The sequence below is a fragment of the Sciscionella marina DSM 45152 genome (assembly GCF_000379465.1).
GTDB lineage: Bacteria > Actinomycetota > Actinomycetes > Mycobacteriales > Pseudonocardiaceae > Sciscionella > Sciscionella marina.
Map to the genome: position 1 here is coordinate 1 of NZ_KB905385.1, position 56,415 is coordinate 56,415.

A 56,415-nucleotide genomic window follows, 5' to 3' on the forward strand; every position below is an offset into this window, starting at 1 on the left:
TCGAAGATTCCTTTGCAGGCGTCTTAAGGTTGGAGCATGGACGTTCTCAGCGACCTTCTCTTCCGCGCGCAAGCCGAGGGCGCGCAGGTGCGGCAACTCATCCACCCGCCGCCGTGGTCGATGACCTATAGTGACGCGCCATCGCTCACCCTGGTGACCGTGTTACGCGGGTCGGCCGTCGTCCGACTCGACGACACCAAGGTGGCCAGGTCACTCGACGTCGAGGACGTGGCACTCATCACCCGGATCGAGCACTACACAATCGCCGACAGCCCGGACACGCCAGAACAGTACGTCATCCGCAACGGACGCAAGTACCTCGCAGGTGAAGGCGAAGTGTCGCCCGACCACGCCGCGGTTGCCGCGCGCACCTATGGCGCTGATTCGCCGGGAGCCTCGATCATGATTCGTGGCACCTACCAACTCACCGGCGATGTCGCAGATCGCCTCCTGGAGATGCTCCCAGAACTCGCGGTCGTGCCCGCTGGAGCGAGGACCGCGCAGATACTCAAGTTGATCACAGCCGAAGCTCGCCTGACCAAACCCGGTCAAGACGCCGTCCTGCGCCGTCTCCTCGACCTACTCCTCGTTGTCGCACTCCGGGAGTGGATCACGCACGGCGATGCGAGCCTGCCAGCCTGGTGTCAAGCCCTGACCGATCCCGACATCGGCGATGCACTCTTCCTCCTACACGAGAATCTCCAACATCCATGGACAGTCGGTGCCTTGGCAGCCAAGATCGGCATGTCCCGCGCCGCATTTGCTGCGCGGTTCACCGACGTCGTCGGTGAACCCCCGATCTCATACCTCACAACATGGCGGATGACGATCGCCGCCGATCAGCTACGGGACACCAATACGCCGATCGCCAGGGTCGCCAAAAACGTCGGATATCAAGACCCCTTCGCGTTCAGTGTTGCCTTCAAACGCGCCCGGAACGTCACGCCGTCGGACTGGCGTCGAAGGAGCCAGGCCGCCAAACCCATCGTGTGAGACACGTGTAGTCAACGTCCTGCCCCGCAACAGCTAACCCCGGAATGGTCAGCTCGCTTATCGGATGAGGTTCCCGGGGTGTTACCGGGCTCGCCGATTCGATACCCGATCTTTTCCGGTGGTCGTTACGGGTTGTCTTCACCACCTCTTCCGTTCTTGTCTTCCCGGTTTCCGAAGGCGATACTGATCGGTGTTCTCGGGGGTAGTTCGCTGGATCGGTGGGGAGTTTCTGTTGAGGCACAAGACAAGCGCGGCCGCTGGTGCCGTGCTGCTGGCGGTGCTCGCCGGTTGCGGCAGCGGAACAGACGCGTCGCGGGAGCCGGATGGGCACGGTGTCGCCGAGCACGGTGTCGCCGAGCTCAGCGCCGCGCTCGATCGCGCCCAGCGGTCCGCGAAAACGGCCACCTTTAGCTATTCGGTCGAGGCGGCGCCTTCGGGGAACAGTGATCCCGAACCCATGAATCCCGGTAACCCGAACGCGCGGGACGCGGCCTACGTCGGGGAACACGGCACTGGTGCGCTCCGGCTCGGTGACCCGCCTGCCATGCGGACCACGGGCGTGGACGTGCACGGCGGGGCCACGCGGCTGGTGTCCGCGGGCGGATCGGTGTATGTGAACACTCCGCAGGACAAGCGCAGTGCCGCCGATCGGCGGCCGTGGCTCAAGATGGGCGCGTCGACCGGGCATTCGACACAGGTCAGGCCGACGACCACGTTGTTCGGCGATGTCCTCGACCCGGCGACGATCGCCGCGAGCATCAAGTCCGCGGGCACCGTCCGGAAAAGTGAACCCGGCACCGTCGACGGCAGGCCTGTCACGCATTACTCGATCCGGCTGAAACCCGGCAAGCTCCTGGGGCCCGGCAAGCTCATGGACCAGAGCGAGGAGCTCGGGTCGATGCCGTCGACCCTGCCCGCCGAGCTCGACGTCGACCGGAACCAGCTCCCGATCAAGATCGCGCTGTCCACGGTGACCCCGGAGTATGCGCTGGTGCGCCTGCGCGCGCACTACACCGACTGGGGAAAGCCGGTCGACATCCAGGCCCCCGCTTCCGGGCAATACGCGAACGTCGATGCCGTGCTGCACAACGAACGGACCGGCGGATCCGCACCGGTCGACTCCTCGCTGCGGGATGTCGAGAAGAAGCTCCGCAAGCAGCTCGACGAGCTCGACAAGGAACAGGGCCACGAGGAGCAGGGGCAAGAGAAGCACCGGGGCAGTGGCGGGAATTGATCCGCACGGCGGTGCACCGCGCGAATGGTTGCTCTGCGTGCCGCTGTCGGCTCAATCCATATCCGCTCCCTTCCGGTCGAAGGTCTCCACGATCCGGGCCGCGAGCACCGACACCGGAGCCGAATCGTCGATGAATGCGCCATCGGGAAAGCTCAGCCGGCCGAGCCGCGCGCCGAGCTCACCCGGCTGCGTCCCTTTGCTGAAGTAGCTCCAGTTCCGTTTCCCCGGCAGGACCGGGAACACGACCGTCTGCTGGCCGGCGCGGATTTCCAGGCTCCGGGCAGGGCCGGTGGATTCCCGTCCGGGATCGGCTACCGGGGGACCGGCCTCCGCGTCGAGCGTGTACCGGCACAAGGTCGCGGCGAGGGCTTCGGCGAGCCGGTCACTCGCCTGCTGTGGCGTGCTCGGTGCACCCGGTCGTGTGCGCGGCCCCGGCGGAAGACGGCAGCCGCTCCACCCCGCGCCCTCGGGCCCGTTCCGCTCCTGATCCACTGCGCTCTCCACGTGCACGCTCCACACCCCTCCGCGCCGTTCCGGTCTCGCTATGATCCCAGGATAGCACGATTTTTCGAACATGTGTTCCCCTGTGTTCGAACGAGCTGCCCGCGGTCAGGAGGCCGCCTCCAGTGGGAGTTCGCCGCCCCGCCAGGTGTCCGCCAGTTCCTGTACCGGCAGGCCGAGTGCTTCGCCGAGGCGGATGATCGTGCCGAATCCGGGGGAGGGCAGCCGTCCGGTCTCGATCTTGCGCAGGGTTTCCGGGGAGATGCCCGCCGCGTGGGCGACCTCGGCCAGTTCGCGCTCCGCCCGTGCCAGGCGCAGCAGCGCGCCGAGGCGCCTGCCTGCTTCGATCTGCTCGGGGGTGAGTGGCTGGCGGACCATGATTCCAGGATAGTGTTGGTATTACTATACCGGCAAGTGTTAGGCTCTTGGTATAACTATACCGGCCCGTGCGGGTATCGTCCCGGTGGCCGGGCCAATCCCGTGACGCGAGGTATCCGTGATCGAACTGAAGACGCCTGCGGAGATCGACCGCATGCACGTGACCGGGCGGTTCGTCGCCGAGATCCTTTCCGAGATCGGCCGGATCGCCGAGGTGGGCGTCAACCTCATGGACCTGGAGCACCACGCGCGCGGCATGATCGAACGGCGCGGGGCGGTGTCCTGCTACTGGGACTATGCCCCGTCGTTCGGTATGGGCCCGTTCCGCAACGTCATCTGTCTCTCGGTCAACGACGCCGTGCTGCACGGCCTGCCGCACGACTACCCGCTGCGCGACGGGGATGTGCTCACCGCGGACCTCGCGGTCACCATCGACGGCTGGGCGGCCGATTCGGCGCGCACGGTCATCGTCGGCACCGCGGCCGAGGAGGATCGGCGGATCATCCGGGCGACCGAGGAAGCCCTGGAAGCGGCGATCGAGAAGGCCCGCCCGGGCAACCGGCTCGGCGATATCTCGGCGGCGATCTGGGAGGTGGCCTGTGATTACGGTTATCCGGTCAACACCGAGTTCGGCGGGCACGCCATCGGCCGCACCATGCACGAGGACCTGCACGTGCCCAACAAGGGCAGGGCGGGTCGCGGCCTGAAGCTCCGGCCGGGCCTGACGCTGGCACTCGAACCCTGGTTCGCCCGCACCACCGACCGGATCATCTTCGACGAGGACGGCTGGACCATCCGCTCGGCAGATGGCTCGCGCACCGCCCACTCCGAGCACACGGTCGCCATCACTGAGGACGGCCCCCGGGTGCTCACCCGGCGCGCGCTGGAGGACCCCGTATCCAAGGGTGCTCCGGAAAACCGGATCGCCACGAAGGAGGTTTGACGGACCGCTCGATCGGCTGCACGGTTCGAGGCTGGGGTACCGCACTGGCAGCGGGCGCACCGCGCGCTGGCACGGAACTGGCACCAGGATCCGCGCACTGGCAGGCTTGGCCCGGATCGGCCGAGTGGAGAGGAACAAGGATGAGGGCTTCACCTGCCGCACCGAACCGGGTACCTCCTAGAGCTCCAGCCGCGGCCAGGACGCGGTATCGCGCAGCAGTTGCCGGTCGTGGCTGGCGAGCACCACCGCGGCCGGGGTCGTGGCCAACGCCTCGGTGAGTTCGTCCACAAGGGACATGGAGAGGTGGTTGGTCGGTTCGTCCAGCAGCAGCACGTGCGGCCGGGCGGCGAGCACCAGCGCCAGGTCGAGGCGCCGCCGCTGGCCGACGGAGAGCTCCCCGGGTGGCCTGCCGATCGCGGAGCGGGGCAACAGGCCGAGCGCGCTCAGCGAAACCGGCTCGGTTCCGGCGAGCGCGTCCTCGAAGACCTCGCGTACGGTCCGCCCGGACCGGTCCGGGGATTCCTGGCTGAGCAGGCCGATCCGCACCCCGCGGCCGCGCTGTATCCGCCCGGTACCGGGTTCGAGCGCACCGGAGAGCAACGCGAGCAGGGTGGATTTTCCCGCACCGTTCGCCCCGGTCACCACGAGCCGGTCGGCCGAACGCAGCAGCAGCTCGCACGGTTGCGGCAGCCGGTTTCCGAGGGTGAGGTCTTCGGCCCGCAGTAGCGTCGCCCCGGAGCGGCCGGGCAGTTCGGGGAACCGAAACCGTTGCGGTGGCGGGGGAATCTCCATGGCGTGTTCCTCGAGCGCAAGCTGTCTGCGGTGCACGGCGCGCACCAGCGCGGGTGCCCGGGTGGCCCTGGTGTGCTTGCCGGTTCCCTTGTCCGGGCGCCATCCGGTGGACAACCGGTTCTGCGCCGAGGAAAGGTCATCGGCCAGCCGCTGCCGTTCGGCCAGCTGGGCCTGATACGCCTGCTCCCACCGGTCCCGTTCGGCGCGATGCCCCGTGACATAACCGGAGTACCCGTCGCCGTAGCTGCGCGGCAGCCCATCGCGGGTGGGATCCAGATCGAGCACCGTGCTCGCCACATCCGCGAGCAGCGCCCGGTCATGACTGACCAGCACCACGCCGCCGGGTTGTTCGCGCAGTGCGCTGCTCAGGTAGTCGAGCCCGCCTGCGTCCAGGTGGTTGGTGGGTTCGTCGAGCAGCAACAGGTCGTGGTGTGCGCCGAGCAGGCAGGCGAGCCGGATCCGGTAGCGCTGCCCGACCGAGAGCCCGGCCAGTTCGCGGGACCGGTCGTCGATCGCGCCGAGCGCGGCCAGGCCGATGTCGACCCTGCGATCGGCATCCCAGGCATCGAGTGTCTCCGCCTCGGCGAGAGCACGGGCGTACTCGTCCGCGGCGCCGGGGCGTTCCCCGGCGAGCGCGTGCGTCGCGGATTCGAACTCCCGCAGGACCGTGCGCACCTCGGCGAGTTCGGTGTCGATGAGTTCGCCGACGGTGCGCCCTTCCGCGCTCGGCATTTCCTGTTCGGCGATACCGAGGCTGCCGAACCGGCGCAGTACCCCGGAATCGGGGGCCAGCCGACCGGCGAGCACGTGCAGCAGGGTGGTTTTGCCGCGACCGTTCTCCCCGACGACGGCGAGCCGGTCACCGGCGGAAACGGTGAGGTTCACCGTGTCGAGCACCGGGTGCCCGCCGCGGGCGAGGCACAGATCGGTCGCGGAAAGATGCGCGCGCGTTCGGGCGCGATGAATTGCCGTGGACATACTTCCTCTTCAGAAACGGGGTGGCGGACAGATGAGTGCCGTGCCACCTGCTCAGAGGAAGTAGAGATGCATGACTTCAACGGTAACAGAGGAAGCGATGGCTCGCTGAGTCAGTTGTCGGACGCCACAGCGCGAGGGCCACACTCAGCGCAGTCCGATGCCGATCAGCCGCTCCGCGATCCCGCCCCGCCAGCAGGCCCGGTCGTGACCGCCGGAGAACTCGTGGAAATCCACCGGGTACCCGCGCGCGAGCAGCACCTCGCGCAGCTGCGCGGTCGGTTCGTCCAGGGTCCGTTCATCGCTGCCCACCTCGATCCCGAAGCGCAGTGGCAGCCGCGGTTTTCCGGCGAACCGGCGCCCGAGTTCTCCTTCGCCGAACCAGAACGAGCCGGACTGGGAGATGACCGCGCCGAACCGCTCCGGTGCGGTGAGCCCGGCGAAGGCCGCGGTGAGCCCGCCGAGGCTCTGCCCGGCGATCACGGTGCGAGCCGGATCCTCGGTGATCGCATGGGTTTCGGCGAGCGCGGGGATCAGTTCCCCGGTCAGGAACGCCACGAACGGCGCGTGGCACTGGTATTCCCGCATCCGCACCGCGCGCGGGCCCGCCTCCGGGAGCACGGCGAGCAGCGGGGGCAGGTGCCCCTCGGCGATCAGGTTGTCCAGGGTGGGCGCGATGTTCAGCTCGTCGGCCCACAGTTCGCCGTCCAGCAGCACCAGCAGTGCGAGTTCGGCGGCCGGTCGTGCCGGGGTGTAGACCCAGGCACGTTTGCGATACCCGAGGATGCGGCTCGGCACCACGGTTTCGGTCACGGTGCCGCGCGGGACGCCGGGCCGTGGCCAGAGAAATCGTTGCGGTGGCGCGTCCGGGAGTTCGGCGATGGAACGCACCGGTTCACCGCCCCTGCTCGGCAGGACGAGCGAGGCGAACGGATCGGGAACGCCCGCCGGCTCCGCGAGTTCGCCCTCACCCGTCTCGTCGGGGGCGAACTGGTAGCTGCCCCGCCAGGTGCTCGGCAGCCGGTAGCTCAGGTGCCACACATCGGTTCCCGGCAGGTGGGCGCACTGGCTGCGGTCGAGTCGTGACCGGTCGGTGAGCTTGTTCACCAGCGCGAGCACCCGAACCGTATCCGGGCCGCCGCGGTAGCAGAAGGTCACGATGCGGTGCGCCGCGCTTTCCGGGCAGGGCTCCACGAGTGGCCCGCCCTCGGCGCCCACGCGGGCCCAGAATCGGGGCACCGCTTGGGTTTCCCCGGCGGCCACGGCCGCGCGCAGTGCCTCGATCGCCGGGCTGCGGGCCGGGCCGGCGGTGACCGCGCGCGCCGAATGCGGTGGCGTGGCACCGTGGTGTGGTTGTCCGGGCGGAAGTTCCGGGACCGGTCCGAGTGCGCGCGGTGGGTCCCGCAGGTCCTCGAGGATCGGTTCGACCGCCGCGGCGAGCGCGTGCATCCGGAACCCGGCGCTCGTCGTGGTGCGCCAGCCGGCCGCCGCGGCGGGATCGGTTTCTCCGGGGAACACGCTGACCGGACAGGAAAGGGGCGCGCGTACACCGTTGCGGTGTGGACCAGGAGGCCCGGAGACGAACAGATGCACCGGATCGCGCAGCCTGGCGGCCAGTTCGTAGCCGGGGATCGCGCCGGAACCGTGTCCGAACACCGCGACCGGCGGACCGGTTCTCAATGCCTCGGCGAGCGCGTCCGGATGCTGGTGCCCGGCGGCGAACAGGCCCACATCCGCGGGCAGCAGCTCCGTCCACGGCGTGAACCACCGTGGCTCACCAAGGCAGACCAGGCACAGCCGTGGGTTCGGGGTCATGGTGAGCGCGTGCAGCATGCACACAGGTTAGCCTTGCCTAATGTATAGACGATCAGTGGTGAGATGGCGGGTTCGTGGCGTCGTGGTGCTCGCGGGCGCGCTGCTCGCCGGACGCGGATCGGGACCGCGGCACGAGTCGAATGGCAGGCAGCTCACCGACGGCACCGCTGGTCTACCTGCGCAAGAGCGGAACCGGCGACCGGCGGGCCGCGCTCGGACAACCCGGTGGGGTCGGAAGGTGTTCGACGAACACGCTCGCCGCGGCCAAGCGCGGGAACACCCGAGTGTGATGTACGCCGAAGGACCGGCGGCCGCAGTGGTCAGCGCGCTCGGGCTGCGCCGTCCGCCCGCGCAGGACCGGAAGGGGCCGGGGCGCAGCGTCGCGGTGAGCCTGGAGAACGTTCGCGAGTTCGGCGCGGTCACCGCGGGGCACGTGGTCCCGGTGGACGGCACGGCGGGGACTCGCCCGCGGCGGGATCGCCGAGGACATCCGCACCGCCCTCGGCTGAGCGAACTGTCAACGCGATCCGGCGTAGGTGCTCACTCTGTCAATTCCGGTCCGCGGTGATTTCGGCGAGGATCGGGGTATGGACGCAGAGCGGGTAATCGAGGACGACCGTCGGCACGTGCTGCACTCCTGGTCGGCGCAGGCGAAGATCAATCCGGTGCCGATCGAGTGGGCGCGGGGCTCGACCATCGCCGACTACGACGGAAACGAATGGCTCGATTTCGCCTCGCAGCTGGTCAACGCGAACCTCGGGCACCAGCACCCGGACATGGTCGCCGCGATCAAGGAGCAGGCCGAGCGGCTGTGCTACATCGCCCCGTCCTTCGCCAACGACGTGCGCGGCAAGCTCGCCAGGATGATCGCCGAGCGCGCGCCCGAGGGGCTGAACACGGTGTTCTTCACCAACGCCGGTGCGGAGGCGAACGAGAACGCGATCCGGATGGCCCGGCTGCACACCGGGCGGCACAAGGTGCTCTCGGCCTACCGCTCGTACCACGGCGGGACGAGTACCGCGATCACCGCGACCGGGGACCCGCGCCGCTGGGCCTCGGAGCAGTCGGCGACCGGGATCGTGCATTTCTTCGGTCCCTACGCCTACCGCTCCGGGGTGGACGAGGAGACCGAGTGTGCCCACGCGCTCGCGCATCTGGAGGAGGTCATCACCCTCGAGGGCGCGCACACGGTCGCGGCGATCCTGATGGAGACCGTGGTCGGCACCAACGGCGTGCTCATCCCGCCGCCGGGCTACCTGCAGGGCGTGCGGGAACTGTGCGACCGGCACGGGATCGTGCTGATCGCCGATGAGGTCATGGTCGGTTTCGGCAGGCTCGGCGAGTGGTTCGCGGTCGACCTGTTCGACGTGGCCCCGGACCTGATCACCTTCGCCAAGGGGGTGAACTCCGGCTATGTCCCGCTCGGCGGGGTGATCCTCTCCGATGCGATCGCCGCGGGCTTCGCCGAACAGCCCTATCCCGGCGGGCTCACTTACTCGGGCCACCCGCTGGGTTGCGCTGCCGGGATCGCCTCGATCGAGATCTTCGAACGCGAAGGCATCCTGGAACGGGTGCGCGATCTCGGCGAGCGCGTGGTGCGCCCGGAACTGGAGCGAATGGCCGCGGCCCACCCGTGCATCGGCGAGGTGCGCGGACGCGGGCTGTTCTTCGCCCTGGAACTGGTGCGGGACCGGGAAACCCGGGAACAGCTGGTGCCGTTCAACGCCGCGGGCCCGGACGCCGCGCCGATGACCGAACTGCTCGGGGCGTGCAAGAAACGCGGGGTGTGGCCGTTCACCCACTTCAACCGGCTGCACGTGGCCCCGCCGCTGGTGATCACCGAGCAGGAGCTGCGCACCGGGCTCGCCGCCATCGATGAGGCGCTCGCTGTGACCGACGGGTACGTACGGCCGTGAGCGAGCGTGCGAGTGAACCGAGGGCACAGCACCCTTGGCGAGCGGCGGAACCGAGCGTCGGCGAGGTGGCGACGTGACCACGTTCCGGCTGGCCTGCCTGCAGACCGCGGGCAGCCCGGGCGATCCCGAGGCGAACCTGGCCGAACTGGACGAGTGCGCGGCACGCGCCGCGGGCTCCGGGGCGGATCTGCTCGTCACCCCGGAGCTGTTCCTCACCGGCTACGACATCGGCGATGCGGTGGCCGAGCTCGCCGGGCAGCCGCTGATCGAGCGTGCCGCGGAGATCGCGCGACGGCGCGGGATCGGGGTGCTCGCCGGTGCGCCGCTGCAGACCGAACGGGGCATCGCCAACGCCGCGGTGCTGCTCGGCGAGGACGGTGAAACGCTTGCGGTGCACCACAAGGCGCAGCTGTTCGGCGAGCTGGACCGCAAGCTGTTCGTCGAGGGAACCGAACCGGTGACCATCGCCGAATTCCACGGTATGCCGATCGCCATCCTGATCTGCTACGACGTGGAGTTCCCCGAAACGGTGCGGGCCGCGGCACTGGCCGGGGCGAAACTGATCGCGGTGCCCACCGCGCAGATGGAACCCTTCGCGTTCGTCGCGGAGACCGTGATTCCGGCCCGTGCCTGGGAAAACCAGGTCTACGTCTGTTACGCGAACCACACCGGAAGCGAACGGGACACCGTCTATGTCGGGCGCAGCAGCATCGTGGCACCCGATGGTGAGAGGCTCGCCTGCGCGGGCACCAGACCGGCCCTGCTGCTCGCCGAACTCGATCCGGAACGCGTGGATCGGGCCCAGCTGGAGAATCCCTATCTCACCGATCTGCGCCGAGATCTCTATCGGTAGCGAGGTTTTCATGAACAGGACCGACGGCAACGAGGCCGTCCGCCCACCCGTGCGGGCACCGGAGGAGGAATCCGGGCGGTTGCACGGGCGGCTCGGGGTCACCGCGATCGTGTTCATGGTGATCGCGGCCGCCGCCCCGCTGACCGTGATCGGCGGGAACGCCCCGCTGGCGATCAGCGAGGGAAACGGGGCGGGTGCCCCGGTCGGGTTCCTCATCGCCACCGTGGTGCTGCTGGTGTTCTCCGCGAACTTCGTCCGGATGACCCCGCACGTGCACTCCGCGGGTGCCTTCTTCGCCTATATCGAACGCGGACTCGGCAGGATCGCGGGCGGGGGCGCGGCGTTTCTCGCGCTGCTGGCCTATACCGCGCTGCAGGCCGGAATATGGGGCTATCTGGGTGGCGCCTTCTCCTCGCTCATCGAGCGCTACACCGGATACGCGCCACCATGGTGGGCCTGCGCGGGCGTGGTGCTGGTGCTGGTGGCCTTCCTCGGTTACCGGCACATCGAGCTCAGTTCGAAGGTGCTCGGCGTCGCGCTGGTGTGCGAGCTGGCCATCGTGATCGCCATGGACACCGCGATCTTCGCCAGCGGTGGGGCGGATGGGATCAGTGGGGCGAGCTTCACCCCGACGGTGATCTTCTCCGGCCCGCTCGGCATTGCGGTGCTGTTCGCCGTCACCGGGTTCGTCGGTTTCGAGTCCACCGCGGTTTTCCGTTATGAGGCAAGGAATCCCGATCGCACCGTGCCCCGGGCCACCTACATCTCGGTGCTCGTGATCGGGGTGTTCTACGCCATCTCCAGCTGGGCGATGGTGGAAGGCTGGGGCGTCGAGGCGATCAAGGACCGTGCGGTGGCAAACCCGGACGACCTGATGCTCGGCACCGCGCAGCGCTATCTCGGCGCGGTCGCCGGGGATGTCATGCAGGTGCTGCTCATCTCCAGCCTGCTTGCCTGCGTGCTCTCCTTCCACAACATCGTCGCCCGATACCAGCACGCGCTCGCCGGACGGGACTGGTTGCCCGCGAAACTCGGTGCGGTGCACCGCAGGCATGGCTCGCCCGCGAACTCCTCACTGGTGCAGAGCGCGACGGCCGCACTCCTGATCGCCGTGTTCGCGGTGCTCGGCCTCGACCCGCTGACCCAGATCTTCTCGCCCATGGCGGGGATCTCCACCCCGGGCATCGTCACCCTCATGCTGGGCACCACGGTCTCGATGCTGGTCTTCTTCGCCAGGAACCGGATCGGCTCCCGGTGGCGGCTCGTGCTCGCTGCGCTCGGGGTGCTGGTGCTCGGCGCGACGCTGTGGCTGGTGATCACCAACTTCCCGCTCGTCGTCGGCGCCGGGGGCACGGTGGCCATCGTGCTCGGCGTGATCCCGGTGCTCGCGATCCTCCTCGGCTGCGTGGTCGCCGCTCGCCGGGGAAAGCGGGCATGAGCGGAAAACTCCGGATCGGGCTGGCCGGACTCGGGCGCATGGGGCGCATCCACGCCACCAATCTCGCTTCCCGGTGCGCCCGCGCGGAGCTCGCCACGGTGTTCGATGTGGACAGTGCGGCGGTGCACCGGATCGTGGAAGAGCACGGGGTCACCGGGGTGGACAGCTTTGACCGGTTGCTGGAAACGGACATCGACGCGGTCGCGATCACCACGCCGACCGGAACCCACGCCGAACTCGCGGTCGCGGCCGCCCGCGCGGGAAAGCACGTGTTCTGCGAGAAACCCCTTTCGCTCGACCGGGAGGCCGCGGTGCGCGCCATCGCCGCGGTCGAGGCCGAGGGCGTCGCCTTCCAGATCGGTTTCCACCGCAGGTTCGACCCGGACTGGGTGGCCGCGACCGAGCGCATCCAGGCCGGGGAGCTCGGCGAGATCGCGCTGCTGCGTACCTCGCTGCGGGACATGGCGGCGCCGAGGGCGGAATTCCTCGCCGGTTCCGGGGGACTGTTCCTCGACGTGACCGTTCATGATCTGGACACCGCGCGCTGGATGGCCGGGGAGATCATCGAGGTGAGCGCGCACGGGTCGGTGGTCTCCGATCCGGGCCGCACCGGGATCGGAGATGTGGACACTGCGGTCGTGGTGCTGCGCTTCGCGAACGGGGCGCTCGGGGTGATCGACAACAGCAGGACGGCCGGATACGGCTACGAGTGCAGTACCGAGGTGCTGGGGTCACTGGCCACGGTGCGCATCGATCATCCGCAGTTGCGGCACTACGAATGGCGCACTCCGGGGCAGGCGTCCACTCCGCTGGTGCGCGATTTCGAGCAGCGCTATCCGTTCGCCTATGCCGCCGAACTCGACGCGTTCGCGGATGCGGTGCGCACCGGGACACCGGTACGGGCCGGTGGTTCGGATGCGCTCGCCGCCTTCGATCTGGCGACCGCGGCCGCCCGGTCCTGGCGGGAGGGACGCGCCATTCCGGTGCGGTGCACCGAATCCGGCTACGCGCTCGGCTGATCGGTCCACAAGGGGCGGTCGTGGAAACCGAAACCGCCGCGGACCGGCACCGGTCCGCGGCGGTTCTCGATTCCGCTTCGGTCAGGACTTCGCGGCAGGCTCCCCTTTGGACCCGCTCTTACTCTTGGCCCACACCCCGGACACGATCGCGACGACCACGATCGCGCCGACGATGTCCAGGATCCAGCGGAACCACGGAACGCCGCCGTTGGCGTTCTGGTAGCCGATCGCCGCGGCCACCAGATTGCCCAGGAACGCACCGACGATTCCGGACAGGATCGTCAGCCACCAGGGGATGTTCTGCTTACCGGGCAGGATCGCCTTGGCGAGCAGGCCGAAGATCAGTCCCGCGACGATCCAGCCCAGGATGCTGCCGATACCGCTGAACAGATGCATAGGAACACTCCATTAGGTGAGGCAGTTGATCACGGTCGGTGCCGTGATGGTGGCACTACTGTGTGCTTCCTGCAAAGCCGGAATGCGGGTTATGGGTGATTCGTGATCAAGTTGAGGCCGCATCCCGCACGGCCTTCCTCGCCTGCGCGTACAGCTCGGCGATGCTGGGGTGCTCCCCGGCCTCGAGTCGCCGCGTCCATTCCTCGAAGGTGATCCGCACCGTGGTGTTGAGCACCGCGACCACGGCCTTTGCCTCGAAGGCGTGCCGACCGACCCCCAGCGCCTCGGCGAGCTTGGCGGTCACCCGTTCGCCCCGTTCCAGATCGGCCCGCAGCATCGCCTGGATCAGCGCGGGTTCGGTCGCGGCGAGGCGGCGCATCCGCAGCACCCGGCGCGCCATGGCCGTGCTCCCGGTGTCGAGCTCGGCGATCCCGTCGGCGAAGGCCTGCTCGAGTGCCTTGACCGGATCCGTGCCGAGCCGGTCCGGTTCGAGCGCGGCGTCCACGGAATCGTCCACCTCGGTGCCGCCGAGCAGTACCGAGGCTTCTTTGGTCGCGGAGTACCGGAAAAACGTCCGCGGGGAGATTCCGGCGCGCTCGGCGATCTGCTCGACCGTGGTGTGTGCCACACCTTGTGACTCGAACAGGTCGAGTGCCGCCGCGGCGATTTCGCGTTCGGTGTCGCGCTTTCGCCTGGTCAGTAGGTCGGGGTGGTCCCGATCGGTCATCGCACCTCCAGAATCCGCGCCTGATGGTAACGCGAAATTGCATGGCACTGACTGCCACGGTGACGTAATCTGTCGACACCGAAGACTTTGCTTTCAGGAGGTTCTGTGTCCACATCCAGACCGGCTGCCGAGAAGGCTCCGGCCGGGGCCATGGGATTGATCGCGCTGCTGTTGGCGGCGGCGTTCGTGATGGTGCTGAACGAGACGCTGATGAGCGTCGCGTTGCCGACCCTGATGAAGGATCTGCACCTGTCCGCGACCACCGGTCAGTGGCTGACCACCGGTTACATGCTGGTGATGGCGATCGTGATCCCGACGACCGGGTTCCTGCTGCAACGGTTCCCGATGCGGCGGCTGTTCGCGGTGGCGATGTCGCTGTTCTTGCTCGGCACTCTGACCGGGGCGCTGGCCAATGGCTTCTTCATGCTGCTGATCGGCCGTGTGCTGCAGGCCGGCGGCACCGCGTTCATCCTGCCGCTGCTGATGACCACCGTGATGACGATGATCCCGGAGCAGCGGCGCGGACGGATCATGGGTTCGATGACGATCGTGATCGCGGTGGCGCCCGCGGTCGGCCCCACTCTTTCCGGATTCATCCTGAGCAAGCTGGACTGGCACTGGCTGTTCTGGGTGGTACTGCCGTTCGCCGCGCTCGCGTTCATCGCCGGGGTGTTGCGGATGCGCAGCCCGGAAACCCTGACCGAGGCCAAGGTCGACCCGTTCTCGGTGGTGCTCTCCGCGCTCGGGTTCGGCGGCCTCGTCTACGGCCTGTCCAGCATCGGCGACTCCAGCGGCAGCGCGTTCATCTCACCGTGGCTCGCCCTCGGGATCGGGATCGCCGCACTGCTCGTGTTCGGCGCCCGGCAGTTCGTGCTGCAGCGCACCGACCGGGCACTGCTGGATCTGCGCACCTTCCGCAGCTCCTCGTTCGTGCTGGCGTTCGTGATGATCGCGGTGAGCATGATGGCGATGTTCGGCAGCATCATCGTGCTGCCGCTGTACCTGCAGAACGTGCTCGGCGAGGACACGGTCACCGTCGGGCTGGCCACGCTGCCCGGCGGGCTCGCGATGGGTCTGCTCGGACCGGTCATCGGACGGCTGTTCGACCGCTACGGGCCGCGTCCGCTGGTGATCCCCGGTGCGGTGGTGGTCAGCGCGGCGCTGTGGGTGATGACCAGCTTCGGCGCGGGTACTCCGCTCGGCTACGTCATCGCCACCCAGACCGTGCTGATGGCCGCGATCGGTGCCATGCTCACCCCGCTGATGACCGTGGCGCTCGGCTCGGTGCGCAAGGAGCTGTACTCGCACGGCAGCGCGATGGTCAGCACCGTGCAGCAGCTCGCGGCCGCCGCGGGGTCGGCGCTGTTCGTCACCGTGATGTCCAAGTTCACCACCCCGATCGGTCCCGGGAACGGCCCGGAGGCCGCGGTCGCCGACGGCGTGCACGCGGCCTTCCTGTGCGGCGCGGTGATCTCGCTGGTCGCGCTGGTGCTCTCGGTGTTCATCCGGCGCCCTGCGAAACAGGACGACGAGGCGGCGGGCGAAGAGCGACCGGCGATGGCCGCGCACTAGGAGAATCGTTCGAGCGGGCTTGCGTGGCAGATGGCGGCCCGAGCTGCCGACCGGGTTATCAGCGACTCCGCCGCTGAAGAAAAACAGCGCCGTGGCGCGCCGCCGGGGTTGGGGGAGGGAGCCTACCGGCGGCGCGCCACGGCTTCATCTGGGATGTGGCTTGGGGACCGCGACGCGCCGCCGGAATGCTGGAAGGAAGGAAGGTCGTCCGGCGACGCGCCGCGGGGTTCTAGGGGGATGGTGCGGGGTTCGCGTGCTCCTCGGGATAGTGGTCGGTGCGGGCCCGGCTCGGTACGAGAAAGATGGCGCCGAGACCGAGCACGGCGACCACGGCGAAGAACCAGAACCCGAAGGGGTAGGCGATCCCGGCCGTGACGAGCGCACCGGTCACGAACGGTCCGACGATGGCGCCGAGCCGCCCGATGGCCGAGTTGAGCCCGAGTGCGGTACCCCGGGATTCGGCGGGGAAGGACTGCGCGACGTAGGCGAAGATCAGCACCTGCGCGGAGAACACGAAGATCCCGGTCAGCAGCACCACGAGGTTGAGCACGAAGCTGTTCTCCATGCGCACGCTGAGCAGGGCGAGCAGCACCGCGGCGATACCGAACCAGGTGAGCGCGGTCGGTTTGATGCCGCGCCGGTCGGCGAGGTACCCGGCGAGCAGCAGCCCGATCACCGCGCCGATGTTGAGCACCAGCAGCAGGGTGATCGAGGTGGACATGGCGTAGCCCGCGGTGCGCATCAGCTGCGGCAGCCAGGTGTTGAGCCCGTACACCAGCAGCAGACCCATGAAGGAGCCTGCCCAGGTCGCGAGGCTGATCCGGCGGAACCGGGGCGCGAGCACGGCACGCATGCCCTGGCGCTCGCCGCCCTTCTGGCGCACCGAATCGCGCACCGAGAGGTAGGCGCTCGATTCGGGCAGCCGGAACCACATCACCGCGGCGAGTACCAGTCCGGCGATCCCGCCCGCGTAGTAGAGCACCTGCCACTGCCCGAGCGCGGCGGCGAGCAGCGAGGTGAGTACCGCGCCGGTGTGATACCCGGTCATGGTGATGGTGCTCGCGGTGGCCCGGCGCTTGGCCGGAAGGTGCTCGGACATCACGGTCAACGCGGTCGGCATGCAGGCGCCGAGCCCCAGACCGGCGAGGAACCGGAACACGCTGAAGGTGACCACATCCGGGGCGAGCGGCACGATCAGGGTGAACACCGAGAACAGCAGCACCGAAGTGAGCAGTACGCCGCGGCGGCCGAACCGGTCCGCGAACGGTCCCATGCCCGCGGCGCCGATCGCCACCCCGATCAGGGCGACCGTGGCGATCGCGGTCGCGCCGGCCGCGGTGAAACCGAGATAACCGCTCTTGAGCACGATCGGGATCGTCACTGAGAAGGCGACCAGGTCGTAGCCCTCGAGCAGGACGGTGAGCCAGCAGAGGATCGCCGGCCACCCCGACCGGTCCGTCTGCGGTGTTGGCGCCATTGCCGTGCTCCTTCGAATCAGGCGGGCGCGGTCAGCGCCGTGTCCACCTGGATCAGGCGCGGGCCGTCGGCGTCCTTGGCCAGCAGCGCGCGCAATTCCTCTTCCTCGGTCACCGAGTCCGCGGGCACCCCATACCCCTCCGCGATCTGGGTGAAGTCGAGCCCCGGAATGTTCACCCCGGGGACATCGGGCACATCGAGCAGATCGGCGAACCACTGCAGCGCGCCGTAACTTCCGTTGCGCAGCAACACGAAGGTCACCGGTACCCGGTGGCGGGCCGCGGTCCACAGCGCGCTGATGCCGTAGTTGGCCGCGCCGTCCCCGATCACGCCGAGGAAGGGCCGGTCCGGACGGCCGATCCCGGCGCCGACCGCGGCCGGGATGCCGAAACCGAGCCCACCGGATGCGGGGAAGAAGTACGAGCCGCCCTTGCGCAGATCCATCTGCCGCCACCAGGCGGAGTTGGTCGAGGTGGACTCGACGATGTACCCGGTATCGGCCGGTTGGGTGTCCCGCAGCGCGGCGAACACCTGCTCGGGGTGCAGGGCGTTCTCGGCGACGGCAGGCTCGGGATTGGGCAGGTAATTCTGCTCATCGTTGCCGCGCTGCGGGCACCGTCCGAGCATCGCGTGCATGACCGCGCTCGGATCGGCGACGATCGCCTCGCCGAACGGTGCCCGTGCGGCGGCCTCGGCGTCGTCGGTGACCTGCACGAGATGGGCGCCCTCGGGGAGGTAGGCGCCGGGCTCGTGCTGGTGGTAGCGGAAGACCGGGGCACCGAGCACCAGGATCAGGTCGTGCCCGTCGAGCTCCTCGGACAGCGAGGAGATCCCGGCGGGCAGTACCCCGCGGAAGAGCCGGTGCCGGTTGGGGAAGGGGAGTCGGAAGGCCGAGGGGGCGGCCCAGGTCGGCACGTCGAGGTGTTCGGCGAGCGCGACGGCCGTGTCGAACAGGCCCGCGGTGTCGATGTCCCCGCCGAGTACGAGTGCCGGGTTCTTCGCCGATTCGAAGCGGGCCACCAGATAGGCGAACTCCTCGGTGCTCGCCGCGCTCGCCCTGCTTATCGAGCGACCGAGAACCATCCGCGCGTTCTCGTCCAGCTCTACATCCCAGTCGTCATAGGGAATCGAGAGATAGGTCGGCCGTTTGCGCATCCTGGCCTCGAACACCGCCTGGGCCAGGGAACGCGGCACATCCGCTGCGCAGCTCGGTTCGCCGGACCAGCCGACCAGCGGGCGCATCAGCGTGGTGGCGTCCACATTGGCGAGCATTCCCTCGAGGCCGATCACCGGGCGCACCTGCTGGCCCGCGGTGATCACCAGTGGAGAGCGGGAGTAGACCGCGTTGGTCAGCGCGCCGAGCCCGTTGCCCGAGCCAGCGGCCGCGTGCAGGTTCACCAGCGCCGGTTTCCCGGTGACCTGGCAGTATCCGTCGGCCATCCCGACCACCGCGCCCTCGTGCAGGCCGAGCACGTAGCTGAAGCGATCGGGCAGCCCGGTCAGGAACGGCAGCTCATTGGAACCCGGGTTGCCGAATATCGTGGTGAGCTCGTTGCGCTCGAGGAACTCGTGCGCGATGTGGCGAGCCGTCGGCATGGGTTCTGCTCCTGTCCGAATTGGTCCGGAGAATCCGACGATAAGGGCACTTGCGCACCGTGATCCAATAGATACGGTCAGGACGCCGTATCGATGGGGTCTATATGCGGGATTTCGATCTGAACCTGGTGCGGACCTTCGTGCTGCTCTACGAGACCCGCAGCGTCACGGCCACCGCCGAATCACTGCACCTCACCCAGCCGACGGTCAGCTATGCGCTGCAGAAACTCCGGCGGCGCTTCGGCGACGAGCTGTTCCGGCGCAGCGGTGCCGGGCTGGTGCCCACCACAACGGCGCGCGATCTCTACGAACCACTGCACACCGCGCTCGCCGGGATCGAGTCGACTGTCAGTGACTCCGTCAGCTTCGATCCGGCCACCGCGCAGACGGCGTTCACCCTGTGCCTCTCCGATCTGGGCGAGGTGTCCCTGCTGCCCCCGCTGCTCGCCGAGATCAAGACCCGTGCGCCCGGGGTGACCTTCACGGTGCACCCGCTGGATGTGAGCGATGTGGAGGGCAGGCTCGGCCGGGGCGAGATCGACGCTTTTATCGCCACCCCGCTGATCAGCTCCCGCCGGGTGGAACGGGTCCCGCTGTTCCGGGAAGGACACGTCGCCCTGGTCGCCGAGGACCATCCACGGCTGCGCGGATCCCGGATCAGCCAGGCCCAGTTCGAAACCGAGCGGCACGTGACCGTTGTCGGGCCGGCCGGACACGACGGACCGCGCAGGGCACTCGAACTGCGCGGGCTCACCGGCCGGATCGCGCTCCAGGTCACCAGGTACTCCTCGCTGCCGTACCTGGTGCAGCGCACCGAACTCGTCGGGATGGCCCCGCGCAGGCTGGCCGAGGTGTGGCGGAACGAGAACCGGGTCCGGCTGCTCGAATTGCCCTTCGAACTGGAACCGATCCTGGTGAGCGCCTACGCCCGCCGCACGCATTCGCGCAGTCCCGCGCAACAATGGCTGGTCGATTTCATGCAAGAGGTACTCGGTTAGAATCTGCCCGGTGACGACGCCCGAGACGCTCAAGGTACTGAACCAGGTCTTCGGCTACGACGAGTTCCGGGAAGGCCAGCGGGAGATCGTCGAGCACGTCAGCGGTGGCGGCGATGCGCTCGTGCTCATGCCGACCGGGGGCGGGAAGTCGTTGTGCTACCAGATTCCCGCGCTCGTCCGGGACGGCGTCGGCGTGGTGATCTCCCCGCTCATCGCGCTCATGCAGGATCAGGTCGACGCACTGCGCGCGCTCGGGGTACGGGCCGGTTTCCTCAACTCCACCCAGGCCCCCGATGAGCAGCGCATGGTGGAGAAGGAGTTCCTGGCTGGCGAACTCGATCTGCTCTATCTCGCCCCGGAGCGGCTGCGGGTGGATCAGACGATTCGCTTGCTGGACAACGGAAAGATCGCACTGTTCGCCATCGACGAGGCGCATTGTGTCTCCCAGTGGGGCCACGATTTCCGGCCGGACTACCTGGAACTGTCCCAGCTGCACGAGCGCTGGCCACAGGTGCCGCGGATCGCGCTCACCGCGACCGCGACCGAGGCCACGCACGCGGAGATCGCGCGGCGGCTCGGGCTCGAGGACGCGCACCACTTCGTGGCCAGCTTCGACCGGCCGAACATCCAGTACCGCATCGTGCCCAAGAACGAACCGCGCAAACAACTGCTCGAGCTGTTGCGTACCGAGCACTCCGGGGACGCGGGCATCGTCTACTGCCTGTCCCGCAAATCCGTCGAGGACACCGCGGAATTCCTGGTGCGCAACGGAATCGATGCGCTGCCCTATCACGCGGGGCTGGACGCGGCCCAGCGCGCCGAGCACCAGTCACGGTTCCTGCGCGAGGACGGGCTCATCGTGGTGGCCACCATCGCCTTCGGCATGGGCATCGACAAACCCGATGTGCGGTTCGTGGCGCACCTGGACCTGCCCAAGTCGATCGAGGGGTACTACCAGGAGACCGGCCGCGCGGGCCGGGACGGGCTCGCCTCCACCGCCTGGCTCGCCTACGGGCTCCAGGATGTGATGCAGCAGCGCAAACTGATCGACAACTCCGAGGGCGATGCCGCGCACCGGCGCAAGCTCAGCGCGCACCTGGACGCGATGCTCGCGCTGTGCGAGACCGTGGAATGCCGCAGGGTGCGGTTGCTCGCCTATTTCGGGCAGCAGGGACTGCCGTGCGGGAACTGCGATACCTGCCTTGCCCCGCCGGAGTCCTGGGACGGCACGGTCGCCGCGCAGAAACTGCTGTCCACCGTGGTCCGGCTGGCCAGGGAACGGCGGCAGAAATTCGGCGCGGGCCAGATCATCGACATCCTGCTCGGCAAGAAGACCGCCAAGATCGGCCAGCACGCGCACGATGAGCTCAGCGTGTTCGGGGTCGGCACCGAGCTCACCGACTCCGCCTGGCGCGGAGTGGTGCGCCAGCTGCTGGCCATGGGACTGCTCGCGGTCGAGGGCGACTACGGCACCCTGGTCACCACCGAAGCCAGCGAGGAAGTGCTCTATCAGGGGCGCACGGTCTCGCTGCGCACCGAACCCAAGCGTGCCTCCAAGGCAGCCAACGCCGCCAAATCCGGGAAGGCGGGCCGGGGCGCCGAGGCGGAGCTGCCCGAGGAACTGCGCCCGCTGTTCGAACGGCTGCGCGCCTGGCGGGCCGCGACCGCCAAAGAACAGGGCGTGCCCGCGTACGTGATCTTCCACGACGCCACCCTGCGCCAGATCGCCACCGAGCAGCCGGCCAGCCTGAGCGAACTCGGTGCGATGAGCGGGATCGGCGAGAACAAGCTCGCCAAGTACGGGGAATCCGTACTCGAAACGTTGACTGCGGAATAACTATCCTGATCAGACTCGCGTCGCGGTGCGGGTGGCGGAACGCCGCCGCGGTGCCAGCGGACAGCTGGGTGACAGGCGGCTCCGCCGCTTCAGGACACAGTAGTCAGCCGCCGAATAGCTATCCCCCGAGCGCCGCACTGGCCGCGGCCGCGATGGCGAGCAGGCGCTGATCGGTGTGCGCCCTGCCGAGCAGTTGCACGCCGACCGGGAGACCGGATCCGGTGTGCCCGGCGGGGATCGAGATCGCGGGGATCCCGGCGACGGCGGTACCGAAGGTGTAGCGGATGAAGGTCTCGAAGGTGTGCTGTTCGCGGCCGCCCAGCAGCATCGTCTGGTGCTCGGTCAGCGGGATGGCCGGTGCGGGGGTCGTCGGGGTGAGCAGCACGTCGACATCCCGCATGGCCTCGTCGATTCCGGCCTTGATGCGCGCGGTGTCCCGGCGTTCGGTGTCCAGATAGATGTGTGCGGGCACCGGGTTTGCGTCCGGGCCGACCTCGCCCGCGAAGGTGGCGCGCAGGTCCGCGCCGAACCGGTCGAGCACTTCCTCGAGCACGATGGGCGGCTCGACCTTGGCGAAGTATTCCTTGGTGAGCACCACTTTCTCCGGGCCGACCATGCGGAATCCGATATCGCTGCCGTGTTCGATCCCTTCTATCGCGCAAGGCACGAGCTGGGCCCCGTGTTCGGCAAACCGGGCCGCGGCGGATTCGGTGATCCGGTCGACCTCGGGATCGTTGTCGGTGGCGAAGTATCCGCGCGGTACCCCGATCCGCAGCCCGCGCAGGGTGTCCGCTCCTGCCTCGACCGGGTCCGCGATGCGCCCGGTGAGGACGGCGAACAGCAAGCCGGCATCGGCCACGGTGCGCGCGATCGGCCCGCTGGTGTCGAAGCTCCAGGACAGCCGGGTCACCCCGGTGTCGTCCACGATTCCCATGGTCGGGCGCAAACCGATCACCCCACACAGCGCGGCGGGGATCCGCAGCGAACCGCCGGTGTCCGTGCCGAGCGCGACGGGGACCATCCCCGAGGCGACCGCGGCCGCGGAACCACCGCTGGAGCCGCCCGCGATGCGTTCGGTGTCGTGCGGATTGCGCACCGGGCCGTAGTGCGGGTTGGCCGAGGTGATGCCGAAACTTCCCTCGTGCATATTGGTTTTGCCGAGTAGTACCGCCCCCGCGGAGCGCGCCGCGCGTACCGGGGCCGCGTCCGCGCGCGGATGCCACTGATCCAGCACGCTCATCCCGCTCGTGGTGCGCACCCCCGCGGTATCCATGTTGTCCTTCACCGCGAACGGAATCCCGTGCAGTGGGCCGAGTTCCACCCCGCTCGCGCGCTTGCGGTCGCATTCGGCTGCCTGGTGCAGCGCCTGTTCGGCGGTGACGGTGAGGAAGGCGTTGCAGCCCGGGTTGAGTGCCTCGATCCTGGCCAGATACCCCTCGGTCAGCTCCAGCGCGGACACGTCCCCGGAACGCAGGCGCGCGGCGAGTTCGGCGATGGTGGCTGTCGCGAGCTCTGGATGCGGTGCGGTCATCGAGTTCACTTCCGGCGGCGTCATTGGGCAGGCGTAGCCGGAATCCTAACCGGGTTCCCCCGTGTGGCGGCCGGTTCGGCACTGTGATGTGCGCGGCGCGCCCTGGAGGTTTCGATTTCCTTGGTGAATACAAAGAACGGCGGGGTGGCACCAGCCGGTACCGCCCCGCCGCCCCTGGGAAAGTCTTACACCGCGCTCACGCCGGTGGCCTGCGGGCCACGGTCGGACTGTGCGACCTCGAACTCGACGCGCGCGTTCTCGTCAAGGCTACGGAAACCGTTGCCCTGGATCTCGGAGAAGTGCACGAAAAGGTCCTTGCCACCCTCGTCGGGGGTGATGAAACCGAAGCCCTTTTCGGCGTTGAACCACTTCACGGTTCCCTGTGCCATACTTGAAATCTCCATACATATTTGAATCGTCGGGCATTCCAGTGAATGCTCGGGTCACGCGCACGACTCGGGAGATTCCGGAGGAACCCCGACACGCCCGCTCAAATCCTTGCGTAGCGTTCGGGTAAACGGACACACAAAAATCATCGAACCGATACCAGTTGAACACAGGTTCGGGCGAGCGTCAAGTCGGAGCGTGGCCGTGTTCGGGTGATGCGGACGGGCGCGGCCGGTGCTACGTTCCCGGCAACTTGTCGTTCTCAGCTGTGAAATCCGTGTTTCTCCCATCGAGCGGAGTCCCAATGCCGACCTGTCCGCCGCACGGCGCGGCGCGTATAATCGCGGATATCGAGCCGGTTGTGTTCAGTGACACTCCCAGCGATACTTCCAGTGACATACCGTCCGGTGTGCTGAGTGTGTCCGGCGCGCAAGACGATCATCCACCCGCCCGGCCGCTGTTCAGCGCGGCCGAGTAGCGGTTCCCTCCGATACGGCAGGAATCATCATCGACAGCATCAAGGCTCCAGCCGCCAATGAGTACGCCGCGCTCTCCCGCGAGATCCGGGATGCGGGCCTGCTGCGCCGCAGGCACGGTCACTACGCGGTGCGCATGGGACTGAATCTGCTCGCCTTCGCCGGTGCCTGGGTCGGGTTCTTCTTCCTCGGCGACAGCTGGTGGCAATTGTTCATCGCCGCTTTCCTCGCCGTTGTCTTCGCTCAGCTCGCGTTCATCGGGCACGATGCGGGGCACGGGCAGATCTTCGGCAACCGGCGGCACAACGACATCGTCGGTACTACCCACGGTGGCCTGATCGGGATGAGCTACCGAGCCTGGATCGGGGTGCACAACCAGCATCACGCCAACCCGAACCACGAGGACAAGGACCCGGATGTCGACATAGCGGCCCTCGCGTTCACCAGCAAACAGGCGGCGCTCAAACGCGGATTCCTGCGCTGGATGGCCAAACACCAGGCGATCCTGTTCTTCCCGTTGCTCACCCTGGAAGGGATCAACCTGCACCTCTCTGGGGCGCAGGCGGTGCTGCGTGGGGAAACGAGGGCGCGCAGGCTCGAAGGCGCCCTGCTCCTAGTGCACGCGCTGACCTATCTGACCGCCGTCTTCCTCGTGCTCTCCCCGGGAATCGCGGTGCTGTTCGTGGTGGTGCACCAGGCGCTGTGGGGTATCTACATGGGCAGTTCCTTCGCGCCCAACCACAAGGGAATGCCGCAGCCGAGCGAGGAGGACGAGGCCTGCTTCCTGCGCAAGCAGGTGCTCACCTCCCGGAACATCCGTGGCGGCTGGTGGAACGATTTTCTGCTCGGTGGGCTGAACTACCAGATCGAGCACCATCTCTTCCCGAACATGCCCCGCCCGCACCTGCGGCTGGCTCAGCCGATCGTGCAACGGTTCTGCGCCGAACGCGGGATCGCCTACAGTCAGACGAGCCTGCCGCGTTCCTACCGGATCGTGCTCAGCCATCTGCACGAGCTCGGCGCCCCGCTGCGCGCGAAACCCGCCTAGCGGTACCGGCGCGTTCATGCCGCGGTGTACTCAGATTTCCGCGGCGATCCAGTCCGCCATGCGTTCGGCGACCAGCATCGCTTCGAGCGCGGTTGTGCCACACAGTGGAATAGGGATCACCGACAGATCGCAGACCCGCAGACCGTTCACCCCATACACTGCGCCATGCGCGTCGACGACCGCGTCCGGATCATTCGCGAGGCCCATGGCGGCGCCGCCGAGCAGGGTGAGTCTGCTGAAGGTCATCGCGCGCAGCACGGCGTCGAGCCGCTCGTCCTCGGCGATGTCCTCCTCGGTGAGCATGGCGATTCCCTTGATGTGCCGGGAAAGCGGCGGACGCCGGGTGAGTTCCCAAGCGTACCGGTAGGCGGCGCGCATCCGGGCGAGGTCGGTTTCCTCGCGGTAGAAGCCGAGGTCGAGTCCTTCAGTGGTGAGCCGGCCCCTCGATCGCGGGCGCATATCGCCGATCATGATGGCGAGCAGGGGATCGCCACCACCGGGCGGTGGTCCTGGATGCAGGCACAGGTAGAAGGCGTCGTCCTCGGCGTAGCCGGGAATGGCGCCGAGCCGGGCGACGAGCTGGGTGCCGGGCCAGTCCGGTGGCGGTTCGTGCGGAAGTGCGGGGACCACGGCACCGGGCTGGTCGTAGATGCGCGCGCCGATTCCCGGGTGCCCGATTCCCGAGCGCCGCAACAGTTCCGGTGAACCCGGGCTGCCCGCGCACAGTACGACCTGGCGCGCGGTAATGGTCTCGGTGCCGATCAGCACCCCGGTGGCCCGGTCTCCGCGTAGTAGTACCCGGTCCACAGTGGCATCCCCGCGCACGGTGAGGTTGGGGCGGTCCCGGGCGCCGGCGAGGTAGGTGTCCGCGCTGGAACGCCGTTCGCGGCCCGCGCGGTTCTGCGGGTAGGGACCGATTCCCCTGGCCCGCGGGTGATTCATGTCCGCCTGGTACTCGGTGCCGGTGGCGAGCACGGTCTCCAGGAAGGCCGCATTGGCCGCGGTGAGCTCCGTGGAACGCCATCGGGTGATCGGAACGGGTCCGTGCGCACCGTGGTGGGCTTCCTCGCTGAAATCCAGGTCGGTCTCGATTCTCCGGTACGACTCGAGTACGTGTTCCGGAGACCACTCGGGCAGCCCGATGGCGGCGAAATCCCGCAGCGGGGCCCGGAACGCGCCGCGACCGTTGATCTGCGCGCTGCCGCCGATGACCTTGCCGCGGGACAGGAATTCCACCCGGTCCCCGCAGACCCGGGCGCGCCGATCCCAGGCGTACTCCTCGGCCGTGCCGGTGCGCAACGTGGCGGGCAACCGGTCCGTGGTGAAGTCCGGGCCCGCTTCGAGAAGCAGCACCGAGCGCGCCGGATCCGCGCTCAGTCGCGCGGCGAGCACGCATCCCGCGGTGCCCGCGCCCACGATCACGTGGTCGTGCATCTCAGTCACCCAGGCTCGGCCGGTAGGTGCCGAAACTCCACTGGTTGCCCGCGAAGTCCTCGGCCATGTATTCGGTCGAGCCGTAGTCCATGGTGGTCGGTTCCATGGTGATCGTGGCACCGGCCGCGCGGGCCCGTTCGCAGTGCGCGGTCACATCCTCGACGGGAATGTAGGTCAGCGACAACCGGTCCTTGGTCGGCCCGCCGATCAGTACGAGCCCGTCGCCGTAGCGCAGTTCGGCGTGCACGATCCCGCCGTCCTCGCCGGGAACGCTGAACAGCGTGGTGAAGCCGAACGCCTCCTCGAGGAATCGGATGGCGCGCGCGGGATCGGTGTAGGTGAGGACCGGAACGATGCTCGGTGAATTCGTCATGGCCCGAAGGTAACCGAGGGACCGCGCTATTCGTAGAACAAATCGGAACCGGCCCAGGTTTCGCTGAACGGTTCGGTATGCCAGGTGCCCGGCGAGCAGCCGGTGATCCGCAGGAATTCCCTGCCGAAATGCGCCTGATCGGTGTACCCGCAACGGTCGGCGATCTCGCTGAGGCGCAACCGGCCGGAATCGAGCAGGGTGATCGCGTGCCTGGCGCGTACGACCCGGGCGAACTGTTTCGGGCCGACCCCGACATGTGTGCGCACCTGCTCGGAAAGATAGCGGGTGCTGCAGTGCAGCGCGGCCGCGAGCTCGGCCACGGTGGTGCGCCCGCGCGTGGCCCGGATCCGGCGCACCGCCCAGGCCGCGGCGGGGGAGGGCTGATGCGCGGTGCCGAGCCGGTCGATGAAGAACCGGTCGAGCAGGGCGAACCGTTCCGGCCACCGCGCGCAGTCGGCGAGCTGTTCGACGAGGCGGCGACCCGATGGGCCGAGCGCTTCCACCAGGTCGACCACCTGGGTCCCGAACTCGCCCATGCGGGTGCCCAGGATCATGCCCGCGACCAGCGGGGTGACGTCGATCTGCACACCGTGCTGATCACCGGGGTACTGAGTGTACGCCCAGCGGTCGCTGATGGCGGCGACGAAACTGGTCAGCTCCGTACTCGTGCCCGAGTCGAGCACCTTGATGCTCGGCCCGAAGCTGAGGATCAGCCCGACGAAACCGGTCGGCACCTCGCGCTGCAGCATCCGGACCCCGGAGTGCTCGCGGTAGCCGATGTAGCGGCCGACCAGCCCGCGCAGCTCCACGGCCGGGGCGCCGGTGGCCATCTCCCACCAGCCGGTCTCGGACTCCACGATGTGCGTGGCCATGGCCCGAAAGTACCGCAATGTGCCGGGACCGCGGTACTCACCGCCGCTGGTGCGCTGCTGCTGCGCCGCGCAGTGTGATCCAGCGAGTCTCGGTGAACGCGTCCACATTGGCCTCCGGGCCGCCGAAGCGGGAACCGGTCCCGGATGCGCCCAGACCGCCGAACGGGGCGACCGCCTCGTCGTTGATGGTCTGGTCGTTGATGTGCGCGATCCCGGTCGGGATCCGGTCGGCGAGCGCGAGCCCCTTGTCCAGGTCGGGGGTCAGGATGCCGAGAGCGAGCCCGTACTCGCTCGCGGCGGCGAGCCCGGCGGCCTCCTCGATGCTCCCGAACGGGGCGACCGGCGCCACCGGACCGAAGATTTCGTTGTCGTAGGCGGGAATTCCGGGCGTGGCCCCGGCGAGCACGGTCGGCCGGTAGTACGGCCCCTCGTGCTGTGCCCCGGTGACCGCCCGCGCACCCGCTTCGATGCTTGCCGTCACGATCCCGTGGATCTTGTCCCGCTGCGCGGCATCGATGATCGGGCCGAGGTCGGCCTTGCCCCGGAACGGATCCCCGACGGTGAGCGCGGCGGCCCGTTCCGCGAGCCGTTCGGTGTACTCGCCGTAGAGCGATTCATGTACCAGATGCCGTCCGGTCGCCATGCAGATCTGGCCCTGGTGGAAGTAGGCGCCCCGGCAGGCGGCGGTGACCGCGTGCTCGAGATCCGCGTCGGCCAGCACGATCAGCGCGGAGTTCCCGCCGAGCTCCAGATGGGCGCGTTTGAGGTGGCGGCCCGCGGCCTCGCCGACCGCGCGGCCCGCGGCGGTGGAACCGGTGTAGGAGATCACCCGCACGTTCGGGTCCGCGACGAGCGCGGCCCCGGTCTCGGCCCCGCCGGGGAGCACGTGCAGCACGCCCTCGGGCACCCCGGCCTCGGCGAAGATCCGCGCCAGGGCCACCCCACCGCACACCGCGGTGCGTGGATCCGGTTTGAGCACGACGCTGTTGCCCAGCGCGAGCGCGGGGGCGACCGAGCGGATGGACAGGATCAGCGGCGCGTTGAACGGGGCGATCACGCCGACCACCCCGGCGGGAATGCGGCGGGTCATGCTCAGTCGCGGTGCCTCGCTCGGCAGGATCTGGCCGAGCGCGCGGGAGGGAAGCGCGGCGGCCTCGAAACATTCCTGTGCAGCGATGTGCAGTTCGAAGTTCGCCTTGTCCTCGATGCTGCCCGATTCCCGGATCAACCATTCCCGCAGTTCCGCGGCGTGCTCCTGCCACAGCCGTCCCGCGGTGCGCAGGATCTCCGCCCGCTCCTGAAACGGCCGCGCGGCCCAGTCCCGCTGCGCGGCCGCGGCGATTTCGGCGCTGTGACCCACATCCGCGCGGTCGGCGATCCCGATGCTGCCGAGTTCCGCCCCGGTCGCGGGCTCCCGGACCGGGGCCGTGGTGCGCGCGGGCGTCCAGTCGCCGGTGTAGACCCGGCCTTGCCAGTTCTCAGCGGACACAGTGTCCAGCAAGGTCATCAGTACTCCTCGGATTCGGTGAGAATGGGAGCCGCGAGCCGGAACGCGGTGTTCGCCGCGGGAACCCCGCAGTAGATGGCCGACTGCAGCAGGACTTCCTTGATCTCGGCGAGGGTGACCCCGTTGCGCCGCGCCGCGCGCACGTGCATCGCGAACTCCTCGTGGTGCCCGAGCGCGATCATCGCGGTGAGCGTGATCAGCGAACGGTCCCGGCGTTCCAGACCGGGACGGGTCCAGATCTCGCCCCACGCGTAGCGGGTGATCAGATCCTGGAACTCGGCGGTGAACTCGGTGGTCGCGGCGATCGAACGGTCCACGTGCCGATCGCCGAGCACCGCGCGGCGCACGCTCATTCCGTCGCGCTCACCGCGGATCAGCGCCGCCGTGGTGGCCGGTGCCTCGGCCGGGATCAGGTGGGCCGCATCGGGAAGGGTGACCAGCTCCCCGTCCGCCACCGCATCGGCGATCTCGGTGAGCGAGGCAACCGGGGTGGGGACATCGTGCGCGCCCGCGACCGCGAGCACCGGGATGTGGATTTCGGCGAGCCGGTCACGCACATCGAATCCGGCCAGCGCCTCGCAGGTCGCCGCGTAGCTCGCGGAATCCGTGCCACGCAAGGCATCCAGCAGGGTCTCGGTGATGAACGGGTGCCGCTGCGCGAATCCCGGGGCGAACCAGCGGGCCAGTGAACCGTCCACCATGCTCGCGGTCCCGTGCGCGCGCACATGCTCGGCTCGCTCGCGCCAGGCGCCCGGTTCCCCGATCCGCGCCCCGGTGCACAGCAGGGTGGCGCGGGTGATCCGGTCCGGGGCGCGCAGCAGCAGCGCCAGCCCGACCGCGCCACCGATCGAATCGCCCGCGTACGCGAATTCGCGGTCACCGGCGAGTTCGAGCACCGCATCGGCGAGCTCCTCGACGGTGAACCCGGTCGCCGGAGCGCCGCGCCCGTGCCCGGGCAGATCCCAGGCGAGCACGTGGAACCGGGAGGCGAGTTGTTCGGCGCACGGCCCCCACAGGGCGAGGGCGGATGTGCCGAGCGAGGGGCCGAGCACCAGCAGCGGCAGCTCCGGGTCCCCGAACCGGATCGCGGACAGTTCCCCTTCGTTCATCGTTCCTCCGCCCGGCGCAGTATCTCGGTGATGATCGGTTCGGTCGCGCCCGGATCGGTCACCGCGAACTCGAGGTTTTCGGCCATTCGTTCGGTGCGCACCTCGAGCCCGCTGAGCAGTTCGGTCAGCTGATTCGCGGCCGCCGCGGTGCTCCGGCCCAGGGTGCGCAGGCTCGCCCATTCCAGGTGCCAGGCACCATCCGGGCGCTCGTCAAGGGATTCGGCCGCGGCCAGGTGCAGCTGCGCGCCGTGCGCGGGTGTGGCGAGCGCGGCCCGCCGGACGAGCACCGAGAGCACCGGGTTGACCTTGTGCGGCATGGCCGAGGAACCGCCCCGGCCCTCGGCGCGCGGCTCGGCGAGCTCCCCGATCTCCGGGCGGGAGGCGGTCAGCACATCGTTCGCGATCCGGCCGAAGGCATCGGTGCATTCGAGCAACGCCTCGCCGATCCTGGTGACCGGGGCGCGCGCGGTGTGCCAGGGAAGCGCCGGTTCGAGCTTTAGCGAACGCGCGGTGACTCCGGCCAGTTCGATCGCGGACTCCCCGATCCCGGCCAGATTGCCCACCGCACCACCGATCTGGGCGGGAAACCGCAGCGCCCGCACCCGGTCCCGGGCATCGAGAACGCCGCGCAGCCAGGTCGCGGCGCGCAGCCCGAAGGTGGTCGGCATGGCATGCTGGGTGAGCGTGCGGGCGACCATCGGGGTGCCACGGTGTGCGCGGACGAGCCCGCACAGCGCGCCGATCTGCGCGTCCAGCTCGCCGAGCAGCTGCCCGGCGAGCTCCCGGGTGCACAGCATCAGTGCGGTGTCCAGCACATCCTGGCTGGTCAGACCCTGATGCAGGGGAACATCGGCGGGCAAGCGCTCGCGCAGCACGGCGAGCAGCGGGATGACTGGATTGCCCCCGGCTTCGGCCGCGCGCGCGATCGCGGGAATATCGGCCTCGGTGACCAGGCCGTCGAGTTCGCGGGGTGCCCCGAGCGCGCCGAGCCAGGCGGATTCCACCCGGAGCATGGCGCGCAGCAGCGCCGGTTCGCTCAGCGGTTCCCCCGCCCGCTCCGCGCCCGGCCAGAACAGGTCAGTCATGGTTCAGAAACACTGTTTCCCTCTCGCCCTGGAGCACCACGTCGAACCGTAGTCCCTCGGGATCGGTTGCGGCGCACAGGGTTTCCGCGCGTTCCCGGGGCAGCGCGGACAGCAGCGGATCGGCGGCGAAGTCCTGGCCGGGCAGGTACACGCGGGTGAACAGGCGGTCGAGCAGCCCGCGGGCGAGCACGGTCAGCGCGATGAACGGGGCGTGTCCCGGTTCGGTCGCCCCAGGGCGCACCGTGGTGAACGAGTAGGTGCCGGTGCGGTCGCTTGCCGCGCGCCCCCAACCGGTGAACGTGTACCCGTCCCGGTGCAGCGAACCCGGTTCGCGGGAAACCCGGCCAGCGCCATCGGCCTGCCAGATCTCCAGGAGCGCGTCCGGGACCGGATCGCCCGCCCCGTCGAGCACCGTGCCGTGCAGCCGGATCGCGTCCGGGTGGCTCCGGTCGACGAGTTGTTCGCCGCCCGCATAGGGCAGCGCATAGCCGAAGAACGGCCCGACTGTCTGGCCTGGCGTGGTCACGAGAAGCGGTCCTTCCTGAGCATCGTAGTGAGCGTCAGCGAGCGAGGAGCGCAGGGAAGGCCGCATCGGGGCAGCACGGTCATTCCGCCTCCGTCAGCGTCTGTTCGCGCCCGCCGAGCACGATGTCCCAACGGTAACCGGTGCTCCATTCGGGGACGGTGAGCTCGTGGTCGTAGCGGGCGATCAGCCGTTCCCTCGCCCGCTGATCGGTGATCGAACAGAAGATCGGGTCCAGTCCGAACAACGGGTCCCCGGGAAAATACATCTGGGTGATCAGCCGCTCGGTGAACTGGTTGCCGAACAAGGAGAAATGAATGTGCGCCGGTCGCCAGGCATTGGTGTGGTTGCGCCAGGGATAGGGGCCGGGCTTGATCGTGGTGAACCGGTACCAGCCGTCCTGATCGGTCAGGCAGCGCCCGACCCCGGTGAAGTTCGGGTCGATCGGGGCCGGGTGCTGATCGCGCTTGTGGATGTAGCGCCCGGACGCGTTGGCCTGCCACACCTCCACCAGCTGCTCGCGCACCGGTTTGCCCGCGGCATCGGTGACCCGGCCGGTGACCACGATGCGTTCACCGATCGGTTCGCCGCGGTGCTGGATGGTCAGGTCCGCCTCGAGCGGATCCACATCGCGGTGCCCGAACACCGGGACCGCACGCTCGATCGTCTCCGGATCCGCGTGCTGCGGGTCCTTGGTCGGATGCCGCAACAGGCTGCTGCGATAGGGCGGATAGTCCAGCTTGGGCTGGGCACCGCCGCGCCCGGCGAGGGCATCGATCTCGGCGCTGATCTCGGACTGGGTGGCTGCGTCGCTCACGACTACACCTCGCTGGTGCTCGGCTTCGCCGTTCGCGAAGGCTGCTGTGTTTTCGGTTCGCTCGCAGGCTCGCTCACGTCTACACCTCGCTGGTGCTCGGCTTCGCCGTTCGCGAAGGCTGCTGTGTTTTCGGTTCGCTCGCAGGCTCGCTCACGACTTGCACGCTAGGTGCTCGTATCGTGGGGGAGCGAGGCCGGACTTCTGCTCAGTGAAAGGAGCGTGGCCATGGCGGGCAATGCCGCGAAGCCGGGGGTCAGTGTGACCTCCCGAGCGCTCGCGCTGCTCGGCGCCTTCGACACCGCGCACCGCAGCCTGACTCTGACCGAACTGGCCGCGCGTGCGGATGTCCCGCTGGCCACGGCGCACCGGCTGGTGGGCGAGCTCGTCGGCTGGGGCGCGCTGGTGCGCAGGCCATCGGGGAACTACGTGGTGGGCAAACGGATCTGGGATCTCGGCCTGCTCGCCCCGGTGCAGGCGGGGCTGCGCCAGATCGCCTCGCCGTTCCTGCACGACATCTACGGGGCGACCCTGGCCACGGTGCACATGGCGGTGCGCGAGGGCACGAACGTGCTCTACGTGGACCGGCTTTCCGGGCACGCCTCGGTGCCCGTGGTCAGCGAGATCGGCTCCCGGCTTCCGCTGCACGCCACCGGGGTGGGCAAGGTGCTGCTCGCGTATGCCCCGCCGGAGGTGCGCCAGGAGGTGCTCGCCGGGCTGCACCGGGTGACGCCTTACACCGTGGTGCAACCGGGCCGGTTGCGCGCCGACATCCGCCGCGTGCAGCGGGAGGGTTTCGCCCAGACCGTGGACGAGATGAGCCTCGGCGCCTGCTCGGTCGCGGTGCCCATCCACATCCCGGACGGCACCGTGATCGCGGCGCTCGGGGTCGTGGTGCCCCGGCTCAACCGGGATCGCCCGCGACTGCTGGCCGCGCTGAACGTCGCCGCGCAGGGGATCGGCCGCAGTGTGCCACCCGATCTTCCGCTCAGTGAAAGCTCGTGATGGCGTGCGGGTACCCCGGTCGAGTTCACTGCCAGCCATGCGTACCCAGGTCGCCATCATCGGCGCGGGCCCGGCCGGGCTGCTGCTCTCCCATCTGCTCGCCGAGGGCGGTATCGAATCGGTCGTGCTCGAGACGCGGACTCGCGAATACGTGGAATCGCGCATCCGGGCCGGGATCCTCGAGCACTCCACCGTGGAACTGCTCGACTCGCTCGGTCTCGGCAAGCGGGTGCACGCCGAGGGGGATCCGCACAACGGGATCTACCTGCAGTGGCCGCAGGAGCGCCACCACATCGACTTCGCCGGGCTCGTCGGGCGCCGCGTCTGGGTGTACGGGCAGACCGAACTGCAGCGCGATCTCGGTGTCGCGCGGGAGACCGGTGGGCAGCCGATCCACTACGGGATCAGCGATACCGCCGTGCACGAGGTGGTGACCGAGCATCCCTCGGTCACCTTCACCGACAGCGCGGGACGGGCGCAGCGGATCACCGCGGATGTGGTCGTCGGCTGCGATGGGTCCTTCGGGCCGAGCCGCGCCGCCGTCCCCGAACACGCCCGCAGCACTTGGGAACACACCTATCCGTATTCCTGGCTGGGGGTGCTCGCCGATGTCGCCCCGTCCACCGATGAACTGATCTATGCCTGGCACCCGGACGGGTTCGCCATGCACTCCATGCGCTCGGCGAGCGTGAGCAGGCTGTATCTGCAGGTGCCCGCGGGCACCGATATCGCGGACTGGTCCGATGACCGTATCTGGACCGCGCTGGCCACCCGGCTCGGGCACGGGCAGGGCGGGTGGACGCTGAATCCCGGGCCCATCACCGAGAAAAGCGTGCTGCCGATGCGCAGTTTCGTCATGGCCCCGCTGCGGCACGGCAGGCTGTTCCTCGCCGGGGACGCCGGGCACATCGTCCCGCCGACCGGGGCCAAGGGGCTCAACCTCGCCGTCGCCGATGTCGCCTTGCTCGCGCCCGCGCTGATCGCGCTGCTCGGCGAGGGCGACGACCGGCTCGCCGAGGAGTACTCCGAAACCGCGCTGCGCCGGATCTGGCGGTGCACCCACTTCTCCTGGTGGATGACCACCATGCTGCACCAGAGCGGCGATCCCTTCGACGCGCAGCTACAGCTGTCCCAGTTGCGGTGGGTGGCGAGCAGCACGGCCGCGGCGACCGGGCTTGCGGAGAACTACGCGGGTCTGCCGATCGGGTTCTGAGCGCCCGGACCGGTCGATCATCGGCATCAGCGGGCTCCCCGGCCCGGAAATCCTCGCGGAGATCCGGCGACTGCCAGTTATCCGGACGTACCGGCGAACGCGGTGACCGGGCGGGGTGAATTCGGGTTTCCGTTGTGGATTCGGACTGCCCATTCGGTCCCGTGGATGAGGTCATGGTGTTGGCGACAGAGGAGCACCATGTCGTCGGGAACGGTGCGGCCGCCCTTTGCGCGGATGGGCGCAGCCGTTGTCGCGGGCGATGGGTCCTCGGCGGGGTTTCGGGGGTGCGGTGCGTTCGCGGCCGCCCACGGCGAGTACTTCGCCCTCGGAACCGAGCACGTGGGAATGATCCCGGCATCACAGGCCATGGATCCGCCGTAGCCGAATTCGACCGCCGCACCGTCTTTCTCCCACTGTGCGGCCAGATGCGGCAACTCGGCCCCGGCACGCCGCACCACGGCCCTGTGTATCGGCGGTGTTCGGCAGGCACTTCCGCGCACGCCGGAGCAGCACGAGCGGTAGCGTCGGGCCGTGCCGTCGACGAGTGTGTTCCTGAATGCCGCCCTGTCCGCCCTGGACGATGGCGGAGACCGCGTGCTGTTCCACCACGATGGCCCGGTGACCTATCACGAGGCCCGGGATGTGTTGCTGCGCCTGCACAATGGGGTCGGCGCGGTCGAGACCGTCGCCGTGGACCTGGCGAACCGGCCGGAGACGGTGCTCGTTCAGCTCGCGGCGATGCTGCGCGGGGCGCGCGTTCTGCTCGTGGCCGCCTCCGCAACCGACGCGGACCGGTTCGCGGCCGCCGCCGCGGCCGGTGTCACCACGGTCGTCACCGATCGGGCCGAGGCGTGGTCCGGTGGTGGTGTCCGGGACGTCCGGTCACCGGCCGACCTGGAGGGCACGGCCGCTCCGGTCGCCGTGCCCGCCGCGGTGGAGGTCCTGTTCCCCACCGGCGGTACCACGGGGACCCCGAAGGTGATCCGGCACAGCGGCGTCTACGACGGCATGGCGCACATTTTCGCGACCCGGCCCGAGCAGCCGGAGCGCACTCTGGTCGTGGCACCGCTGACGCACATGACCGGCCACGCCAGTGTGCTCGGTGCCCTGCTGCGCGGGGACACCGTCGTGCTCCATGACGGCTTCGAGGCCGGGACGGTGCTGGCGGCCATCGAGAGGCACCGGATCACCTCGCTTTCCCTGACCCCGCCGCGCCTCGCCGCGCTGCTCGATCACCCCGCGCGCCCCGGCACCCGGCTCGACAGCCTGCGCTCGGTCTCCCTCGGGGCCGCACCGCTGCCGCCGCACCGTCTCGCGCAGGCCCTCGAGGTGTTCGGCCCGATCGTCGGGCAGGGATACGGTCTCACCGAAGCGCCGATGATCACCAGCATCTCCGCGGCGGAGGTGCTGGAGCGGCCCGAACGGCTCGGCTCGGTCGGCCGCGTCGTGCCGGGGATGGCCGCCCGGATCACCGGCGGCGAGGTGGAGGTGCGTGGTCTTGCCATGATGGACGGCTATCTCGGTGCCGCGCCGATCGGCGAGAACTGGCTGCGCACCGGGGACCTCGGCCGGTTCGACGAGGAAGGCTATCTCTACCTGCACGACCGTATCGACGACATCGTCGTGCTCGGCGAACACGGCACGAAGGTCGCCCCGGCCACCGTGGAACACGCCCTGGCGAGCCACCCCGAGGTGCGCGCGGCGGCCGTGTTCGGCGTCGCCGGGCGGGAGGGACAGTCCCTGCACGCTGTCGTGGTCGCCGAAGGCCCGCTCGGCGCCGAGGATATCCGGGCGCACGTGCGGGCGAGCCTGGGCCGCGAGCACTACGTACCGGCGCGGGTGGACTTCGCCGCAACGCTGCCGATCACGGGAATCGGCAAGATCGACAAATGTGCGCTGCGTGCCGCCTACGGCGGGTGAGGTGGACGGCTCGCCGTTCGCGGGGCACCGGGGGGAGTCGTCGCGGATACCTAACCGGCTTGCTGCCGCGCGGCCTCGGCGCCGGTCGCGATCGGCGCGAGGACACACGCTTCCGGTACGCCGAGTCCGTCGATCAGTGTTCCCGCGTGCGCACGCAGCGCCTGGCACAGCCGGTTGACGGTGCCGGTGACTTGCTTGGCGTGGTTGTTGTCCAAGCGGTTGTGACCGAGAAACCAGGCCAGGTCCGTCTCGATCGCGTTGAACACGAAGAGATCGCAGACACGTTCGAGCAGTTGCCTGGTGCGCTGGTCGGCGCACCGTTCGAGCGCGGCGATGTTGGCCTCGAGCACGATCCGCTCGATATGCACCCAGGCCAGCCGCAGGACATGGTCCTGTGCGTCGTTGAAGACCTCGAACGCGTCGTGTTCTGAGCTCTCGGCACGCTGCAGCCGGCGCGCGCAGGTTTGCAGCACGTGTGTTTCACGGTCCTCGAACAGCTGCAGCTGCCTGCCGCGATCGGACAGGTCGCCACCATGCTGCACGGCGGCGACCAGTCGCTCGATCAGCGGGCCCGCGGCGGTGCGCTCGATGATCGCCTGTCCCGCGTAGTTGGCCACCAGGCGCGCCAGCCCGAGGCTGCCGAGCTCGTGCATCTCGGCGCGGTAGCCGGTGAGCAGCCCCTTGGCCACGAGCTGAAGCATCACCGTATTGTCGCCTTCGAAGGTGGTGAACACATCGATGTCCGCCTGCCAGCGCGGAAGCTGGTTCTCGCTGAGGTAACCCGCTCCGCCGCAGGCTTCCCGGCAGGTCTGGATGGTGCGGCTCGCATGCCAGGTGCCGAGCGCCTTCAACCCGGCCGCGCGCGATTCCAGCTCGCGCCGGGTTCGCTCATCCGGCTGCTCCCCGGTTTGCACCCGGTGCAACGAGGCGACCAGTTCCTCCTGCGCGAAGTGCAAAGCGTAGCTGCGTGCCAACGCGGGCAGCAGCCTGCGCTGGTGAGCGAGATAGTCGAGCAGCGGCACTTCCCGCTCGCTGTCCGGCGCGCTGAATTGGCGACGGGTGTTCGCGTATCGCACGGCGATGGTCAGGGCGGTCTTGGTGGCCGCACCGGCGGCACCCGCCACGCTCACCCGCCCGCGGATCAGCGTGCCGAGCATGGTGAAAAACCGTGCGTTGTCGTGCTCGATGGGACTCGTGTAGGTGCCGTCCTCGGCAACAGCACCGAAGTGGTCGAGCAGCGCCGCGCGAGGCACGCGCACGTGGTCGAACCACAGGCGTCCGTTGTCCACCCCGTTGAGACCTTCCTTGGGCCCGCAGTCCTCGATCGTCACCCCTGGTGCGGGATCGCCGTGCTGGTCCCGGATCGGCACCAGCCAGGCGTGCACGCCATAAGCCTTCCCGCCGGTGGACAGCTGGCCGAACACCACCGCCATCCGCCCATGTACCGCGGCGTTGCCGATGTAGTCCTTGCGTGCTGATTCGTCCGGGGTATCGATGACGAACTCGCCCGTGCCCGGCTCGTAGCGTCCGGTGGTGCGCAGTTGCTGCACATCGGAACCGTGCCCGGTCTCGGTCATGGCGAAACATCCCAGCAGTCGCAGATCCATGATCTCGGCCAGGTAGCGTTCATGGTGCCGCCGGGTGCCGAGCAGCTCGACCGCCCCGCCGAACAGCCCCCACTGCACACCCGCCTTGACCATGGCGGACAGATCGGCCATGCCCAGTGTCTCGATGGCGACCACGGCGCCTCCGATATCGCCGCTACCGCCGTATTCCACGGGAAAACCGATCTGCGGAGCACCACTGCGTGCCAGGTGCTCCAGTTGTTCGTATACCTGCGCTCGACGGCGATCCAAATCGATTTCCGCGGCACCGAGATGCGGCAGCGAGGCGAGCTGCTCGCGTACCCGTTCGCGCAGTCCTGCCCAGTGGCCGTCCACGACGGCGCGCAACTGTGTGATCTCCACCTGGTCCGGAACTTCGGGAATATCCATACACCTCACTCTCGCGCAGATCTGGCCACAGCGCAGCACGGCCCGGCGATCGCCTCGGACATACCGGAAGGCCACCGGTGACTCGGGACACGCTCGGCGGCGGTGACGTTTGGATCCTCTCGACGGCGGGTAAACGGTCCGAAGAGCACGGACGATGATCCGGAACGGAGTGGGAAATGAGCACCAATGACAAGATCGACCAGGTGACCGGCAAGCTGAAGAAGACCGCGGGCAAGGCGACCGGCGACGAGGAGCTGGAAAGCGAAGGGCAGGCCCAACACGGTCTGGCCAAGGCCAAGGACTCGGTCAAAGACGCGGCGGGCAAGGTCACCGGGGCCGTACGCGATGCCGTTGGCGGCGACAAGAAAGACGGCGACAAGAAAGACGAGACCGAACGACGGCGGTGAACACCGCGATCGGCTGCCCGGCCATGGGCTTCGTCGGATGCGAGTACGGAAACGTGGACAAGGCTGAGGGGAAGGGATCATGGACCTGCTGACCACTCATTCACAGGACATGCGGAGGTTCGTGGAAGCCGTGGCGCAGCGCGCCCACGTCGACCGCTACGAAGAGGCCTCGCAGCTGTCGCAGGCGACGATCGAGGTGCTCGGCCAGGCGATCTCCGGTGGGGAGGCCGCACAGTTGGCGCGGTGGTTGCCCGATGAGCTCGGTTCCGTGCTGACCGAGCAGAGCGGAAACGCGAGCCGGTTCGACAAATTCAATTTCCTGGACAGCATCGGCGCGCGGATTCCCGCCGTGGACACCGAACGGGTCGAACAGCAGGTGGTTGCGGTACTGAACGTGTTACGGCGCACCGCTTCCGGTGATGAGCTCGCCGATACGATCGCCCAGTTGCCACCGGAGCTCTCGGCGATGTTCGGCCCACATCCCGATTCGGGCGAATGACCGACACCACGGAAAGCGAGTCAGCCAATGGCCACTGATCGTCGACGGTTGAAGAATGCCTTGACGGACGTTGATTATCCGGCGGACAAAGACGAATTGCTCGCCCGGGCGCGGCTCAACGAGGCCGATACGGAAACGGTCACCGCGTTGCGCACGGTGCAGCCGGTTTCCTATGCCAATTTCGCCGATGTCGCCGGTGCGGTGCCGATGACCGAAGGACAGTCCGATGCCGACAAGGCCGAACAGGATCGGCAGCGCACTCAGGACGGGCTTGCGGAGTCGCACACCGAGACGCCGGACCATCCCATCGTCGAAGAACTCGGCGAGAACCGCGGCAGCTGAGCAGTCACCCGATACCCGACCCGAGAAAAGCAGGCACATGGACTTATCGAACTTGCGCGGTGTCTACGAACACGACGGTCCCTTCGCGAGCGTGTATCTGGAGGGTCGCTCACCGGGGGAGGATTCGGCAGAGCAGATGCGGCTGCGATGGCACGCCCTGCGCGAACGACTGGCCGAGGCGGGAGCGACGGAAACGGTGCTGGATGCCCTGGATGCCGAACTCGGTGGTGCGGAGTTCGGCGAGGAACAGGCCAACGGTCGGGTGCTCGTCGCGGCCGAAGACGGTGTGGTGCTCAACGAACCCTGGGACGCGGCGCTCGGTTCGGGCGATGACGCGCACTGGACGATAGTGCCCGAACTGGGTTCGTATGCCCGTGAGCTGGCGCGGTCGGTGCGGCTGCTCGTCGCCGTCTGTGATGCGCACGGGGCGCAGCTGATCAGCGAAGTGGTCGCAGAGCAGCACGAGCCGCGTGAGGTGGGCGAAAAACAGGTCGAGGGCAGCGGTTCCGACGGTGTGCACAAGCCGCGCGGTGGGGCGCTCTCACACAACCAGATCCAGCGTCACGCCGACGAGACCGTCCGGCGCAACGCCAAGGACATCGTCGAAGCGCTGCGTAAGACGGCTTCCCGGTTCCGCCCGCGGGTGATCGTGCTCGCCGGAGAGGTGCAGGCGCGTACCGCGGTTCGCCAGCAGCTCACCGACGACATCGCCGAACAGGTCATCGAGACCGACAGCGGGGGCAGGGACAAGGGTGCCTCGGAGGAGGCCCTGGCCGAGCGCTTGCTGGTCATCGCCGGTGAACACGCCACGGCGGGCAATGCCGAGCATGCCGAGCGATTCAACACCGGGCTCGCGCACGGTCAGGCGGTGGACGGTAACGAGCAGGTCGCCAAGGCCGCCGAGCTCGGAGCGGTCGATACCTTGCTGTACGAGGACGAGACACCCGCCTCGCGGGAAGCATTCCTGCTCAAAGTGTGCGCCGAGACTGGTTCCGCATTCGGGCTCGTCGCCAAGGGCACCGGTATGACCGACGGTGTCGGCGCCCTCCTGCGCTATCCCATCGACTCCTGACGGTCGCCGCGCAGGACACCCGTGGGCGCGCCGCGGCAGGTCCGGCCGGGGCGCGCGAAGGGCGGATCCCCACGATCCCCTTGCCGGGCCCGTGATTGCCCGGCGGACCATGAAGGGGGATATGTGTGGATCGCTGGTGACACGGACGCAGCTGGTGACGGAACTGCGGCGGCTGGGCGTGGAGTCCGGGGCGACCGTGCTGGTCCATACCCGAATGTCCGCGCTGGGCTGGGTGGTGGGCGGTGCCCCGGTGGTGGCGGACGCGCTGCTCAGCGTACGTGACCTGGATGAACGACCGCTTCGGCAGCCACTAGCCCGGAAACCGGAGCCGAGCACCGAGCCCGGCACATCCGAGTCAGGGCGGTTTCACGAACTGCCGAAGTACCGAGATCCGTCACGGTGGTGTTACCCGTTGCCCGGGGCCGGACCGGTTCTCGTCTCGAAGGCACCGGCGGGCCGACCCCGCTCGCGAGGGGCATGGCGAAACGAACTCTACGACTGCGCGAGCTTGTTGCGCAGGATCTTGCCCGTCGGATTACGCGGCAGCTCCTCGATGAACGTGATATCCCGCGGCACTTTGTACCGTGCGAGGTTGGCCTTGACGTAGGCCTTGATCTCCTCGGCGTCCACCTTCGCGCCCGGCTCGGTGACCACGAAGGCCTTGAGACGCTGGCCGAACTCGTCGTCCGGGACCCCGATGACGGCGGCATCGGAAACCTGCGCGTGCTCGACGAGCAGGTTCTCGATCTCGATGGGGTACACGTTCTCGCCACCGGAGACGATCATGTCGTCGTCGCGGCCGTCGATGAACAGCAGCCCGTCGGCGTCGAAGTGCCCGACGTCCCCGGAGGAGAGCAGCCCGTCGATCTCCTCCTTGCTCCCGCCGCCGGTGTAGCCGCTGAACGCGATCCCGCTGCGCACGAACACCCTGCCCTGTTTGTTCGGAGTGATGACCCGGTTGCCCGCCTTGTCGTAGAGCCGCACCTCGCAGCCGACGGGGCAGCGGCCGACGGTGCCCGGTGCCCTGCGCCAGTCCTCGGGGGTGGCCACGCTGGCCACGGCGACCTCGGTGGAGCCGTAGAGGTTGTGGACGACCTGGCCGAACACCTCGGTCGCGCGGTTGCCGAGCTCGGGAGAGAGCGCTGAACCCGCGGTGAACACGATGCGCAGTGTGGAGGTGTCATAGCGGGCGAGTGTCTGCTCACCCAGGTCGAGGATGCGCTGCAGCATGGTCGGCACCACGACGAGCGCGCTGGCCCGGTAGTGCTGGATGGAGTTGAGCGCGGCCTCCGGATCGAACCGCCTGCGCAGCACGGTCGTGGAGCCGAGGGCCAGGGTGATGAGGAACTGGGAGAGCCCGGTGCCGTGGAAGATCGGCGCGCAGATGAGCGTGGTCTCCCCGGAACGCAGCGGAATGCGGTCCAGGAACTCGGCCGCGGCGAGCGGGGACCGGACCTCACGCTGGGCGCCCTTGGGAGTTCCGGTGGTGCCCGAGGTGAGCAGTACGATGCCGCCGGCCTTGTCCGGTACCGGGACCTCGGCGGCGCTGGTCGTGGCGACGGTCTCGGCGAGGGTGGGTACCTCGTGCTTCGCGTCCGGCTCGTCCACCCAGGCGAGGTAACGGGTCACCCCGTCCGGCAGCGCGGACATGAGCTCGCCGAACTCCTCGTCGTACACGGCGATGGTGACGCCCTCGCGCTCGGCGACATCGTGCAGCTGTGGTTTGGAGAAGCCGGTGTTGCCCAGCAGAGCCTTCGCGCCGGTCTTCCCGGCCGCGACCATGGCCAGCACCATTCCGTAGTGATCCCGGCACAGGATGCCGATGGTGCTTCCTTGCCGCACTCCGGCCTCGCGCCAGGCCCTGGCCAGCGCGTTCGAGTCGCGGTCCAGTTCGGCGAAGGTGTGCTCGGAGCGCTCGTCCACGATGGCGAGCCCGTCCGGATTGTGTCCCGCGGCGATCCGCACGGCACCGGTGACCGGGCCCCAGCGGCGCATGGACACGGTGGAACGCAGTGCGTCGTCGAGCCGGAGCGGGTTGAACAGTCCCGCCTTGCGCAGCACATCCACCCCGCGCGCGACGGTGGGGATCCGTCCGGCGAGCGTGGGAACCTTCCCGAGCAGTGAAGCCACGGCACCTCCCAAGACCACGATGTCGATGCTGATTTCGCAACGTACCCGACAAGCGGGCGCACCGTAACCCAGAAACATTCCTGAACGCCGGTATGTGTGCCTGCTCACCTGTCGGACCCACCGGAGATAATGGGCCCGTGTACGTGATCGCCGGTGCCGCGGAGAACGGCTGGGATGTGCTGCGCTGCACCGAATCGGGCGCTGTCCTCGATGCGCGGACGGTGCCCGGCCTTGTCGCCGCGGTGACCGGAATCGAACGCGCCGAGCACCCGCGCTGGGTGTTCGGCGGGGAGGAATACGCGAGCCTGCTCGAGGCCGGGGTGCGGGTGCGGCGCTGTCACGACCTTGCGCTCGTGGAGTCGATCCTGCTGTCCTTCGAGGGGCGCTACGGCGAACCGGCCACGCTCGCCGCCGCCTACGCGCGGCTGGCCGGGTTACCCGTTCCGGAGGAGCAGGCGCGCACCCGGCGACCCTCGGCGCAGCCGGTGCTGTTCGAGACCGAACCGGATCCGCTCCCCGGTGGGGTCAGCCCCGCGCGCGCCTGCGCCGAGGTGCTCGCCGACCAGTTGCGCCGCATCGAGGGCAGTGCCTGGGCACCCCGGCTGCGGATGCTGGTCGCCGCGGAATCGGCCGGTGCGCTCGCGGCCGCCGAGATGCAGGCGAACGGGTTGCCGTACCGCGCCGATGTGCACGCCGAACTGCTCACCGGGCTGTTCGGCCCGCGACCGGCGAACGGGGCCCGCCCGAAAGTGCTCGCCGACCTGGCCACCGAGGTCAGCGAGGCGTTCGGTGGCAAACCGGTGAACCCGGAACATCCAGGCAGCGTGCAGCGTGCCTTCGCCCGGGCCGGGATCGACCTGCCCTCCACCAAGGCCGCCGTGCTGCGCGAGATCGAGCATCCCGCGGTGGCCCCGCTGCTCAGGTACAAGGAGCTGTCCCGGCTCTACGCCGCGCACGGCTGGTTCTGGCTGGACGAATGGGTGCGCGAGGGCCGGTTCTGCCCCGAGTTCGTCGTCGGCGGGGTGGTCTCCGGGCGCTGGGCGAGCCGGGGCGGTGCCGCGCTGCAACTGCCGAAGCTGCTGCGCACCTGTGTGCGCGCGGATCCGGGCCGGCGGCTGGTCGTGGCCGATGCGGCTCAGCTGGAACCGCGGGTGCTCGCCGCGCTGTCCGAGGATTCCCGGCTCGCCGAGCTGGCCACCGCGGGCGATATGTACGAAAGCCTGGCCGAGGACGCGTTCGCCGGGCAGCGGCACGACGCCAAGATCGCCATGCTCTCCGCGATGTACGGGGGCACCGCGGGCCACGCGGCCGCATTGCTCGCCGTGTTGCGCAAGCGGTTCCCCGAGGCGATCGGTTACGTCGAGCGGGCCGCGCGGCACGGGGAGCACGGCCGCAGCGTGCGCTCGGTGCTCGGCAGGACCTCGCCCCCGCCCGCCGCGCTGATGGGCGAGGCCGGCCTGGACTCACTGCGCGCGGCACGCGACTGGGGCCGGTTCACCCGCAACTTCGTGGTGCAGTCCAGCGCTTCGGACTGGGCGCTGACCGTGCTCGCCACCCTGCGCCTGGACCTGCTCGACGAACTGCCCGATGCCGAACTGGTCTTCTTCGTGCACGACGAGATCATCGTGCACTGCCGCGCGCGGGACGCGCCGCGCTGCGCGGAACTGGTGGAGCGAGCCGCCGAACAGGCTCGCAGGCTCGTGTTCGGCCGGACGAAGGTGCGCTTCCCGCTCCCGGCGAACGTGGTGGACTGCTACGCCGACGCCAAGTGAGCAGGGGAATCGAGGCCACCCTGACCGTCGAGTGGCGGCACGGTATCGGCGAGGTGGCCGGCGCCCTCCCCGCGGCCGGGCTGCGCCGGAGTTCCTGCACGAGCACCGGTTGCTGCACCTCCTGATTGACGAGGGAGACTGGTCTGTCTCATCCTGGGTCTGTGCAGCAACTCGATCGCGGCCGCGCCTGGGCCGTCCTCACCGGTGCCACGCTGATGCTGTTCGTGCTGTTCGGTATCGCGTACAGCTACGGGCAGTTCCTCACCCCGATGGCGCGCGCCTTCGGGGTCGGCACGGGCGCGGCCTCGGTGCTGTTCTCGCTGACCTCGCTGCTGTTCTTCTGCCTCGGCGTGGTCACCGCTCCGCTCGCCGAACGGTTCGGGCTCCGCGTGGTGTTCGGGGCCGGGGCACTGGTGTTCGCGCTCGGGCTGTTCGCCACATCCCTGGCCACCGCGCCCTGGCAGGCCTATGCGGGCTACGGGCTCGGTGTCGGCCTCGGTATCGGGGCGATGTATGTCCCGGTGATCGGTGCGCTCGGTCGCTGGTTCGCCCGTTACCGCTCGGTGGCGACCGGGATCGCGTTCTGCGGGATCGGGCTCGGCACGGTCGCCGGTCCGCCGCTGATCGCGCTGTTGGTCGCCGAATCGGGCTGGCGCGCGGCGTTCCGGATCTGCGCGGTGGTCGCGATCGTGGTGCTGCTGCTGATCCTGTTACTGCTCGCCCCGCCACCCGAACCGGCCGATACCGCGCGGGGGAGCGGGCGAGCGGGCGGATTCGGCAGGCTCTACCTCTCCGCATTGTTGCTCAACTGCGCGCTCTACGTGCCGTACGTGCACCTCTCGCCATCGGCGGTGCGGCTCGGTCTCTCCCCGGTGCGGGCGGCCGTGCTCGTCTCGGTGATCGGGGCGACGAGCATCGCCGGACGGCTGCTGCTCGGGCTCGCCTCGGGCCGGCTGCGCACCATGACCCTGTATCTCGGCTGCTATGCCTGTGTCACGCTGAGCCTGCCGATCTGGGCGAGCGCGCAGGGCTATCCGCAGCTGCTCGTGTTCGCCGCGGTGTTCGGCTTCGGCTACGGCGGTTACATCGCGCTCACCCCGGTGGTGCTCGCCGAGCTCTACGGGGCGCGCGAACTGCCCAACCGGCTCGGCCTGATCTACACGGCGGTGGGGCTCGGCGCCTCGCTCGGACCGGCCGCGACCGGATTTCTCGTGCAGGCCACCGGTTCCTATTCGTTCACCGGGTACCTGCTGACCGTGCTAGCCGCCGGTGGCCTGGTACTCGCGTTCGGGCTGCGCGTCGAGCAGAGTCAGGGCGGCGATCCTGGCCTGGTGCACGGTGCTGCTCCCCCCGGTGATCGAGGTGATCACTGCGGCGCCCTCCATCAGGGCGAATAGCTGTTCGGCGAGCGCTTCGTCCCCGGTGATCTCGCGCAGGTGCGCGCGGACCCATTCCTTGTGCGCGGTGATCGCGGCGAGCGTCGCCGGGCCCTGATCGTGTTCCCCGTGCGCGTTCACGAAGGCGCAGCCGCGGAAGTCCTTCTCCGCCGCCCATTCCACGAGCACGTCGAAGAATCCGCGCACCCGCTCCCGGCGTTCTCCTTCGGATGTACGTGCCCGCCAGCGATTGCGCCAGTACTCATCGCGCTCGGTGAGATAGGCGGCGACCAATTCGTCCTTCGAGCCGAAATTGCGGTACAGGGTCATCTTGGCGACCCCGGCCTCCTCGATCACCGTATCGATGCCGACCCCGTGCACCCCGTGCGTGTAGAACAGCCGGTGCGCGGCCTCGAGCAGCCGTTGCCGTCCCGAGTTCGCCTGCGTGCCCATGCCGTCATTTTAGGTCCCGAAGGCCTTCCCGCGCTCGGCCAGCCCGGCGGGTGCCCGCACCTCGACGCTGCCCTTGCCGATCCGCAGCAGTCCTTCCCCGGCGAGTGTGCGCAGTGCCCGGTTCACCGAGACCCGGGTCGCCCCGACGGCTTCGGCGAGCCCCTGTTGCGCCCCGGGAAGGTGCACCGTGCCCGCACCGTCCGCGGCCGCGGCGCTGATCCACGCCGCGACGCGGGCCGTGGTGTCGGCGAAGCTGGCGTGCACCAGTTCGGCGCGGTACTCGCGCAGCGTTCCGGCAAGGTGGCCGAGCACCTTGGCGTGCACGGTCGGGTACTCCGCGATCAGGACGGACAGTTCCGCGGCCGGCACGAACCGGACCCGGCTGCGGCTGCTCGCCAGCCAGGTCGCGCTGTGCCCGGAGTGGTCGAAGATCGCCGCCTTGTCCACCGCACAGGGCGCGGTGAACTCGCCGAGGCGGCGGCGCTGCCCGTGCGCGGTCTCCCGCACCGCGGTCAGCGAACCGGATTCCAGCACGAGCAGATGGGCGCCCGGCTGACCGTGCAATACCACCGCTGCCCCGGCGGCATAGCTGCGTACCGCGGAGCGTTCGGCGAGCCGCCGCAGCCGCGCCGCGTCCACCGTCGCGAACAGGGGGACCGCGGAGAGCGAACGGAGATCGGCTGCCACGGTCCGAGTATCACGCGATACAGCGCGGCGCGCCAGTTCCCGCCTAGCCTGCCATGCATGGCTTTCGTACTGACACTGGAATTCGGCGCCGATGAACGCAGGCTGGCCGCGCGCCCCGCGCACCGGGAACGGCTGACCCGGCTGCACGCCGATGGCGTGCTGCTGATGGCCGGGCCATGGCGGGACGGATCCGGAGCACTGCTGGTGTTCGACACGGACGAATCCGGGATCGAGGCGGAGCTCGCCGCGGACCCGTACTACCGGACCCCGGGTGTCACGGTGCGCGAGATCCGGGAGTGGAGCCCGCTTCCCGGCCTCAGGCCCGGCTGAGGGTGTGCCTGCCGAGATCGGCGAGTTCCCGGTTGCCCGAAAGACTCAGCGTCAGATCCAGTTCGGCGAGGAAACCACGCAGCGTGTGCCGCACCCCGGCCTGCCCGGCGTGCGCGAGCCCGTAGGCGTAGGGACGGCCGAGCAGCACGGCGCGTGCCCCGAGCGACAGTGCCTTGATGGCGTCCGCCCCGGTGCGGATCCCGGAGTCGAACAGGATCTCGATCCGGTCCCCGACGGCCTCGGCGATCCCGGGCAGCGCGTCGAGTGAGGCGATCGCACCGTCCACCTGACGCCCGCCGTGGTTGGACACGACGATCCCGTCCATCCCGGCCTCGACGGCCCGGCGCGCGTCGTCGATGTGCTGGATCCCTTTGAGCACAATGGGTCCGCCCCAGTGCTCACGCAGAAACGGGAGATTCTCCCAATTCCGGTCGGTTCCGCTGAACATCGGCAGCCAGTGCGCGACCGCGGATCCGAGGTCTTCCTCGGGGCTCGCGGACAGTCCCGCGCGGAACACCGGATCGGAGAAGTAGACCTCGGTGCCGATCCCGCGCAGGAAGGGCAGATAGGCCGAATCGAGGTCGCTCGGGCGCCAGCCGAGCTGCCAGGTGTCCAGGGTGACCACGAGCGTGGTGAAATCGGCCTTCTCGGCGCGTTGCAGGATGCTCACGCACACGTCCGGATCGTTCGGCCAGTAGAGCTGGAACCAGCGCGATCCCTCTCCGTTGGCCTCGGCGACATCCTCGATGGAGTACGAGGAGGCGGTGGACATCACCATCGGCACCCCCAGTTCCGCCGCCGCCCGCGCGGTGGCGAGTTCCCCTTCCGGATGCAGGATGGACTGCACGCCGATCGGGGCGAGCAGTACCGGTGCCGGCATCATCGTGCCGAGCACCTCGGTGGCCGTTTGCCGCGCGGTCGCGTCCCGCAGCATGCGGGGCACGATGCGCCAGTTGTCGAATGCCGCCCGATTCGCCTCGGCGGTCTTGCCCGCTCCGGCCGCTCCGGCCACATAGCCGAAGGCCTCTTTCGGCATGATTTCCCGTGCACTGGATTCCAGGCCGGCGCCATTCGTGGTGAACGGAGGAACCTGGTCGGCGAGCCCCGCCGCGTAAATTTCGCTCTGATAACTGCCATGCCCCGCTGTCATCCTGATTTCTCCCTGTGTGCGCCCGCACCCCCCGCGTAATAAGCGTGCCAAACAAGATCATGTTTTAACAGGCCGCCGGATGAGCAACATCCGAAATCGTTGTGCTACTCCGGCGAGTACCAATCACTGTGTGGCCGAGATCGACTACTACGGTGAGTAGCTCGACTGGAGTCGCATACTCCAAATGGGGTGGATTTTCCCGGCTTATCCGCCCGGTCCGGTGCAAAACGGTCAGCGCAATGAGGCAGGGACTTTGGGATTCTTCGCAGGTGAGGCACCCTTCGAACAAGCGCGACGAGGCGAGTGGCACACTATCGACCTTGGTGAGGACCATGCACAACCGGGCACTCAGCGTTACGGGGCTTCTGGGCGCCCGGGTGCGCGCCCTGCACCTGGTCGGTCCGGCCGCGATGGTAAAGGCGCTGGACGCGTTCGTGCAGCTCGCCTTCGCCACGCTGCTCGTGCTGATCCCGGGCGGCGTGCTCTCCGGCGCGCCGAACATTCTGGTCACCCGGGACATGGTGGGAGACCCTGGGAAGCGGTTCGCGGTGCACATCGCGACGGCGAGTGAACGGATGCGCCCCGATGGGCATATGTGGCTGATCATCGGTCTGTTCGCGGTCGCCGCGGTGAAGCTGGTGCTCGCGCTGCTCGTGCTGCTGCGGGCGAGGTTCGCGAACCTGGCCGCGGTGCTCGTTTTCGGCTTCCTGACCGTGTTCGAGGCATTGTGGTCGGCACACGGCAGCCCGCTGCTGATGGCGATCGTCGCGGTGGACGCGGCGATCGTCGTGGTGCTGGCGACCCAGCTGCACCCTAGCGGTCAGGTCGCCGGAGACCGAGCCGTACCGCGCTCGTGACCAGCTGCTGATACCGCGAACCGAGGGCGCGCGGCATTCCGTCGATCGCGACCGCGTCGAAACCGATCAGCACTCGCGCCGAATTCTTGCGCACCGCACCGAGAATGCGCCGCGCCGCCGCGTCCGGGGTGGTGCGCGCGATCCGGTCGAACGCCGCGCCCATGTCCTGCCCGACCGCGGGGCGGTAACCGTCCGCCTGGCGGGCACTGCGGGCGATATTGGTGCGGATACCACCGGGGTGCACACAGGTGACCCCGACCGGATGTTTCGCGATGCGCATTTCCTGGCGGAGGCTTTCGGTGAATCCGCGCACCCCGAATTTGGCGGCACAGTACGCGCTCTGCGTCGGAACCCCGATCAGCCCGAACACGCTCGAGATATTGACCAGGTGCCCGTCCCCGGAGTCGATGAGGTGCGGCAGAAACGCCTTGCTCCCGTTGATGACCCCGTGGAAATTGATGCCCAGGATCCAGTCCAGGTCCTCGAAGGAGGTCTCCTCGAGGGCACCGACGAGCGCCACCCCCGCGTTGTTCACCATCAGGTTGACCGCGCCGAAATCGGCCCGCACCGCATCGGCATGCTCGACCACCGCGGCCCGGTCGGCCACATCCAGGGCATAGGAGCGCACCTGCGCACCCGCGCGCTCGCAGGCGGCGGCGGTCTCGGCGAGCCCATCGGCGTTGACGTCCGAGAGCGCCAGCCGCGCGTTCGCGGCGGCGAGCTGACGGGCCAGGGCGGCACCGATCCCCGAACCGGCCCCGGTGATCACGGCGACCTTGCCATTCACGTTCCGCATGAAGCAGAACTTACTGTTAGTAAGTTAGATGCGCAAGGTGTCAGGTGGGGACTTTCGCGCGGCTCAGGCTCGCCCACACCGGGCCGAGGAGGAACCAGATCAGACCCACCATGAGCAGTTTCGGCAGTACGCCCTGCCACAGCGCCGAGGTGGCCGCGAGTGAACTCACCCCGAAGGTCAGCGCCGCCATGGCCGCCGCGGTGATGGCCACGGCGAGCGCGTACTTGCCGAACTCGCGCCATTCCTTCGCCGCGCGTCCGGGCTCGCCGTAGCGCGGTGGTTTCATCGGCCGCGGTCCGCCGGCGAACCGGTAGGCGAACCAGCCGTCCGCCCAGCGCACCATGGAATGCCCGAAGGCGACGCTGAACCCGAGGTACGCGGTGCCGAGCGCATGCCAGCCGGTCGCCGCGGCCCCGCCGGAGAGGCCGAAGCCGATGGCCACGAGCAGCACCAGGTCCACGATCGGCACACACAGCAGCAGTCCGGCACCGGTGCGCCGCATCCGCAGCGGATACCGGAATATCAGCCCCAGCGCGATCAGCACCCAGAAGGCGATCTCCGCGCCGAGCATCACCGCGGCGACCGGATTGGCGCCGAAGAACCCGAGAATCTTCCCCATGGGCACCAGCCTGCCGACCATGGCCCGCCCGCACCTCGGCCATCGGTCGCGACCTGCCTCAGTCTTTCGACGGAGCTGGTGTGCCCGGGTGCTGTGGTGTCATGGGGGCGTGCTGACCAGGTTCCGTGCGGTGTTCGCGACTCCCCTGCGCAGGGACCTCGTGGCCGCCCTCACGACCTTCGCGCTCGGGATCGGCTTCTACCTCGCCGGGGTGGCCTCGAACACCGGGATCCCGCTCGAGGGGCCCTACTGGTCGCGGGTGCTGTTGTTCGGCATCGCCTGCGCGGCCCAGTTGCTGCGCTCGTGGTCCACGTTCGCCGCGATCGGGGTCGCACTGGCCGGTGTGCTCGCCGACGGTCTGCTCGGGCCGACACTGCCGATGGTGTTCGTGATCGGCGACGTGGTCTTCAGCGTGGTGCTCTACACCTCGCGGCGGACCTCCCGGATCGCGATCGCGGTCGTGCTGCTCGCCGGGATCGCGGTGAGCGTGCTGTTCGCGGTGCTGCAAGGAAACTGGCGGCTGCTGTTCCCGATCGGGCTCCAGGTGTTCGCGATCGCGCTGGTGCCGATGTGGTGGGCGCTGAACGTCCGCTCCCAGGCCGAGATCGCCACCGCGGAACGGGAGCGTGCGGTACTGGATCGGCGGGCGGCGGTGGACGGGGAACGGGCCAGGATGGCGCGCGATCTGCACGACGTGATCGCCGCGCACCTCTCGGCGATCGCGGTGCGTTCCGAAGCGGCGCTGCTGGTGCACGAACCACAGGCGCGGCACGAGGCACTGACCGCGATCCGCGGGGAGAGCCTGACCGCGCTCGAGGAGATGCGCGCGATGATCGGGCTGCTGCGCGCGGGAACCGAGGGCGGGACCGATTCCCGGCAGGCACCGCGGGGACTGGCCGAGCTGGCGCCGCTGCTCGAATCGGTGCGCGCGAGCGGTTCCCCGGTGCACGCCGAGCTCGACATTCCCGCCGTCCCCGCGGCCGTGGACCTCGCCGGGTACCGCATCCTGTCCGAGGCACTGGCCAATGTCACCCGGCACGCCCCCGGGGCCGAGGTGCGCCTGCGGGTGCGGGCGCGCGGGGACCGGCTGGAGCTCGAGGTGCGCAATGCCATCACCGCGAGCGGCGGCCGTTCCGGCACCGGTATGGGAGTGACCAATATCCGTGAGCGCGCCTCGGATGTGGGTGGCACGGCGCTGATCGGGATGTCCGGTGGCGAATGGCTGGTGCATGCCGAATTACCGCTGTCCGGCGCCGTACTGAGAGTATGAGCGCGATGATCAGGGTGCTGCTGGCCGACGACCATGCCGCGATCCGTTCCGGGCTCGCGCTGATGCTCGGTGCTGCGGAGGGGATCGAGGTCGTCGGCGAGGCGGGGGACGGGAACGCCGCCGTGGAGCTCGCCGGGCGGCTGCGCCCCGATGCGGTGTTGATGGATGTGCGGATGCCGGGGCTGGACGGGATCGCGGCGACCGCGCGGATCCTCGCCGAGGGGCATGCCGCGGTACTCATGCTGACCACCTTCGACCTGGACTCCTACGTCTACGGGGCGCTGCGCGCCGGGGCGAGCGGCTTCCTGCTCAAATCCGTGGACGGGGCCCGGCTCGCCGATGCGGTGCGCACCGTGGCCGCCGGGGAGGCGATCATCGAGCCCGCCATCACCAAGCGACTGCTGAGCGCATTCGCCACGAGTGGGCCGCCGGAGGCTCCGGACTGGCTGGACGCGCTCACCGAGCGGGAACGGGATGTGCTCTCCTGCCTCGGCAAGGGCTACTCGAACGCGCAGATCTCCCGGGAGCTCTACGTCGCCCAGGCCACGGTGAAAACGCACGTGTCCAGCCTGCTCACCAAGCTCGGGCTCAGCTCCCGGGTGCAGGCCGCGATCCGAGCACGGGAGGCGGGACTGTGACCGAGCTTCAGCAGACCGACCCCCCTCGGCTCTCGGTGTTCAGCTGGGTGGCCATCCACGCGCTCGGCACGGTGGTCGTGATCGCCAACCTCGCCGCGACCCAGGAGACCGAGCCCTGGATGTGGGCGGTCTACGGCTGCACGGTGGCGCTCTGGCCGGTGTACCTGGTGCTCGATTTCCACGACTCCGGGCTCACCTGGGTCCCGCTCGCGCTCGGTGGCCTGGTCAACGCGGTGGTGGACGGGTTCGCCGTGGATGTGACCGCGATGCTGTTCGTCGCGGTGTTCATCGCCAGGATGACCTCGCTGCCCACGCTTCGCTTGTCGGTGGCCCTCGCCGCGCCCTTCCTGGCCGGTGCGCTCGTCGCGGGCAGCGAGGCGGTGTTCGGCGAGCTGCAGTTCGACCATGTGCTCACCGTGGTCATGCTCGGCATCGTCGGCTTCGGCCTGCGCCAGTACCGCGCCCAGGCGATGGCCACCAGGGAACTGCTCGAGCAGACCAGACGCACCCAGGCCGAACAGGCCCGGGCCGCCGCGCTGGACGAGCGCACCCGCATTGCCCGCGAACTGCACGATGTGCTCGCCCATTCGCTCGGCGCGCTCGGTGTACAGCTCGAGGTCGCCGAGGCCATGCTGACCGAGGGCGGGGACCCGCAGGCGGCCACCGCGCGCGTTTCCCGGGCCCGCAGGCTCGCCGCCGAGGGGCTCGCCGAGGCCCGGTCCGCGGTGGCCGCGCTGCGCGGCGAGGTGCCCCCGCTCGCCGAGGCGCTGACCGAGATCACCGCCGCGCACGGGCGGGATCACCAGACCGAGACCGGTTTCACCTGCACCGGGACGCCGCGCCCGCTCGACGCCGCGGTCACCGTCGCCCTGCTGCGCGTCGCCAGGGAGGCGCTGACCAACGCCGCCAAGCACGCCCCGGGCGCTCCGGTGGCCGTACGCTTGGCATTCGATACGGACACGGTCGGCCTCACGGTGCACGACAGCGGAGCGGGCGGAGCCGTGGACGCGGCGGGTGGTGGGCACGGGCTCACCGGGATGGCCGAACGGCTCGCCCTCGCCGGGGGCAGCCTCGAGGCGGGGCCGTCGGACGGCGCGGAAGGGAGGGGATGGACGGTGCGGGTCAGCGTTCCGGATCAGCAAGGGGAGCAGGCGTGATCGGCGTGCTCGTGGTGGACGACCAGCACCTCATGCGGGAGGGGCTTGTCGCGCTGCTCGGGATGTGCGCCGATATCGAGGTCGTGGGTGAGGCCGCGGACGGGAACGCCGCCGTCGAGTTCGTGGCGGAACACGGGCCCGATGTGGTGCTGATGGACCTGCGCATGCCCGTGCTCGGCGGGGCCGAGGCGACCCGGCAGATCCTGGCGCGCCGGTCCGGGACCGCGGTGCTCGTCCTGACCACCTACGCCGATGACGAGTCGATCAGCGAGGCGCTCGGGGCCGGGGCGCGCGGCTACCTGACCAAGGACGCCGGACGGGACGAGATCGCGGCCGCGGTGCGCTCGGCGGCCGCCGGGCACGCCACCTTCGACCGCACCGTTTCGGACCGGCTGCTCGCGGCCTTTTCCGGTGCGGCGAGCCAGGAGAGTTCCGGCAAACCCGTGGGACTGACCGGGCGGGAGGCCGAAGTGCTCGGCCTGATCGCCGATGGCCTGTCGAACGCGGACATCGCCGCACACCTGGTCATCGGGGAGACCACGGTGAAGACGCACATCAACAACCTGTTCGCGAAGATCGGCGTGCGCACCCGAGCCGAGGCGGTGCGCTACGCCTTTCGCATCGGGATCACCGGGAGTTAGGCGCGGGCCGCAACAGGAATCATCAAGCTCGCGGGCGGCGGGCGAAGTAGACATAGGCGGGCGGGAAATTGCGCATCACGGTGCGCGAGACGACGGTTTCCTCGAAGTTCTCCCGCAGTTCCCGGTGCTGGCGGCGCGCGGGCGGGGCCCAGCGGCTCCAGGCGTAGGAGAACTGGGTGAACGAGCCGCGCTCCACGAGCGAGTCCGCGACCAGTTCCACCAGCGGCTGCTTGTCCTTGGGCCAGTACGCCGCCCAGGGCAGCCCGCTGATCACGACGTCTGCCCGCATGCCGCGCGCGGCGAGCACGTCGAGCAGGTCGTGGGCGTCGGCGCAGACCACATCCACGCCGGGATAGCGCGAGGCGAGCAGCCGGGCCCATTCCCGGTTGCACTCGATCGCGACATGGGTACCGCGCCCGCCGAGCACTCGCTGGGCGGCCGCGGTGAACGCCCCGGTGCCCGCGCCGAGTTCCACCACCGCCGGGTCACCGGTACGGGGAATGGGGGCGACCATCCGTTCGGCGAGGTAGCTGGAGCTGGGCACGAGTGAGGCCGTGGTCATGGGGGAACGGAAGAACTGCCGCGCGAACCGCCAGGCATCGCGCCCCCTCGGCCGGTTCAGGTGCAGCGGGGAACCGGCACCGTTCGCCGGATGGGTCATGGTCAGCACTCCTGTCGGGAACGAACCTGCGCCTACGTCCATTCTCATGCAGCAACATACCCACTCGCGTCCTACTGTGGGTCGATTGGCCGGTGAATTCTCGGCGCGCGTCCCGGGCAGTGCTCACATCCCGGGCATCGGGCTCATCAGGAACTGCATGGCCACCAGCATCGAGGCCATCCCGAGCCCCATCACGGCCAGGCTCACCCGGACGGCGGCACCGTGTTGTGCTGCGGTGGGCCCCCGTCCGCGCGCCCACCACCCGGCCTGTGCCAGGAACCACGCCGCGAACACCACGGTCAGCCAGGCGAAACCAGGGGTGGGCACCACGTACATGAAGGCCATGCCGAGCAGGTCGATGACGCCCATCGGGGCGAGCGTGATCAGCCCGTGCCCGCGCATCCGCCCGCTGACCGCCAGGACGAGCCCGGCGAGGGCACAGGCCAGGAACACACCCTGGGCCAGCAGCGACGGGATCGTCAGCCACGGCAGGTTCATCAGCACCATGCCCGCGGCCATGAGCACGTGCCCGGCATGCCACACCGCGAGCGGCCGGTCCACTCCGCGCATATGGCTCAGGTGCACCACGAGGACCGCGGCGAACAGCAGTGCGGCGAGCAGGGCCGCCCAGGTGCCGAGCACGTGCCCGCTGGACACCACGAGTACGGCCACCGCACCGAGTGAGCCCAGCCCGATACGGGTGATTCGGTGTGACCCGGGAGTCTTTTTGCCCACCGTAGTCGATCTTGTCATCGGGGCCGTCCAGTAACGTGCACGTCAGAACAGGTTTCTTCACTGGGAAGTAAAG

At 69.0% G+C, this 56,415-nt stretch carries 54 protein-coding genes and 1 pseudogene; 28 read left to right on the plus strand and 27 right to left on the minus strand.

Annotated elements, in window-relative coordinates:
* Positions 1–36: 36 nt before the first annotated feature.
* Together A37U_RS0112770 and A37U_RS0112775 are read left to right on the plus strand one after the other, a co-directional pair.
* Positions 37–993, plus strand: a complete 957-nt coding sequence (locus A37U_RS0112770) for an AraC family transcriptional regulator (RefSeq protein WP_020497035.1) — start codon at positions 37–39, stop codon at positions 991–993.
* 232 nt (positions 994–1,225) lie between these two features.
* Entirely contained in the window at positions 1,226–2,227 is a 1,002-nt protein-coding gene (locus A37U_RS0112775) for an SCO4651 family lipoprotein (protein ID WP_157182799.1), read from the plus strand.
* Positions 2,228–2,278: 51 nt separating this feature from the next.
* Here the strand turns inward: A37U_RS0112775 and A37U_RS0112780 are convergent, their stop codons facing one another.
* Complete coding sequence (locus tag A37U_RS0112780; RefSeq protein ID WP_157182800.1) at positions 2,279–2,731, minus strand: hypothetical protein; 453 nt, start codon at positions 2,729–2,731, stop codon at positions 2,279–2,281.
* A gap of 105 nt (positions 2,732–2,836) precedes the next feature.
* Positions 2,837–3,106 carry a helix-turn-helix transcriptional regulator gene (locus tag A37U_RS0112785; protein WP_020497038.1) on the minus strand — a complete coding sequence of 90 codons (270 nt, stop codon included), beginning with the start codon at positions 3,104–3,106 and terminating at the stop codon, positions 2,837–2,839.
* A gap of 118 nt (positions 3,107–3,224) precedes the next feature.
* On the opposite strand from A37U_RS0112785, the gene map reads away from it, so the two are divergent.
* On the plus strand, positions 3,225–4,049 hold the full coding sequence (gene map, locus A37U_RS0112790; RefSeq protein WP_020497039.1) for a type I methionyl aminopeptidase: 825 nt from the start codon (positions 3,225–3,227) through the stop codon (positions 4,047–4,049).
* Between the two features lie 177 nt (positions 4,050–4,226).
* Here the strand turns inward: map and A37U_RS0112795 are convergent, their stop codons facing one another.
* Entirely contained in the window at positions 4,227–5,819 is a 1,593-nt protein-coding gene (locus tag A37U_RS0112795; protein WP_020497040.1) for an ABC-F family ATP-binding cassette domain-containing protein, read from the minus strand.
* A 144-nt stretch (positions 5,820–5,963) separates the two neighbouring features.
* A complete protein-coding gene (fes, locus tag A37U_RS43425) occupies positions 5,964–7,649 on the minus strand; it encodes an enterochelin esterase (RefSeq protein ID WP_020497041.1) in 1,686 nt (561 codons plus the stop codon).
* Positions 7,650–7,869: 220 nt separating this feature from the next.
* Between fes and A37U_RS51460 the strand changes: the two genes are divergently transcribed.
* The 5 genes from A37U_RS51460 (at position 7,870) to A37U_RS0112825 (ending at position 12,857) form a co-directional block, all read left to right on the plus strand.
* On the plus strand, positions 7,870–8,199 hold the full coding sequence (locus A37U_RS51460; RefSeq protein ID WP_157182801.1) for a hypothetical protein: 330 nt from the start codon (positions 7,870–7,872) through the stop codon (positions 8,197–8,199).
* Positions 8,200–8,218: 19 nt separating this feature from the next.
* Positions 8,219–9,547, plus strand: coding sequence for an aspartate aminotransferase family protein (locus A37U_RS0112810; RefSeq protein WP_020497043.1), 1,329 nt, complete (start codon positions 8,219–8,221; stop codon positions 9,545–9,547).
* 73 nt (positions 9,548–9,620) lie between these two features.
* Positions 9,621–10,400, plus strand: coding sequence for a carbon-nitrogen hydrolase family protein (locus tag A37U_RS0112815; protein ID WP_020497044.1), 780 nt, complete (start codon positions 9,621–9,623; stop codon positions 10,398–10,400).
* A 10-nt stretch (positions 10,401–10,410) separates the two neighbouring features.
* Entirely contained in the window at positions 10,411–11,838 is a 1,428-nt protein-coding gene (locus A37U_RS0112820; RefSeq protein ID WP_020497045.1) for an APC family permease, read from the plus strand.
* Positions 11,835–12,857 carry a Gfo/Idh/MocA family oxidoreductase gene (locus tag A37U_RS0112825; RefSeq protein ID WP_020497046.1) on the plus strand — a complete coding sequence of 341 codons (1,023 nt, stop codon included), beginning with the start codon at positions 11,835–11,837 and terminating at the stop codon, positions 12,855–12,857. The genes A37U_RS0112820 and A37U_RS0112825 overlap by 4 nt, the downstream gene beginning before the upstream one ends.
* Positions 12,858–12,938: 81 nt before the next feature.
* On the opposite strand, the gene A37U_RS0112830 is transcribed toward A37U_RS0112825, so the two are convergent.
* Positions 12,939–13,253 (minus strand): GlsB/YeaQ/YmgE family stress response membrane protein, encoded by a 315-nt coding sequence (locus A37U_RS0112830; protein ID WP_020497047.1) that lies wholly within the window; start codon positions 13,251–13,253, stop codon positions 12,939–12,941.
* A gap of 106 nt (positions 13,254–13,359) precedes the next feature.
* On the minus strand, positions 13,360–13,980 hold the full coding sequence (locus A37U_RS0112835) for a TetR family transcriptional regulator (RefSeq protein ID WP_020497048.1): 621 nt from the start codon (positions 13,978–13,980) through the stop codon (positions 13,360–13,362).
* A 105-nt stretch (positions 13,981–14,085) separates the two neighbouring features.
* On the opposite strand from A37U_RS0112835, the gene A37U_RS0112840 reads away from it, so the two are divergent.
* Positions 14,086–15,552: an MDR family MFS transporter gene (locus A37U_RS0112840; RefSeq protein ID WP_026197167.1), complete on the plus strand. Its 1,467-nt coding sequence runs from the start codon at positions 14,086–14,088 to the stop codon at positions 15,550–15,552.
* Between the two features lie 229 nt (positions 15,553–15,781).
* On the opposite strand, the gene A37U_RS0112845 is transcribed toward A37U_RS0112840, so the two are convergent.
* Positions 15,782–17,029 (minus strand): MFS transporter, encoded by a 1,248-nt coding sequence (locus tag A37U_RS0112845; RefSeq protein ID WP_020497050.1) that lies wholly within the window; start codon positions 17,027–17,029, stop codon positions 15,782–15,784.
* A 17-nt stretch (positions 17,030–17,046) separates the two neighbouring features.
* Positions 17,047–18,624, minus strand: a complete 1,578-nt coding sequence (gene mdlC, locus A37U_RS0112850; protein WP_020497051.1) for a benzoylformate decarboxylase — start codon at positions 18,622–18,624, stop codon at positions 17,047–17,049.
* Positions 18,625–18,728: 104 nt separating this feature from the next.
* Between mdlC and A37U_RS0112855 the strand changes: the two genes are divergently transcribed.
* Both A37U_RS0112855 and recQ read left to right on the plus strand, forming a co-directional pair.
* Positions 18,729–19,622, plus strand: a complete 894-nt coding sequence (locus tag A37U_RS0112855; protein ID WP_020497052.1) for a LysR family transcriptional regulator — start codon at positions 18,729–18,731, stop codon at positions 19,620–19,622.
* A gap of 10 nt (positions 19,623–19,632) precedes the next feature.
* The gene (recQ, locus tag A37U_RS0112860) at positions 19,633–21,459 is read left to right on the plus strand and encodes a DNA helicase RecQ (protein ID WP_020497053.1); all 1,827 of its coding nucleotides are present in this window, start codon (positions 19,633–19,635) and stop codon (positions 21,457–21,459) included.
* A 118-nt stretch (positions 21,460–21,577) separates the two neighbouring features.
* Here the strand turns inward: recQ and A37U_RS0112865 are convergent, their stop codons facing one another.
* Together A37U_RS0112865 and A37U_RS0112870 are read right to left on the minus strand one after the other, a co-directional pair.
* A complete protein-coding gene (locus A37U_RS0112865; protein ID WP_020497054.1) occupies positions 21,578–23,014 on the minus strand; it encodes an amidase in 1,437 nt (478 codons plus the stop codon).
* Positions 23,015–23,175: 161 nt separating this feature from the next.
* Positions 23,176–23,379: a cold-shock protein gene (locus A37U_RS0112870; RefSeq protein ID WP_020497055.1), complete on the minus strand. Its 204-nt coding sequence runs from the start codon at positions 23,377–23,379 to the stop codon at positions 23,176–23,178.
* Positions 23,380–23,989: 610 nt separating this feature from the next.
* Between A37U_RS0112870 and A37U_RS0112880 the strand changes: the two genes are divergently transcribed.
* Positions 23,990–24,901, plus strand: coding sequence for a fatty acid desaturase family protein (locus A37U_RS0112880; protein ID WP_020497057.1), 912 nt, complete (start codon positions 23,990–23,992; stop codon positions 24,899–24,901).
* Between the two features lie 30 nt (positions 24,902–24,931).
* Here the strand turns inward: A37U_RS0112880 and A37U_RS0112885 are convergent, their stop codons facing one another.
* From A37U_RS0112885 to pcaH, 8 genes are read right to left on the minus strand one after another with little or no spacing between them, the layout of a single operon-like run.
* On the minus strand, positions 24,932–26,335 hold the full coding sequence (locus tag A37U_RS0112885; RefSeq protein WP_040587523.1) for a GMC family oxidoreductase: 1,404 nt from the start codon (positions 26,333–26,335) through the stop codon (positions 24,932–24,934).
* Position 26,336: 1 nt separating this feature from the next.
* The gene (locus A37U_RS0112890; protein ID WP_020497059.1) at positions 26,337–26,708 is read right to left on the minus strand and encodes a VOC family protein; all 372 of its coding nucleotides are present in this window, start codon (positions 26,706–26,708) and stop codon (positions 26,337–26,339) included.
* A gap of 26 nt (positions 26,709–26,734) precedes the next feature.
* Positions 26,735–27,580, minus strand: coding sequence for a helix-turn-helix domain-containing protein (locus tag A37U_RS43430; protein WP_020497060.1), 846 nt, complete (start codon positions 27,578–27,580; stop codon positions 26,735–26,737).
* A gap of 37 nt (positions 27,581–27,617) precedes the next feature.
* On the minus strand, positions 27,618–29,087 hold the full coding sequence (locus A37U_RS0112900) for a benzaldehyde dehydrogenase (protein ID WP_020497061.1): 1,470 nt from the start codon (positions 29,085–29,087) through the stop codon (positions 27,618–27,620).
* Positions 29,087–30,196, minus strand: a complete 1,110-nt coding sequence (gene pcaDC, locus A37U_RS55295) for a bifunctional 3-oxoadipate enol-lactonase/4-carboxymuconolactone decarboxylase PcaDC (RefSeq protein ID WP_020497062.1) — start codon at positions 30,194–30,196, stop codon at positions 29,087–29,089. Before pcaDC ends, A37U_RS0112900 begins: the two co-directional genes overlap by 1 nt.
* Complete coding sequence (locus A37U_RS43435) at positions 30,193–31,281, minus strand: lyase family protein (RefSeq protein WP_020497063.1); 1,089 nt, start codon at positions 31,279–31,281, stop codon at positions 30,193–30,195. Before A37U_RS43435 ends, pcaDC begins: the two co-directional genes overlap by 4 nt.
* Positions 31,274–31,873: a protocatechuate 3,4-dioxygenase subunit alpha gene (pcaG, locus tag A37U_RS0112915; RefSeq protein WP_020497064.1), complete on the minus strand. Its 600-nt coding sequence runs from the start codon at positions 31,871–31,873 to the stop codon at positions 31,274–31,276. Before pcaG ends, A37U_RS43435 begins: the two co-directional genes overlap by 8 nt.
* 13 nt (positions 31,874–31,886) lie before the next feature.
* Complete coding sequence (pcaH, locus tag A37U_RS0112920) at positions 31,887–32,621, minus strand: protocatechuate 3,4-dioxygenase subunit beta (protein ID WP_020497065.1); 735 nt, start codon at positions 32,619–32,621, stop codon at positions 31,887–31,889.
* A gap of 225 nt (positions 32,622–32,846) precedes the next feature.
* On the opposite strand from pcaH, the gene A37U_RS0112925 reads away from it, so the two are divergent.
* From A37U_RS0112925 to A37U_RS0112940, 3 genes are all read left to right on the plus strand, one after another.
* Positions 32,847–33,623, plus strand: a complete 777-nt coding sequence (locus A37U_RS0112925; protein ID WP_020497066.1) for an IclR family transcriptional regulator — start codon at positions 32,847–32,849, stop codon at positions 33,621–33,623.
* A 37-nt stretch (positions 33,624–33,660) separates the two neighbouring features.
* Positions 33,661–34,836 (plus strand): 4-hydroxybenzoate 3-monooxygenase, encoded by a 1,176-nt coding sequence (locus tag A37U_RS0112930; protein ID WP_020497067.1) that lies wholly within the window; start codon positions 33,661–33,663, stop codon positions 34,834–34,836.
* Between the two features lie 531 nt (positions 34,837–35,367).
* Complete coding sequence (locus A37U_RS0112940; RefSeq protein ID WP_040587525.1) at positions 35,368–36,756, plus strand: ANL family adenylate-forming protein; 1,389 nt, start codon at positions 35,368–35,370, stop codon at positions 36,754–36,756.
* 50 nt (positions 36,757–36,806) lie between these two features.
* On the opposite strand, the gene A37U_RS0112945 is transcribed toward A37U_RS0112940, so the two are convergent.
* Positions 36,807–38,750 carry an acyl-CoA dehydrogenase family protein gene (locus A37U_RS0112945; protein ID WP_020497070.1) on the minus strand — a complete coding sequence of 648 codons (1,944 nt, stop codon included), beginning with the start codon at positions 38,748–38,750 and terminating at the stop codon, positions 36,807–36,809.
* Positions 38,751–38,926: 176 nt separating this feature from the next.
* Here A37U_RS0112945 and A37U_RS0112950 point away from each other — a divergent pair, with 176 nt between their 5' ends.
* The 4 genes from A37U_RS0112950 to A37U_RS0112965 all read left to right on the plus strand — a co-directional run bounded on the left by A37U_RS0112950 (position 38,927) and on the right by A37U_RS0112965 (position 41,070).
* Positions 38,927–39,157 (plus strand): CsbD family protein, encoded by a 231-nt coding sequence (locus tag A37U_RS0112950; protein WP_020497071.1) that lies wholly within the window; start codon positions 38,927–38,929, stop codon positions 39,155–39,157.
* Positions 39,158–39,236: 79 nt separating this feature from the next.
* A complete protein-coding gene (locus A37U_RS0112955) occupies positions 39,237–39,656 on the plus strand; it encodes a DUF2267 domain-containing protein (RefSeq protein WP_020497072.1) in 420 nt (139 codons plus the stop codon).
* A 27-nt stretch (positions 39,657–39,683) separates the two neighbouring features.
* On the plus strand, positions 39,684–39,998 hold the full coding sequence (locus A37U_RS0112960) for a DUF2795 domain-containing protein (RefSeq protein WP_026197171.1): 315 nt from the start codon (positions 39,684–39,686) through the stop codon (positions 39,996–39,998).
* 37 nt (positions 39,999–40,035) lie between these two features.
* Positions 40,036–41,070 (plus strand): baeRF2 domain-containing protein, encoded by a 1,035-nt coding sequence (locus A37U_RS0112965; protein ID WP_020497074.1) that lies wholly within the window; start codon positions 40,036–40,038, stop codon positions 41,068–41,070.
* A 492-nt stretch (positions 41,071–41,562) separates the two neighbouring features.
* On the opposite strand, the gene A37U_RS0112970 is transcribed toward A37U_RS0112965, so the two are convergent.
* A complete protein-coding gene (locus A37U_RS0112970; RefSeq protein WP_020497075.1) occupies positions 41,563–43,200 on the minus strand; it encodes an acyl-CoA synthetase in 1,638 nt (545 codons plus the stop codon).
* Between the two features lie 92 nt (positions 43,201–43,292).
* On the opposite strand from A37U_RS0112970, the gene A37U_RS0112975 reads away from it, so the two are divergent.
* From A37U_RS0112975 to A37U_RS53600, 3 genes and pseudogenes are all read left to right on the plus strand, one after another.
* Positions 43,293–44,972 carry a bifunctional 3'-5' exonuclease/DNA polymerase gene (locus A37U_RS0112975; protein ID WP_157182802.1) on the plus strand — a complete coding sequence of 560 codons (1,680 nt, stop codon included), beginning with the start codon at positions 43,293–43,295 and terminating at the stop codon, positions 44,970–44,972.
* Entirely contained in the window at positions 44,969–45,097 is a 129-nt protein-coding gene (locus tag A37U_RS54405; RefSeq protein ID WP_020497077.1) for a hypothetical protein, read from the plus strand. Before A37U_RS0112975 ends, A37U_RS54405 begins: the two co-directional genes overlap by 4 nt.
* A 90-nt stretch (positions 45,098–45,187) precedes the next feature.
* A pseudogene (locus A37U_RS53600) lies at positions 45,188–46,210 on the plus strand (MFS transporter); the annotation flags it as partial.
* Positions 46,211–46,231: 21 nt separating this feature from the next.
* Here the strand turns inward: A37U_RS53600 and A37U_RS52885 are convergent.
* Both A37U_RS52885 and A37U_RS43445 read right to left on the minus strand, forming a co-directional pair.
* Positions 46,232–46,801, minus strand: coding sequence for a TetR/AcrR family transcriptional regulator (locus tag A37U_RS52885; protein ID WP_083933447.1), 570 nt, complete (start codon positions 46,799–46,801; stop codon positions 46,232–46,234).
* Positions 46,802–46,810: 9 nt separating this feature from the next.
* On the minus strand, positions 46,811–47,488 hold the full coding sequence (locus tag A37U_RS43445) for a Crp/Fnr family transcriptional regulator (RefSeq protein ID WP_020497079.1): 678 nt from the start codon (positions 47,486–47,488) through the stop codon (positions 46,811–46,813).
* 57 nt (positions 47,489–47,545) lie between these two features.
* On the opposite strand from A37U_RS43445, the gene A37U_RS0112995 reads away from it, so the two are divergent.
* Positions 47,546–47,818 (plus strand): YciI family protein, encoded by a 273-nt coding sequence (locus A37U_RS0112995; protein WP_020497080.1) that lies wholly within the window; start codon positions 47,546–47,548, stop codon positions 47,816–47,818.
* On the opposite strand, the gene A37U_RS0113000 is transcribed toward A37U_RS0112995, so the two are convergent.
* Entirely contained in the window at positions 47,805–48,968 is a 1,164-nt protein-coding gene (locus A37U_RS0113000) for a lactate 2-monooxygenase (protein WP_020497081.1), read from the minus strand. The two genes, A37U_RS0112995 and A37U_RS0113000, sit on opposite strands and share 14 nt — an antisense overlap.
* Positions 48,969–49,300: 332 nt before the next feature.
* Here A37U_RS0113000 and A37U_RS0113005 point away from each other — a divergent pair, with 332 nt between their 5' ends.
* Complete coding sequence (locus tag A37U_RS0113005) at positions 49,301–49,825, plus strand: DUF2127 domain-containing protein (RefSeq protein ID WP_020497082.1); 525 nt, start codon at positions 49,301–49,303, stop codon at positions 49,823–49,825.
* Here A37U_RS0113005 and A37U_RS0113010 read toward each other — a convergent pair.
* Together A37U_RS0113010 and A37U_RS0113015 are read right to left on the minus strand one after the other, a co-directional pair.
* The gene (locus tag A37U_RS0113010) at positions 49,782–50,621 is read right to left on the minus strand and encodes an SDR family NAD(P)-dependent oxidoreductase (protein ID WP_026197173.1); all 840 of its coding nucleotides are present in this window, start codon (positions 50,619–50,621) and stop codon (positions 49,782–49,784) included. The genes A37U_RS0113005 and A37U_RS0113010 overlap by 44 nt on opposite strands.
* A 40-nt stretch (positions 50,622–50,661) precedes the next feature.
* Entirely contained in the window at positions 50,662–51,261 is a 600-nt protein-coding gene (locus A37U_RS0113015; protein WP_020497084.1) for a hypothetical protein, read from the minus strand.
* Between the two features lie 88 nt (positions 51,262–51,349).
* Between A37U_RS0113015 and A37U_RS0113020 the strand changes: the two genes are divergently transcribed.
* Genes A37U_RS0113020 through A37U_RS0113035 form a run of 4 tightly spaced genes read left to right on the plus strand, consistent with a single transcriptional unit; the run spans position 51,350 to position 54,946 of the window.
* Positions 51,350–52,510: a sensor histidine kinase gene (locus A37U_RS0113020; RefSeq protein ID WP_020497085.1), complete on the plus strand. Its 1,161-nt coding sequence runs from the start codon at positions 51,350–51,352 to the stop codon at positions 52,508–52,510.
* The gene (locus A37U_RS0113025; protein ID WP_020497086.1) at positions 52,507–53,148 is read left to right on the plus strand and encodes a response regulator; all 642 of its coding nucleotides are present in this window, start codon (positions 52,507–52,509) and stop codon (positions 53,146–53,148) included. The genes A37U_RS0113020 and A37U_RS0113025 overlap by 4 nt, the downstream gene beginning before the upstream one ends.
* Positions 53,145–54,305: a sensor histidine kinase gene (locus A37U_RS43450; RefSeq protein ID WP_020497087.1), complete on the plus strand. Its 1,161-nt coding sequence runs from the start codon at positions 53,145–53,147 to the stop codon at positions 54,303–54,305. The genes A37U_RS0113025 and A37U_RS43450 overlap by 4 nt, the downstream gene beginning before the upstream one ends.
* The gene (locus A37U_RS0113035) at positions 54,302–54,946 is read left to right on the plus strand and encodes a response regulator transcription factor (protein ID WP_020497088.1); all 645 of its coding nucleotides are present in this window, start codon (positions 54,302–54,304) and stop codon (positions 54,944–54,946) included. Before A37U_RS43450 ends, A37U_RS0113035 begins: the two co-directional genes overlap by 4 nt.
* A gap of 22 nt (positions 54,947–54,968) precedes the next feature.
* Here A37U_RS0113035 and A37U_RS0113040 read toward each other — a convergent pair whose 3' ends face one another.
* Positions 54,969–55,607, minus strand: coding sequence for a class I SAM-dependent methyltransferase (locus A37U_RS0113040; protein WP_020497089.1), 639 nt, complete (start codon positions 55,605–55,607; stop codon positions 54,969–54,971).
* A gap of 123 nt (positions 55,608–55,730) precedes the next feature.
* Positions 55,731–56,360, minus strand: a complete 630-nt coding sequence (locus A37U_RS0113045; protein ID WP_083933454.1) for a DUF5134 domain-containing protein — start codon at positions 56,358–56,360, stop codon at positions 55,731–55,733.
* Positions 56,361–56,415 lie beyond the last annotated feature (55 nt).

Bases quoted from the DNA above. Each gene is read 5' to 3' on its own strand.
- A37U_RS0112770 (WP_020497035.1), top strand. From the start codon at position 37: ATGGACGTTCTCAGCGACCTTCTCTTCCGCGCGCAAGCCGAGGGCGCG.
- A37U_RS0112785 (WP_020497038.1), bottom strand. From the start codon at position 3,106: ATGGTCCGCCAGCCACTCACCCCCGAGCAGATCGAAGCAGGCAGGCGC.
- A37U_RS0112795 (WP_020497040.1), bottom strand. From the start codon at position 5,819: ATGTCCACGGCAATTCATCGCGCCCGAACGCGCGCGCATCTTTCCGCG.
- fes (WP_020497041.1), bottom strand. From the start codon at position 7,649: ATGCTGCACGCGCTCACCATGACCCCGAACCCACGGCTGTGCCTGGTC.
- A37U_RS0112810 (WP_020497043.1), top strand. From the start codon at position 8,219: ATGGACGCAGAGCGGGTAATCGAGGACGACCGTCGGCACGTGCTGCAC.
- A37U_RS0112820 (WP_020497045.1), top strand. From the start codon at position 10,411: ATGAACAGGACCGACGGCAACGAGGCCGTCCGCCCACCCGTGCGGGCA.
- A37U_RS0112825 (WP_020497046.1), top strand. From the start codon at position 11,835: ATGAGCGGAAAACTCCGGATCGGGCTGGCCGGACTCGGGCGCATGGGG.
- A37U_RS0112830 (WP_020497047.1), bottom strand. From the start codon at position 13,253: ATGCATCTGTTCAGCGGTATCGGCAGCATCCTGGGCTGGATCGTCGCG.
- A37U_RS0112835 (WP_020497048.1), bottom strand. From the start codon at position 13,980: ATGACCGATCGGGACCACCCCGACCTACTGACCAGGCGAAAGCGCGAC.
- A37U_RS0112845 (WP_020497050.1), bottom strand. From the start codon at position 17,029: ATGGCGCCAACACCGCAGACGGACCGGTCGGGGTGGCCGGCGATCCTC.
- mdlC (WP_020497051.1), bottom strand. From the start codon at position 18,624: ATGCCGACGGCTCGCCACATCGCGCACGAGTTCCTCGAGCGCAACGAG.
- A37U_RS0112855 (WP_020497052.1), top strand. From the start codon at position 18,729: ATGCGGGATTTCGATCTGAACCTGGTGCGGACCTTCGTGCTGCTCTAC.
- A37U_RS0112865 (WP_020497054.1), bottom strand. From the start codon at position 23,014: ATGACGCCGCCGGAAGTGAACTCGATGACCGCACCGCATCCAGAGCTC.
- A37U_RS0112870 (WP_020497055.1), bottom strand. From the start codon at position 23,379: ATGGCACAGGGAACCGTGAAGTGGTTCAACGCCGAAAAGGGCTTCGGT.
- A37U_RS0112880 (WP_020497057.1), top strand. From the start codon at position 23,990: ATGGGACTGAATCTGCTCGCCTTCGCCGGTGCCTGGGTCGGGTTCTTC.
- A37U_RS0112885 (WP_040587523.1), bottom strand. From the start codon at position 26,335: ATGCACGACCACGTGATCGTGGGCGCGGGCACCGCGGGATGCGTGCTC.
- A37U_RS0112890 (WP_020497059.1), bottom strand. From the start codon at position 26,708: ATGACGAATTCACCGAGCATCGTTCCGGTCCTCACCTACACCGATCCC.
- A37U_RS43430 (WP_020497060.1), bottom strand. From the start codon at position 27,580: ATGGCCACGCACATCGTGGAGTCCGAGACCGGCTGGTGGGAGATGGCC.
- A37U_RS0112900 (WP_020497061.1), bottom strand. From the start codon at position 29,087: ATGACCTTGCTGGACACTGTGTCCGCTGAGAACTGGCAAGGCCGGGTC.
- pcaDC (WP_020497062.1), bottom strand. From the start codon at position 30,196: ATGAACGAAGGGGAACTGTCCGCGATCCGGTTCGGGGACCCGGAGCTG.
- A37U_RS43435 (WP_020497063.1), bottom strand. From the start codon at position 31,281: ATGACTGACCTGTTCTGGCCGGGCGCGGAGCGGGCGGGGGAACCGCTG.
- pcaG (WP_020497064.1), bottom strand. From the start codon at position 31,873: ATGCGGCCTTCCCTGCGCTCCTCGCTCGCTGACGCTCACTACGATGCT.
- A37U_RS0112925 (WP_020497066.1), top strand. From the start codon at position 32,847: ATGGCGGGCAATGCCGCGAAGCCGGGGGTCAGTGTGACCTCCCGAGCG.
- A37U_RS0112930 (WP_020497067.1), top strand. From the start codon at position 33,661: ATGCGTACCCAGGTCGCCATCATCGGCGCGGGCCCGGCCGGGCTGCTG.
- A37U_RS0112945 (WP_020497070.1), bottom strand. From the start codon at position 38,750: ATGGATATTCCCGAAGTTCCGGACCAGGTGGAGATCACACAGTTGCGC.
- A37U_RS0112950 (WP_020497071.1), top strand. From the start codon at position 38,927: ATGAGCACCAATGACAAGATCGACCAGGTGACCGGCAAGCTGAAGAAG.
- A37U_RS0112955 (WP_020497072.1), top strand. From the start codon at position 39,237: ATGGACCTGCTGACCACTCATTCACAGGACATGCGGAGGTTCGTGGAA.
- A37U_RS0112960 (WP_026197171.1), top strand. From the start codon at position 39,684: ATGGCCACTGATCGTCGACGGTTGAAGAATGCCTTGACGGACGTTGAT.
- A37U_RS0112965 (WP_020497074.1), top strand. From the start codon at position 40,036: ATGGACTTATCGAACTTGCGCGGTGTCTACGAACACGACGGTCCCTTC.
- A37U_RS0112975 (WP_157182802.1), top strand. From the start codon at position 43,293: ATGTGTGCCTGCTCACCTGTCGGACCCACCGGAGATAATGGGCCCGTG.
- A37U_RS52885 (WP_083933447.1), bottom strand. From the start codon at position 46,801: ATGGGCACGCAGGCGAACTCGGGACGGCAACGGCTGCTCGAGGCCGCG.
- A37U_RS0112995 (WP_020497080.1), top strand. From the start codon at position 47,546: ATGGCTTTCGTACTGACACTGGAATTCGGCGCCGATGAACGCAGGCTG.
- A37U_RS0113000 (WP_020497081.1), bottom strand. From the start codon at position 48,968: ATGACAGCGGGGCATGGCAGTTATCAGAGCGAAATTTACGCGGCGGGG.
- A37U_RS0113005 (WP_020497082.1), top strand. From the start codon at position 49,301: ATGCACAACCGGGCACTCAGCGTTACGGGGCTTCTGGGCGCCCGGGTG.
- A37U_RS0113010 (WP_026197173.1), bottom strand. From the start codon at position 50,621: ATGCGGAACGTGAATGGCAAGGTCGCCGTGATCACCGGGGCCGGTTCG.
- A37U_RS0113015 (WP_020497084.1), bottom strand. From the start codon at position 51,261: ATGGTCGGCAGGCTGGTGCCCATGGGGAAGATTCTCGGGTTCTTCGGC.
- A37U_RS0113025 (WP_020497086.1), top strand. From the start codon at position 52,507: ATGAGCGCGATGATCAGGGTGCTGCTGGCCGACGACCATGCCGCGATC.
- A37U_RS0113040 (WP_020497089.1), bottom strand. From the start codon at position 55,607: ATGACCCATCCGGCGAACGGTGCCGGTTCCCCGCTGCACCTGAACCGG.
- A37U_RS0113045 (WP_083933454.1), bottom strand. From the start codon at position 56,360: ATGACAAGATCGACTACGGTGGGCAAAAAGACTCCCGGGTCACACCGA.